The sequence below is a fragment of the Pseudomonas sp. N40(2020) genome (genome assembly GCF_014472415.1).
GTDB lineage: Bacteria > Pseudomonadota > Gammaproteobacteria > Pseudomonadales > Pseudomonadaceae > Aquipseudomonas.
On the sequence record NZ_JACSZV010000049.1, the window covers coordinates 1 to 44128 of the forward strand.

23 protein-coding genes and 1 rRNA gene are annotated in these 44128 nt (G+C 61.0%); 12 read left to right on the forward strand and 12 right to left on the reverse strand.

From position 1 onward, the window contains the following. Positions 1-81 precede the first annotated feature (81 nt). Positions 82-363, reverse strand: coding sequence for a DUF2798 domain-containing protein (locus IAI51_RS24410; RefSeq protein WP_187680801.1), 282 nt, complete (start codon positions 361-363; stop codon positions 82-84). 127 nt (positions 364-490) lie between these two features. On the opposite strand from IAI51_RS24410, the gene IAI51_RS24415 reads away from it, so the two are divergent. From IAI51_RS24415 to IAI51_RS24435, 5 genes are all read left to right on the forward strand, one after another. Then, entirely contained in the window at positions 491-1447 is a 957-nt protein-coding gene (locus IAI51_RS24415; RefSeq protein ID WP_187680802.1) for a LysR family transcriptional regulator, read from the forward strand. A gap of 61 nt (positions 1448-1508) precedes the next feature. Further along, on the forward strand, positions 1509-2558 hold the full coding sequence (locus IAI51_RS24420; protein ID WP_187680803.1) for an alpha/beta hydrolase family protein: 1050 nt from the start codon (positions 1509-1511) through the stop codon (positions 2556-2558). A gap of 85 nt (positions 2559-2643) precedes the next feature. Then, the gene (gene yghU, locus IAI51_RS24425; RefSeq protein ID WP_187680804.1) at positions 2644-3483 is read left to right on the forward strand and encodes a glutathione-dependent disulfide-bond oxidoreductase; all 840 of its coding nucleotides are present in this window, start codon (positions 2644-2646) and stop codon (positions 3481-3483) included. A 273-nt stretch (positions 3484-3756) separates the two neighbouring features. Then, the gene (locus IAI51_RS24430; RefSeq protein ID WP_187680805.1) at positions 3757-5934 is read left to right on the forward strand and encodes a TonB-dependent siderophore receptor; all 2178 of its coding nucleotides are present in this window, start codon (positions 3757-3759) and stop codon (positions 5932-5934) included. A 132-nt stretch (positions 5935-6066) separates the two neighbouring features. Beyond that, positions 6067-7260, forward strand: a complete 1194-nt coding sequence (locus tag IAI51_RS24435) for a GAF domain-containing sensor histidine kinase (protein ID WP_187680806.1) — start codon at positions 6067-6069, stop codon at positions 7258-7260. A gap of 132 nt (positions 7261-7392) precedes the next feature. On the opposite strand, the gene IAI51_RS24440 is transcribed toward IAI51_RS24435, so the two are convergent. Continuing rightward, on the reverse strand, positions 7393-7734 hold the full coding sequence (locus IAI51_RS24440) for a hypothetical protein (RefSeq protein ID WP_187680807.1): 342 nt from the start codon (positions 7732-7734) through the stop codon (positions 7393-7395). An 86-nt stretch (positions 7735-7820) separates the two neighbouring features. Further along, the gene (locus IAI51_RS24445) at positions 7821-8459 is read right to left on the reverse strand and encodes an ATPase (RefSeq protein ID WP_187680808.1); all 639 of its coding nucleotides are present in this window, start codon (positions 8457-8459) and stop codon (positions 7821-7823) included. A 169-nt stretch (positions 8460-8628) separates the two neighbouring features. On the opposite strand from IAI51_RS24445, the gene IAI51_RS24450 reads away from it, so the two are divergent. Together IAI51_RS24450 and IAI51_RS24455 are read left to right on the forward strand one after the other, a co-directional pair. After that, positions 8629-8877 (forward strand): hypothetical protein, encoded by a 249-nt coding sequence (locus IAI51_RS24450; RefSeq protein ID WP_187680809.1) that lies wholly within the window; start codon positions 8629-8631, stop codon positions 8875-8877. A gap of 67 nt (positions 8878-8944) precedes the next feature. Beyond that, a complete protein-coding gene (locus IAI51_RS24455) occupies positions 8945-9439 on the forward strand; it encodes a PaaI family thioesterase (protein WP_187680810.1) in 495 nt (164 codons plus the stop codon). Between the two features lie 116 nt (positions 9440-9555). On the opposite strand, the gene IAI51_RS24460 is transcribed toward IAI51_RS24455, so the two are convergent. Next, the gene (locus tag IAI51_RS24460) at positions 9556-11751 is read right to left on the reverse strand and encodes an OsmC domain/YcaO domain-containing protein (protein ID WP_187680811.1); all 2196 of its coding nucleotides are present in this window, start codon (positions 11749-11751) and stop codon (positions 9556-9558) included. A 276-nt stretch (positions 11752-12027) separates the two neighbouring features. Between IAI51_RS24460 and IAI51_RS24465 the strand changes: the two genes are divergently transcribed. Further along, entirely contained in the window at positions 12028-14664 is a 2637-nt protein-coding gene (locus IAI51_RS24465) for an EAL domain-containing protein (RefSeq protein WP_187680812.1), read from the forward strand. A 31-nt stretch (positions 14665-14695) separates the two neighbouring features. Here the strand turns inward: IAI51_RS24465 and IAI51_RS24470 are convergent, their stop codons facing one another. Continuing rightward, the gene (locus IAI51_RS24470; protein ID WP_187680813.1) at positions 14696-14911 is read right to left on the reverse strand and encodes a hypothetical protein; all 216 of its coding nucleotides are present in this window, start codon (positions 14909-14911) and stop codon (positions 14696-14698) included. A 162-nt stretch (positions 14912-15073) separates the two neighbouring features. On the opposite strand from IAI51_RS24470, the gene IAI51_RS24475 reads away from it, so the two are divergent. After that, positions 15074-17203, forward strand: coding sequence for a TonB-dependent receptor family protein (locus IAI51_RS24475; protein WP_187680814.1), 2130 nt, complete (start codon positions 15074-15076; stop codon positions 17201-17203). A gap of 90 nt (positions 17204-17293) precedes the next feature. On the opposite strand, the gene IAI51_RS24480 is transcribed toward IAI51_RS24475, so the two are convergent. Further along, positions 17294-17521, reverse strand: coding sequence for a hypothetical protein (locus IAI51_RS24480; RefSeq protein ID WP_187680815.1), 228 nt, complete (start codon positions 17519-17521; stop codon positions 17294-17296). A gap of 182 nt (positions 17522-17703) precedes the next feature. Here IAI51_RS24480 and tspO point away from each other — a divergent pair, with 182 nt between their 5' ends. The 3 genes from tspO (at position 17704) to IAI51_RS24495 (ending at position 19698) form a co-directional block, all read left to right on the forward strand. Further along, positions 17704-18144 (forward strand): tryptophan-rich sensory protein TspO, encoded by a 441-nt coding sequence (tspO, locus tag IAI51_RS24485; protein WP_187680816.1) that lies wholly within the window; start codon positions 17704-17706, stop codon positions 18142-18144. After that, a complete protein-coding gene (locus IAI51_RS24490) occupies positions 18144-19121 on the forward strand; it encodes an alpha/beta hydrolase (RefSeq protein WP_187680817.1) in 978 nt (325 codons plus the stop codon). The genes tspO and IAI51_RS24490 overlap by 1 nt, the downstream gene beginning before the upstream one ends. Before the next feature lie 61 nt (positions 19122-19182). After that, a complete protein-coding gene (locus tag IAI51_RS24495; RefSeq protein ID WP_187680818.1) occupies positions 19183-19698 on the forward strand; it encodes a GNAT family N-acetyltransferase in 516 nt (171 codons plus the stop codon). A 77-nt stretch (positions 19699-19775) separates the two neighbouring features. Here IAI51_RS24495 and IAI51_RS24500 read toward each other — a convergent pair whose 3' ends face one another. From IAI51_RS24500 to rrf, 6 genes are all read right to left on the reverse strand, one after another. Beyond that, the gene (locus IAI51_RS24500) at positions 19776-20645 is read right to left on the reverse strand and encodes a TauD/TfdA dioxygenase family protein (protein WP_187680819.1); all 870 of its coding nucleotides are present in this window, start codon (positions 20643-20645) and stop codon (positions 19776-19778) included. A gap of 64 nt (positions 20646-20709) precedes the next feature. Further along, positions 20710-20907, reverse strand: a complete 198-nt coding sequence (locus IAI51_RS24505) for an MbtH family protein (RefSeq protein WP_187680820.1) — start codon at positions 20905-20907, stop codon at positions 20710-20712. Then, complete coding sequence (locus IAI51_RS24510) at positions 20900-30043, reverse strand: non-ribosomal peptide synthetase (RefSeq protein ID WP_187680821.1); 9144 nt, start codon at positions 30041-30043, stop codon at positions 20900-20902. The genes IAI51_RS24505 and IAI51_RS24510 overlap by 8 nt, the downstream gene beginning before the upstream one ends. Then, the gene (locus IAI51_RS24515) at positions 30040-34152 is read right to left on the reverse strand and encodes a non-ribosomal peptide synthetase (protein ID WP_187680822.1); all 4113 of its coding nucleotides are present in this window, start codon (positions 34150-34152) and stop codon (positions 30040-30042) included. The genes IAI51_RS24510 and IAI51_RS24515 overlap by 4 nt, the downstream gene beginning before the upstream one ends. Then, positions 34149-43241, reverse strand: a complete 9093-nt coding sequence (locus tag IAI51_RS24520) for a non-ribosomal peptide synthetase (RefSeq protein ID WP_187680823.1) — start codon at positions 43239-43241, stop codon at positions 34149-34151. The genes IAI51_RS24515 and IAI51_RS24520 overlap by 4 nt, the downstream gene beginning before the upstream one ends. Positions 43242-43848: 607 nt before the next feature. Next, positions 43849-43964: ribosomal RNA gene (gene rrf, locus IAI51_RS24525) — 5S ribosomal RNA — on the reverse strand. Between the last annotated feature and the right edge of the window lie 164 nt (positions 43965-44128).

Genomic DNA, 44128 nt, shown 5'->3' on the forward strand with positions numbered 1-44128 from the left:
CGGCAGCTCCTACAGAGGTCGTGTTAAGGATCTGGACAGTCGGGCTGACGGCGAAGTTTCGATTGATTGTCCGGGAACAGGTCAGCGCGGGAGGTGCGGATGCACAGTCAACGCCACCAGTTTGATCACGATGGGCCGTACGACGAGGATGCACAGGAATGCCACCGGCATCGCCAACTTATAGGCGTGCAACGTATTACTCAGGTAGTCGTTATCAATGCCGGAGTTGGAGGCCGTGATTACCAACGACATGAGGAACGCCATGATCGTCGCCATGTACAGCGCGAACACATAGGGTGTCGCACGCGCTGACAGCTTGCGCCGGCTGACGTACAAGGCATCGGAGCTGGTTCTTTGATTCATATGGCTTTTCCATCCATTGACAGGGAGCGGGCACCTTAGCAAAGCCGATTGTCCTCAACTAGACGTCTACCCGTAGGTACTTTATAAAGCAGAACTTACGAATCAACCCCTATTGCGCAGGCCATGGATGAATCTGTTAGCGGCAATTGCCAGTTTTATCAAAGTGGTGGAATCGGGCTCCATCGTCGGTGCCGCCAAGATCCTGGGCGTCAGTGCGGCGGCGGTAAGTCAGACCCTCAATCGTCTGGAGGCGCACCTCGGCGTGCGTCTTCTGCAACGCACAACGCGAAGCATGGCGCTGACGGAGAACGGCGCGGTGTACTACGACAAGGTCAAGCGCATCGCGGCGGATCTGGAATCGGCGCAAAGCTCAATCTGCACTGAGGAAACCGAACTACAAGGCCGAATGAGCATTGCCTCGACCTCTGCCTTCGGACGCCATGTGCTGGCACCTCTGATCGCCGGCTTCGCCGCACAACACCCGCGTCTGCTCATTGAGTTGTCGACCACCGACGGCAAGATCAACCACATCCAGGACGGCATCGATCTGAGCCTGCGGATCAAGCCACAACTGGAAGATGGCATCGTCGCGCGCAAGATCGTCTCCTTGCCCTTCATCTTCTGCGCAGCCCCTGCTTATCTGGAGCGCGCCGGCGTGCCGCAATCGCCGGACGATCTGCAAAACCACGCGTGCCTGGCATTTCGTTACCCGCTGGACGGGCGCTTTTTGCGCTGGAGTTTTCTGCGTGACGGCCAGCGTTACGACGCGAGCATCAATGCCACCGCCATCAGTGACGACATCGACGCGCTGGCGCAGATGGCAATCAGCGGCGCGGGGATTACTCGGCTGGCAGAATTCGTCGCTGCACCTTATCTGGCAAGCGGCCAACTGCTGCCGCTGTTCGAACAGCGCGATAACGCAACACACGCGGTGGTCGAGCCGATGGAGATTTACGCCTGTGTGCAGGAGCGTGCGGCGATGACCGGCAAGGCCAAGGCCTTCATGGATTATTTGACGGAGCATTTGAACGTACGCTGGCCGATAGAGGAAATTGTCGCCGGGGCGCTCGAAGACACTCGCTGAAACGCTCGGGTTGAGGCAAAGTCCACCTCGCCAATCGGCCCCATCACGGAAGATAAAAACAATGAAAAAAGCCCTCGGTTCTCTGCTGCTCATTTGCCTGAGCACCAGCGCATTCGCTGACGAAAACCCGATCGGTTTCCAGAGCCTCAAGTTGCCGGACGCGAACAATGAACGCCCGCTAGAAATGGTCGTCTGGTACCCCGCCGGTGCAAGCACTGCCACACCAAAACTGATCGCCGACAATCCGGCGTTTGTCGGTGTCCTGGCTGTCGACAATGCGCCACCCGTCAGCGGCGAGCATCCATTGCTGGTGCTCTCCCACGGTTACCGCGGCAATTGGGGCAATCAGGCGTGGCTGGCCAGTGCACTGGCGCATCAGGGTTACATCGTCGCGGCGGTCAATCATCCCGGCAGTACCACCCATGACCGCAGCCCTGAAGCGGCTGCGCAGTTATGGCAGCGACCCGTGGACATCAGCCGCGCCATCGATGCGGTGACGGCTCAACCGGAAAAGTTCGGCGCAGTCGCGCAGCGTCGTATTGCCGTCGCGGGCCATTCACTGGGCGGCTGGACCGGCCTGGAAATCGCCAGCGCTCGTTTCGACACAGAGCTTTATGCACGGGAATGCAAAGTCCATTCGCAACTGGCCAGTTGCTCGGTTTACCAACAGATGAATCCCGCCAGCAACCCGGCATCGAAGGCTCGACTGGCCGCCGATTTACGCGATAAACGCGTGACGGCCGTGGTTTCGCTGGATTTGGGCCTGTCACGCGGCTTCACCGATGACAGCCTCGCGGCGCTGCAAGTGCCGGTGTTGGTGATTGCCGCAGGCGTGCCGTCCCAAGACTTACCCGCCGAGTTGGAATCCGCCGACCTGGCCAAGCGTCTGCCGAAAACCTCCAGCCAGTATGTCGAGATCAGCGACGCCAGCCATTTCAGTTTTCTGTCGCTGTGCAAACCCGGCGCGATCGCAATGCTCGAAGAAGACGCCCCCGGTGACGGCATCATCTGCACCGATGGCGACGGCGGACGTCCACGCCCGGTGATCCAGGCGCAGACGATTGCGCTGATTACCGAGTTTTTGGACAGGTCTGCCGGCAACGTGAAATAACCGGACTTCACTGGCACCCGCCAACATTTTTCCATACGGTGTCTATCTCACTTCATCTCAGCCAGCAATCGACGAGGCCAATTTCATGAGTAAAGCGCCCTACGTTCCGCCCAAGGTCTGGAAAAACGAAGCGCCGTCCGGCGGCCAGTTCGCCAGCATCAACCGCCCGATTGCCGGGCCGACGCATGAGAAAACGCTGCCAGTCGGCAAGCACCCGTTGCAGCTCTATTCGCTGGCCACACCCAATGGCGTGAAGGTGACCATCCTGCTTGAGGAGTTGCTGGCGCTGGGGCATACCGCCGCCGAATACGACGCATGGCTGATCCGCATTGGCGAGGGCGATCAGTTCTCCAGCGGTTTTGTCGATATCAATCCGAACTCGAAAATTCCCGCGCTGCTCGACCGCAGCGTCGAGCCACCGGTTCGTGTCTTCGAGTCGGGTTCGATCCTGCTTTATCTCGCGGAGAAGTTCGGCGCCTTCCTGCCCAAGAATCCGGCTGGACGCACCGAAACCCTCAACTGGCTGTTCTGGCAGATGGGTTCGGCGCCTTATCTGGGCGGCGGGTTTGGGCACTTCTATGCCTATGCACCAGAGAAAATGGAGTACCCCATCAATCGCTTCACCATGGAAACCAAGCGGCAACTGGATGTGCTCAATCGGCGCCTCGCCGAAAGCCCTTACCTTGCCGGTGACAGCTACACCATTGCCGACATTGCGGTCTGGTCGTGGTACGGCCAACTGGTGCGCAACAATGTGTATTCGGCGGCGGAGTTCCTTTCGGCGCAGGAGTACACCCATGTACAGCGCTGGGCAGAGGAGATCGCCAATCGGCCTGCGGTCGTTCGCGGGTTGCGCGTCAATCGGACATGGGGCGATGAGGCGACTCAGGTGCCTGAACGTCATCAGGCCGATGACCTGAACTGACCCCTCTCCCACTCGTAACGCCATCTCAATAGCAGCGCCATTTCAGGCGCTGCGTTGATCCTCGATCCAGACCTCCTCAGCCTGCCAACACCCACCGACCGCTCTAGCTCGGTGGACTTCCCGATGTTGCGCACCCGCGCAGATGTGAAAATCTTGTTAACTATCTGAGCCGTACAGCTTTCTTCGAGCGGAACCATCTGACACACTAATGCGAATAATTCCTACAAGCACTTGCACTGGATTCGTTTTCGTATCATTTGGGGAAGCAGATTGATGTCGTTTCACACCATTCACCGCCGCTCGAATCTTTCACCTAACCTGTTGGCACTGGCTATCTGCGCGGCCAGCATCGCGCCTGCCATGGCTGACGAGGCTGCGACATCCACGCCTGAAAACGCCGTTGCACCGACGACGCTGGAACTCGGCGCGACCGAAATCGGCGCCACGCAGATGAGCAGCACCACTGAAGGTTCGCAGTCCTACACCACCGGCCCGATGCAGACCGCGACCAAGCTGTCGCTGACCCTGCGCGAAACGCCTCAGGCAGTGACCGTCATCACCCGCCAGCGCATGGACGATCAGGCGATGACCAGCATCAACGATGTGGTGCGGGCAACGCCGGGGTTATTCCTCAGTCAGGCCGGCGGTCCGGGCCGACAGACCTACAAGTCTCGCGGTTTCGACATCGATAACATCATGTACGACGGCCTGCCGAGTTCTTATTCGCCGTACACGATGGCGGTGCAACCGAACCTGGCAATGTTCGACCGGGTTGAAATCGTGCGCGGTGCGACCGGTCTCGTCACCGGTGCCGGCAACCCGTCTGCCGCGATCAACATGGTGCGCAAACGCCCGACATTCACGCCGCAAGTGACGCTGACCGGCGCAGCGGGCAGTTGGGATGATTACCGCGGCGAGATCGACGCCTCCGGCCCACTGAACGAAAGCGGCACGTTGCGTGGCCGTGTTGTGGGTTCCTATCAGGGCGCCGACAGCTTCCGCGACAAAGAAGAAAACGATCACGGTTTGTTCTATGCCATCGGTGAAGCCGACCTGAGCGACAGCACCACCGCGACCCTGGGTTTCTCCCGTCAAAACGAACAGACCAACTATTTCTGGGGCGGCTTGCCGATCGGCACCAACGGCCACCACCTCGATCTGCCCCGCTCCACCTACGGTGGCTCCGATTGGGAGAACAAGAAGCTGCAGATCGACACGGTCTTCGGTGAAGTCGAACACCGCTTCGACAACGACTGGAAACTCCACGTAGCCGGTTCGTCCTCGACACTGAACGGTGAATTCTCAGGCACTTACCTGTCGCGTTACGCCGGTCCTCTGGAAACCACGGCGTACCAATCGCACAACACCGACAAGCAGACCGCTTTCGATGCGTTCGCCAGCGGCCCGTTCGAAGCCTTCGGCCGCACCCACGAACTGGTCGTGGGTGCCAGCAACCGTGTCTACGATGCGACCTCCAAGGAATACGATCCCTACACCACCGCGTGGCCAATCGGGGCGCCGAAACCCGATTTTGTGCGTGACGGCAAAACCCGCAACGTCACCACACAAGATGCCGTTTACCTGACCACCCGCCTGAGTCTGGCCGATCCGCTGACGCTGATCCTCGGCAGCCGCCTGGACTGGTATGACAACGATGACCGCACTGGCGATGGCGACTACAAAGTCACCCGCAACCTGACGCGATATGCCGGCCTGATCTACAAACTCGACGACCACTACTCCGTTTACGCCAGCTACACCGACATCTTCACGCCACAAACCCAGAAAGATCTCTCCGGCAAGCTGCTGGAGCCGATCGTGGGTGAAAACTACGAGGTCGGCATCAAGGGCGAATATTTCAACGGTGCACTTAACGCCAGTCTGGCCGTGTTCCAGATGGATCAGACCAACCGCTCAACCCTGTCGGCAAATCAGTTGGGTTGCCCGGTCATGACCTGCTACAACGCATCTGGCAAAGTCCGCAGCCAAGGCATTGATCTTGAACTGCAAGGCGCACTCACGGAAAACTGGCAGGTCGGCGCCGGCTACACCTACACCCGCGCCCACTACATCAAGGACGCAGACCCAGCTAACAATAATCAGCGTTTCGAAACCGACACGCCTGAGCACTTGTTCAAAGTCTCCACCCTGTACCGCCTCCAGGGGCCACTGGAAAAATTGCGCGTCGGTGGCAACGTCTACTGGCAAAGCCGCATGTACAACGACATCGCGCTGACCAATGGCAGCTATCGCCTTGAACAGGGCAGTTACGCGATTACCGACTTGATGGCTGGCTACGAAGTCAATAAACACCTGGATCTGCAGGTCAACGCGAACAACATCTTCGATCGTGTCTACTACTCCGCCATCGGCACCGACGTCACGTGGGGCTCTACCGAAAACTACGGCAATCCGCGCAGTTACATGCTGACCGCCAAATACAAGTTCTGAGTGGTTTAACACCCTCGGCACAGCCGCAAAGGGCGCCCGGGAAATCCGCTGCACCCTTTTTTGCCTCACCAATTAGTCATGTTCGGCAATTAGAGATAGTCTCTGAGCGAGATCATTTCGAAGTGCCGCCCCATGCCCCCTCCAGAATTTGCCGCAGACATCGACGCCATCCGCAGCATTGACGCGGTGCCCGTGATCCTGAGCATGGTCAAACACCTCACTGGCATGCGCTTCGCTGCGGTTGCTCGCGTCACCGATAAGAACTGGGTGGCGTGCGCAGTCGACGACTCGATCGATTTCGGACTCAAGCCTGGCGGCGAGCTGGTCCTCGAATCGACCATCTGTCACGAGATCCGGAAACACCAACAGCCGGTGATTTTTGGCCATGCCAGTGCCCACCCGGTGTTTTCACAGCATCACACGCCAAAAACCTATGGACTGGAGAGCTATATTTCCATTCCGATAGTGAAAGCCAACGGTGATTTTTTCGGCACGCTTTGCGCCATCGACTCGGTCCCGGCGAATCTTGAAGAACCCGCCATCGCCAAGACGCTCACGCTCTTTGCCCAACTGATTGCCATGAGTCTCGACACTCAAAGCCATCTTCAAGCCACCAAAACCGCTCTGGACACGGCCAATGAGCTTGGCAGGCTGCGCGAGCAATTCATCGCGGTACTGGGGCATGACCTGCGCACGCCACTGAGCGCCATTCGCATGAGCGCCGACCTGCTCGAAAGCAAAACCGAAGACAAGCGTTCGCTCAATTTGCTTGCGGCGATCCGCCACAGCTCTGTGCGCATGGGCGTGCTGATCGAGAACATCCTCGACTTTGCCCGGGGACGGCTGGGCGGCGGGATTCCGGTGCAACGAAAGTTAGTGGACGACTTGCAGAAGACGTTGCTGCTGACACTCGAAGAAGTCCAGGCTTCCCATCCGCAGGCAACGTTCGTGCATGCGCTGGACATACCGGCAGGCATCTATTGCGATGCTTTGCGCATCAGCCAATTGCTCTCCAATTTACTGGGGAACGCGGTCACTCATGGGTCAACCGGCACACCGATCATCCTCAACGCCTGTTCCGAGAACAACGAGATTGTCATCTCGCTGACCAACCAGGGCACGCCGATTCCAGCGCAGTTGATGCCACTGTTGTTCGAGCCTTTTTCCCGATCCGAAGCCGGGCAGCGCGATGAGGGGCTGGGATTGGGGCTCTATATCGCGTCGCAGATCGCGACGGCGCACAACGGCAGCCTGAGCGTCACATCAGACATCCAATCGGGAACCCGCTTCATAGCGCGATTCCCGGCTCAGTTCAAATGGGTTTGAGCTGACGCCCGCCGCTTAGGTCACCAAACGACGGACAAAAAAAGCCCCGCGACCGAATGAAGGCGCGGGGCAAAGAATTGGTTGGTTGCGGCCAACCAAAGGAGCTCTGTCAGATACGTTTACCGAGCGAAATCAGATGCAGTCCTGAGCTGCCCGTTCAAAACTCGATGGCATGAAGTTCGAGGCCAGCAGGTGACGCTCGTAGAGAAACACCTTGCCGCCATTGCCGGCCTTGTAGGCTTCCAGCACGTTGTCCGCCGCCACCTTGCTCGGCACCACGATCCGGTAGCTGCGCTGGGTTTGCGAGACGGTCGGGTTCATCGCACTGCCCTGCAGTTTCGGCACAACACAATCGGCGTATTGCGCCGGCGTCTTGCTGGTCTGCAAGGTCAGCGTCGGGTCGTTCGGTGCGGAGGCGCAACCGGCGAGCAACAAGGAAGCAAAAGCCATGGCAGGCACGAATAAAGGACGCATCGGTGTAATCCTGAAAATAAAGGTTCGGTTCAACCGGCAACGGTCCAGCTTCACGGCGCCGCCGTTGCCATTTATGTTTTAAGTGTTCAGCTTGCCGACACCAGCGCTTTCAGCGAGCTGTCGAATTGCTTCAGTGCGTTGAGTTGCAAGTCGCGTTGCTTCTCGATCTGTGCGGCGATGTGCGGCGCTGCCTGGTTCTGCACCCAGGCAGAAGGCAGCTGCTTTTCCACGGCACCTTCGGCCTTGCCGATGTATTGCAGATCGGCGTCGTAGAAACGAGCGGTGAAACGCGCTTCGACCAGGCTGTTGCGTTGGGTCATCAGGCGGTTGAAGGTGTCGAGCTTGACCACCACATCCGGATGAGCCTGGACCAAGGCATCAAGGCTGTCGTAAACGGTCACGGACAAGAACTGCTGTTGCAACGAACTCATCAACCAGTCAATCGCCAGTTCCGGATCGGAACTATTGACGAAGGCTTCACGAATCCGCGAGTCCAGCGCATCTTTCGCGCCGTTGACCGCCATGTCATGGTAGCGCTCGAGGTATTGCAGGTTGTCCAAGGTGTTTTCGCTGTACAGCACACCGACGGTTTGCGAATGCTGCAACGTCGCGCTGCTTCCGGTGATGGTTTGAAAGTGACACGACCGGGCGTCATCTGCGTAGGTCGGTGCAGCGGCAGCACCCATCAGCAGGGCGACGAGGGCCAGTCGAGTCAGAGTTTTCATCGCGCAAATTCCTTGGCTGCGTGTTCGATGGAGGCGATTTTCCGCCGATTGCCGACAAAGCAGAACTTGCGTTTCTTGATGGTCACTATTACTTCTAGCAATAGTTGCCCGACGTGCAGACTGATACACACTCAATCACAACTAGAAAAAGATGAATGAGGAAGCCTCCTTGAGAACGTTTGACTTGATCCGCGACGCCGTTCTGCCCGATTTCCGCGAGCGAGTGGCTGAATACCTGGTCCAGTACGAAAGCGTGTTGCTGAACAAAGACGGCGCCGATCCACAGCTGATTCGCGACACGGCCCATCAGTTGCGCGGTTATCTACGCGGGCTGAACACCACGCGGGTATTGGGCATGGCGTATTGGGAAGAGCTGGATCGACGGGTTGTCGATACATGGCTTGCGCCCGAGCAATAACGGATCGGCGCGGCGCCGAATGCCGCATGCGCCTGACCGGCCTCACCACACCAGGATGACCACACCCATGTCCAGCCTCGACACCTCACTGCAAGACAGCGCCGCGCCGCAAGGCGTTTGTTACGGCTGCGGCGGCAGCAATCCGCACGGCCTGCATATAAAGAGTTATTGGCATGAAGACGGCGTGCACGTTCTCGCGGAGCATGTGCCGGACGCCAAATACTGCGGCTGGCCGGACCTGGTCTACGGCGGGCTGATCGCCATGCTGGTCGACTGCCACTCCAACTGGACGGCAATGGCTTATCACTACCGTGCAGAGAACCGCGAACCCGGCACCCTGCCCCGCATCGACTGCGTTACCGGCAACCTGGGCATCAAGTTCATCAAACCGACGCCAATGGGTGTAACGCTGACTCTGCGGGCGAAAGTCGAAGGGGAAGTCGGGCGCAAGACTCGGGTGATCTGTGAGGTCTTCGCAGGAGAAGTGCTGACGGCGGTGGGTGATTCGGTTTTTGTGCGGGTCGATACCGGGGAACTGGCTAACGCGGCGCACGGGCGCTAAGGCCTGATAGCCAGACCTGGCGCGAGATACGCCGCCACCCATGTTCCTGCGTGACCGCAAGATTACGTTCACTCGAAGTGGCGAGGAAATTTGCCCCTCGCCACAGCTGATGGCGATCAAGCCGTGGCTTTAGCCCGCGCCGAATGCAACTTCTTGTAGCTCTCGATCAGGCGCAAATGCCGATCCAGGCCTTCCAGCTTCATGCTCGTCGGCGTCAAGCCGTAGAAGCGCACGCTACCGTTCACCGAGCCAATCGCCGCGTCCATCCGCTCGTTACCAAACATGCGGCGGAAGTTGGCTTCGTAGTCGGCCAGTTCCAGGTCTTCGTCCAGTTCCATCTCCAGCACCACGTTCACGGCCTGATAGAACAAGCCGCGCTCGACGGTGTTGTCGTTGTATTGCAGGAACGCTTCAACCAGGTCTTTGGCCTGATCGTACTTTTGCAGGGCGAGGTAGATCAGCAGGCGCAGTTCGAGGATGGTCAACTTGCCCCACGGCGTGTTGTCGTCGAACTCGATGCCGATCAGCGTGGTGATGTCGGTGTAGTCGTCCAGCTCGCTGTTTTCCAGGCCTTGGGCCAGGTTACGCAAGCCGACTTTGCTCAAGCTGTGCAGGTTGAGGATGTCGGCACGAAATTGCAGGGCTTTGTTGGTGTTGTCCCAGATCAGGTCATCGACCGGATAGATCTCCGAGTAGTCCGGCACCAGAATGCGGCAAGCCTTGGCGCCGATGTGCTCGTAAACCGCCATGTAGACTTCTTTGCCCATGTCCTCAAGGATGCCGAACAGTGTCGCGGCTTCGTCGGCGTTGGAGTCTTCGCCTTCGCCTGAGAAGTCCCACTCGACGAATTCGAAGTCGGCCTTGGCACTGAAGAAGCGCCACGACACCACACCGCTGGAGTCGATGAAGTGCTCGACGAAGTTGTTCGGCTCGGTTACGGCCTGCCCCGAGAAGGTCGGCTGCGGCAAGTCGTTCAGGCCTTCAAAACTACGGCCCTGCAACAACTCGGTCAGGCTGCGCTCCAGCGCGACTTCAAGGCTTGGGTGCGCGCCGAACGAGGCGAATACACCGCCGGTACGCGGATTCATCAGGGTCACGCACATCACCGGGAATTCACCGCCCAGAGACGCATCCTTGACCAGTACCGGGAAGCCCTGCTCTTCCAGGCCCTTGATGCCGGCCAGAATGCTTGGGTATTTCTCCAGCACTTCCTGCGGCACGTCCGGCAGCGCCATTTCCCCTTCGAGGATTTCGCGTTTGACCGCCCGCTCGAAGATTTCCGACAGGCACTGCACCTGTGCTTCAGCCAATGTATTACCGGCGCTCATGCCGTTGCTGAGGAACAGGTTTTCGATCAGGTTGGACGGAAAGTACACCACTTCCTGGTCGGACTGGCGCACAAACGGCAGCGAGCAGATGCCGCGCTGGGTGTTGCCGGAGTTGGTGTCGTACAGGTGCGATCCGAGGAGATCGCCTTCGCGGTTATAAATCTTGAGGCAGTATTCGTCGAGGATCTCGGTCGGCAGCGCATCTTTCGGGCCGGGCTTGAACCAGCGCTCGTCCGGGTAATGCACGAAGTTTGCGTTGGCGATGTCTTCGCCCCAGAACTGATCGTTGTAGAAGAAGTTGCAGTTCAGACGCTCGATGAACTCGCCCAGCGCCGAGGCCAGTGCGCCTTCTTTGGTCGCGCCCTTGCCATTGGTGAAGCACATCGGCGAATGCGCATCGCGGATGTGCAGCGACCACACGTTGGGCACGATGTTGCGCCACGAAGCGATTTCAATCTTCATGCCCAGGTCGGCGAGAATGCCCGACATGTTGGCGATGGTCTGCTCCAGCGGCAGATCCTTGCCGGCAATGTAGGTGCCTGCTTCCGAACCCGAATGCGGCATCAACAAGGCTTGCGCATCGGCGTCGAGGTTTTCCACCTCTTCGATGATGAACTCAGGGCCGGTCTGCACGACCTTCTTTACAGTGCAGCGGTCGATGGAGCGCAGGATGCCCTGGCGATCCTTGTCGGAGATGTCCGCCGGCAGTTCGACCTGAATCTTGAAAATCTGGTTGTAGCGGTTTTCCGGGTCGACGATGTTGTTTTGCGACAGGCGAATATTGTCTGTGGGGATGTTGCGGGTGTCGCAGTACAACTTCACGAAGTAAGCCGCGCACAACGCCGACGATGCCAGGAAGTAGTCGAACGGCCCCGGTGCCGAGCCATCGCCTTTATAGCGGATAGGCTGATCGGCGATCACCGTGAAGTCGTCGAACTTGGCTTCAAGTCGAAGGTTGTCGAGAAAATTGACCTTGATTTCCATGCGGGATTACCAGAATACGGCTAAACGAATGGCGGCCATTATCCGGTTTTTGAGCGGGAAGTCTTGTGCTTTCGGGAATGGCCGCTGACCGGCGCCATGCCATCTGCACGGGCCTCGCACTGTGCGCCCGTGCCCATTTCTGCACATAAATTCGAGCAAAAACTCAACACGTTCACTACGCTTTTACAGATTCGGACCACTGCACCACGAAGAATCTGAACGTCGCGCCCACGCCATTGTTCTAGATTCAGAAGACTGCGGATCAAGGACGAGCGAATGGATATTTCCAGTTATGCGACGCCTGCTCCACCCCGGCAAAGTGTGGTCACCCGACGCCTTGCCATTGCCGTCGGCGCATTGTTCGTCACCGGGGTGATGGCCGCGACTGTCGCCCTGCTCGGAATTGCCGATAAGCTGGACAGCGAAGAAATCAACAAAATCAAGTTCTATTCAGCCCGCGCCCTGGAAAACCGTATCACCGCGTCGAAGAACTACATCACCAGTTATGCCTACTGGACAACGGCCTATGAACGCCTGAGCAACCAAGTCGACACAAACTGGGCATACACCGAGCAGAATCTGGGTAAAACCCTGTTTACCAGTGACGGTTATGACGGCGTATTCGTACTCAATCGCGAGCGCACCAAATACACAGTGGTTCGAGGGCAAATGCTTGAGGCCGATCTCTCGGCCTTCCTCGAAGTCAGCGCCACATCGCTGCTCGATAACGTACAAACCCAGGCCGACCTGACCCAACCCTTCACTACTTATTCTCTGTTTGAAGGCTGGCCAGCGCTGGTGTCAGCGGCGGCAATCATTCCCAACGATCAAAGGCCGGTAGATGCTGCGCAGCAAACCTCTGTGCTGGTATTCGTCGACAAGCTCACTCCCACCAAACTGCGCAAGATCGGCAGTGAGTATGGCCTGAGCAACCTGACGCTGGCGCTGGATGAAACGATTGATCCGGCCCGCCCCCGGGTGCCGCTGGACAGCACCGGTTACAGCTTGATTGCCGATATGGAGCGGCCGGGACAACAGTTGTTGGGGTCATTGCTGCCTACCCTCGGCGCGACGATGGTGGTGTTAATGCTGCTGACCGCCTATTTCTTTCGGCATGCCTTGCGCTCATCGCAATACGTCGACCAAAGCTTCGCCGTCATGCAGACCTCGAACGAGGCATTGGAAGCCGCCAACCGCGGGCTGGAAGCCAGTGAAGAACGCTTTCGCGCGGTGGCGGAAGCCGCTTCGGACTGGATCTGGGAGGTCGATCGGGATCTGTCGCTGACCTACTTGTCCGCGCGGTTCAGCGAAGTGACCGGTTATCAGCAAACCTTCTGGCTGGGGCAAGATATTGGTGAATTGCTGTTTTGCGACACCACGCCACTGCAATTGTGGCTAAGGAAACTGCCCGAGGAAGGCAACACCAGCGACCTGCGTTGCACCTACCGCGACCACTCCGGCCAGCAGCGTCACTGTCGGCTGTCCGCCCGCTCGATCTTCGACAAGCATGTCGTCATTGGCTATCGGGGTACCGCCAGCGACATCACCGATGAAGTCGCTGCCCATGCGCAGATCCAGCACCTGTCGATGCACGACGCCCTGACCGGACTGCCCAATCGCAACAAGCTGGCGCGGTATCTGGATGACGCACTGTTGCTCAAAGAGCACTCGCCAGCGTTATCGCTGTTGATGATCGATCTGGACAACTTCAAACCGATCAACGACTCCCTCGGCCATCCCGCCGGTGATGCGGTGCTGCAAGAAGTCGCCGTGCGCCTGCGTGAATGCACCCGTGACAACGACATCGTCGCGAGGCTGGGTGGTGACGAGTTTGTGGTGGTGCTCAACGGCATGGACAGCCATCACGAAATCGACAAGTTCTGCACCCGCCTGATCGGCAGCCTGCACCAGCCGGTAATGTTCGAAGACTATCCGCTGCACGTTGGCGCCAGCATCGGCATTGCCTTGAGCCGCCGCCACGGCTTCGCGCCGAGCGAGCTGATTCGCTACGCCGACATCGCGCTCTATCAGGCCAAATCCGACGGCAAGAACACTTGGTGCTATTTCGAAGCGCACATGAGCGACCAGATCCAGACGCGCCGGCAAATGGAAGATGATTTGCGTCATGCACTCAAGCACAACGAATTCGTCCTGCACTATCAGCCACGCTACAAGATTGACGGCAAGCAGATCGTCTCGGTCGAGGCGCTGGTGCGCTGGCAGCATCCGAGCAAAGGCCTGCTAGGACCGGACCTGTTTATTCCGCTGGCCGAGCAGACTGACCTGATCGTCCCTCTTGGGCGCTGGGTGTTGCGTGAAGCCTGCGAAACGGCGCTGACCTGGCCGGAAGACATTTTGCTGTCGGTGAATCTTTCCCCGGCGCAATTTGCCGTGAGCGATGTGGTTCAGGATGTCCGCGAAGTGCTGGTCGATACGCGTTTCCCGGCCAGTCGCCTGGAACTGGAGATCACCGAGAACGTCATGCTCAACGACACCGACGGCGCGCTGACCACCATGAACGCGCTGAAAGAACTGGGCGTGCGCCTGAACATGGACGACTTCGGCACCGGCTATTCGTCCCTCGGCTACCTGCGCGCCTACCCGTTCGACGGGATCAAGATCGACAAGCGCTTCATCGCCTCGATCAGCAGCGGCGCCAATGATCGGGCGGTGGTGCAAGCCATCATCGGCCTGGGCAAAGCCATGGGTCTGAACGTTACCGCAGAAGGGGTCGAAACCGAGGAGCAACTGGATATCCTCGGCAAGGATCAATGCAACGAAGTACAGGGTTATTTCATGAGTCGCCCGATCGACAAGGTGGCCTTCGCGCGTCTGTTGCAAACATCAAGAAGCGCACAGCCGAAGCAAAAGAAAGGCCGCGTCACGAGCGGCCTGAATCTTGAGGGTTTATAAGGTGAATCAACGCTGAGCAATAGCGCTGATATCAACCGTGGCTTCGACCTTCGTCGCGGGTGAACACACTGCTCGCATCCCTCACCAACTGACGCCATTCGGCGCTGGTGATCAGTCCCTGCTCCTCCATCTCATCAGCTGCCTTGAGCAACTCGTCGTACTGTTCTTCCGGGTCCATCCGCGGTTGCGACTGCGTCGCCAGTTTGCGCCATGCCGCCAGTAATTCTTTCTTGCGCTGATCGAACATAGGGGTATCTCGTGATGGACTCACTCGGTAGAAAGACACGGCGTCACGGTGGTTCAGTGAAGTCGACGGATGGAAACCCGAGAAAAGCAAATTCCCATGTGTTTCCTTCGTTCTTTATTACGTCGCACTGTTCATTGCCCGTCCCTGTCTGGAGTTTTCTCGATGCCCGCGTCCAAATCCCTGCCCACCGCATTGTTGGGGCTGGCCCTTGCCTGTCCGGCCATGGCCGAGACTCAAGGTCTGGAATTGGGGCAGGTGCTGATTTCGGCGCAAGACCGCAGCGGCACGGACGCGGCTGTTGATGACGCCAAGGCCCGCCTGGATCAGGTGCCCGGGGGCACGAGCGTGGTCGACATGCGCCAACCGTTGCAGGGTCGCGTGGCCAGTAATCAGGATGTGCTGGCCTATCAGCCGGGGGTCTATGCGCAGTCGGCCGGTAACGAAGGCGTGAAGATTTCGATCCGTGGTTCGGGCATCAACCGGGCGCCCGGCGCGCACGCCTCGGGGCTGTACACCATGCTCGACGGCCTGCCGCTGACCGGTCCCGGCGGCACGCCTTATGAATTGCTCGAACCCCTGTGGGTCGACCACGTTGAAGTGCTGCGCGGCGCCAATGGCTTTGATCGCGGTGCGCTGGCACTGGGCGGCGCCGTCGATTACGTCAGCCACACCGGCTACGACGCGCCGAAACTGCAAGTGCGCTACGCCACCGGCAGCCATGGTTATCAGCAGCGCCAGGTCAGTTCGGGACAAGTGCTGGGCGACTTCGATTATTACGTGTCGCTGACCGATTCGAACGCTGACGGCTATCAGGATCACACCGCCAGCGAGAGCAAAGGCCTGATCGCCAACTTCGGCTATCGCTTCAACCCGAATCTGGAAACGCGCTTCTATATCCGCTACCGCGAGACCGACAACGACCTCGCCGGCCGCGTGACCAAGCACACCATCGAGCACGACCCACGAGCGGCCAACCCGGCTTACGTCTCGCGCGATGACAGCCGCAAGCAACCGGGCAGCACCTTCATCGGCAACAAAACCACGTTCTACATTGATGACGATTCAAGCATCCAGACCGGCCTCGTCTACCACGACTATCCGATGGACCTGCGCGAAGGCCCGAATCGTCTGAAGGTCGCCTACACCGACGTCAGCGGGACCTTCGATTACAAGCGTCGTGACACTTTGTTCGGCATGGAAAGTCGCAGCACCGTTGGCCTGCGCGTGACCAAACACCTGCCCAACGACGGCGCCAGTGAATTTGTGCGCATCCCCACCGCGCCAAACACCGCCGCCTATGCACCGGGCACGCGCATGCGCAACTTCACTTATCAGGGTTCGGACACCGTTCTGCATTTTGGCAACGACCTCGAAATCGCCGACGACCTGTGGCTGACCACCGGCCTCGCCGCCATCTATACCCGCCGCGAAAGTGCAGTCACCTACCCCGAAGGCGGCGGTAAAACCAGCATGAACGACTGGGACTACGCGCCCCGCCTCGGCCTGCGCTACCAGATCACGCCTGACGTGCAAGTGTTCGGCAACCTCAGCCGCTCGGTCGAAGCACCGCACCCGTGGTCGCTGATTTACAGCTCCAACGTGCGCTTCCCGGCTGGCAACGGCGCCGCGACCGGCACTCAGAAGGACCCGATCAAACTGCAAAACCAGACCGCCACCACCCTCGAACTCGGTGGACGCGGCGACAGCGCACTCGGCGAGTGGAGCCTGGCGTGGTACTACGCGCAGGTGCGTCACGAATTGCTCTCGGTACTGCCGGACGCCAACGCGGTAACGCCCTACGAGCTAAACGCCAGCCCGACCGTGCACCAAGGCATCGAAGCCAGTTTGACCAGCAAACTCTGGTCAGCCGCCGACGGCCGCCAGTTGAGCCTGCGTCAGGCGTACACCTTCAGCGACTTCCACTATCGCGATGATGATCGCTTCGGTGACAACCGCTTGCCGGGCTTGCCGATGCATTACTACCAAGGTGAGCTGCGTTATGACTGGCCGCAGGGGTTCTTTGCGGCGATGAACACGCAATTGGTATCCAAAGTTGCCGTGGACTACGCCAATAGCTACTACGCCGATCCTTACGCACTGTTCGGCGCAACGCTGGGCTACAACGCACCCAAAGGTGACTGGCAGACCTGGGTGGATATGCGCAACCTGACCAACAAACACTATGCGGCGACGGTCACGCCTGGGTATGACGACAAGGGACTGGATGCGGCGCGGTCTACGCCGGGTGAAGGGATGGGAGTTTATGTCGGGGTTTCGTGGAGTTTGCTGTGAGGCTACGAGGAATTCCCAACGCAGGTGTGAGCCTGCTCGCGATGGCGGCAGAACCTGCACAATTGCCGGCTTTCACGACAGATCGTCGATTTACGCGATCACCTCAATCCGTGTAATCCCTACCTGCTCCGCCTGCTTGAGGATCTCCTGGGGCGTCGAATCGGCCGTGGGCATGATCAGGCTGTTTTCCGCATCGCCAAGATGCAGCTCCAGAAGATGCATCGCGGCCTCGTGATCGGCCAGTTGTGGTTGCTTGAGTTCGAACACGTGGGAGCGAGGCTCGCCGTTGAAAAGGTATTCCAGGCGATAGGTGTGCATGGTGTCATCCGTATGAGAAAAGAGGGGCACTGAATATCCTGACGTCTCAGTCAGGCTTTTAGTTCAACGGCATGAAGCGCAGGACGCGAGCAGAGAAATCTCATGCTCAATCCAAACTTTTCGCGCCACGGGGCGTCCTCTGCTTACACTCTCAAACAGCTGACCCAAACTAAGGACTGCCGATGACTTTTTTTATTTTCCTTCTGGCCTGCGCGGCTGCCGCGACCACAGGCGTCATGTTCAAACCCGGCGAATGGTACGAATCACTCAGCAAACCCTCGTTCACGCCACCCAACTGGGCGTTCCCGGTGGCCTGGACGCTAATCTATCTGTTACTGGCCTGGGCCGGATACCGACTGAGCCTGATCCCGGGAAGTCAGACGGTGCTGGCGCTATGGGCGGCGCAGATTGCGCTGAATACCTTGTGGACTCCGGTGTTCTTCGGGGCGCATCAGGTTTTTGCCGCGATGGTGATCCTGACGTTGCTCTGGTTGGTGGTCGCGGCGATGGTGGTGATGGCCTTGCAACTTGATCTGGTCACCGGCCTGATCCTGTTTCCTTATCTGGCGTGGCTGTGTGTGGCCGCGGCGTTGAATTTTTCCATCTTGATCAAGAACCGCTGATGACCGATTGCAGCAGCAAAGTGCCGTGGCCACAGGGCGAGCGCGAGTTGGCGCAAGTGCGTGACTTCAACCGGAAGCTCGCCTGGTTGCCGCGCTTTAAAATCCGCAATCGCGTCTTGCCACGGATGATTCAGGCGCTGCTGCGCGTCAGTCAGATCGGCGGCGCGAGCAAGTTGCGCAAGCACGGCCTCAAGGCAGAGCGAAAGTCGATTGCCGGGGGCAGCGTGCGGATCATTCGTCCCAAAGGGTGCGCGAAAGGCGTTGTGCTGGATTTCCATGGCGGCGGCTGGGTGATCGGCAACGCGCAGATGAATGACAATTTCAACATTGCCATCGTCAACGCCTGCGACGTGACAGTTGTCTCGGTGGATTACCGGCTTGCGGTATCGACGCCCATTGAAGGGGTGATGGAAGATTGCATTGCTGCTGCTCGCTGGTTGCTCAATGAGCACGAGTTTGCCGATCTGCCGGTAATTGTCGTTGGCGAATCGGCCGGAGCGCATCTGGCGGCGACATCGTTGTTGGCGCTGAAACAATCGCCCGACTTACTCAGTCGGGTAAGCGGCGCGTTGCTGTATTACGGCGTCTACGACTTGACCGGAACGCCGAGCGTGCGCGCGGCGCCGCCGGAAACGCTGGTGCTGGACGGCCCCGGTATGGTCGAGGCGCTGCGCATGCTCACGCCAGACTTGAATGACCAACAACGCCGGCAACCACCGTTGTCACCGCTGTACGGTGACTTCAGCGGATTCCCGCCGGCACTGATGTTTGCCGGCGAACTCGATCCGCTGCGCGATGACACCCTCGACATCGCCGAACGCTGGTCGCAATCGGCGCCTGTCGAGGTGTACCTGCTCCCCTCTTCGCCCCATGGTTTTATCCATTTTCCGACAGCCATTGCTGACAGCGTGCTGGCTTACAGTCGGGAATGGATTTCGGCTCGCATCGGGGGGCAAGCGGCGATATCGGATCATTGATCTTTCCCCCCACAACAAGTAAAAAACCCCTTCCCCTTTCCACCCATGCAAGGAGCAGCGGATGCTCGAACTCACCACCGAACGCCTGGACCTGCGCACCCTGGTCGAATCTGACTGGCCGTTGTTCCTCAGGCTGCATTCCGAGCCGCAGACCATGCAGTATGTGTTCGGTGAAATTGCCGAGGAGCAAATTCGCAAGGGCTTCGAGCATCGGTTGCCGGCGTGGGGGCCGCAGTCGGATCACTGGTTGTGCCTGGTGGTGATTGACAAGGCCAGTCGGCAGGAACTGGGTGTGACCGGGTTCTGTATTCTCTCGCCGGGACATGCCGAAGTGGGTTGCCTGCTGTTGCCGGAGCATCAGGGCAAAGGCTTTGGCACCGAGTCGCGCCGGGCGATCATCGACTATGCCGCCGCCATCGGCCTGGACTCGCTGGAGTCGACCGTGACCGACGGTAATGTCGCATCCTGCAAGGTGCTGGAGAAATGCGGTTTTGTCTTCGAACGCCGTGTGCCGCTGGCCTATCAGATCGGTGACCGGTGGTTTGATGACCTGATCTACCGCTATCAAATCAGCTGACCCTTTTATCTGCGAACTGCCAGGAGGCTGGCACATCTGTGGGAGCGGGCTCGCTCCTACTGATGTGCCTCGGGGGATCAAGCCTTGGGCTGCGTACCCAGAATCGTCACCCGTTCGCCGTAGCGCGAATGCGGGAAGTAATCCCAGACCGCATGGTGCTGGGTGCAGCGGTTGTCCCAGAACACCAGGGTGTTCGGCGCCCAGCGTACGCGGCAACTGAGGACTGGCTCTCGAGCCACCAAATCAAACAGCATGTTCAGCAGCGCCTGACTTTCGCCACCGGACAACTGCACGATGTGCGAAGTGAACCCGGAATTGACGAATAAAGACTTGCGCCCGGTTTCAGGGTGACGAACCACCACCGGGTGCTCAGTCCTCGGCAGGTTGGCCGGCGCCTGATAGCCCTTCCACGGAATCGCCCCGTCATGGATGGCGGTCAATTCACCGAGAAACTGCTGCATTGCCGGCGACAGCATTTCGATCGCCAGGTGCATGTTGGCAAACAACGTATCGCCACCGGTGCCGATGGCCGGGGTTTCCTTGATGTACAGCATCGAGCCCAGGGACGGCGCGACATCGGCCGTGCCGTCGGTGTGCCAGGTTTCACCGGCGACGTAGCGTGATTGGGCATTGGCGCGGATCTCCACCAGTTCCGGGTCATCGCCGTCAATGTCCTCCACCGGCAAGGCACGCAGTTCGCCGAACAGACGGCCGAACGCCTTGTGTTCTTGCACCGTCAAATGCTGATCGCGAAACACCAGCACGTGGTTTTCCAGAAAAGCCCGGCGGATTTCTGAGAGCTGATCGTCATTCAGCGGTTGCGAAAGATCGACGCCGGCGACCTCTGCGCCAATGACCGGCGTGATCCGGTCGACGGTGATGTGCTGATACGGCGCGCGCTGTTGTGCGGCGATGCGCTCGATTGCCTTGAGTGCCAATTGATCCATGTTCCCTCACCTTTTTATTGAAGCGCCCTATACCCACTTCCCCAGCGGACGAGTGCGATAACGATTATTGCGACACGCTCTCTCGCAGCGAGCGCGGGCGCATATCGATCCAGTGTTCATTGATGTATTCCAGGCAGATCTGGCGTTCACCGCGCATCCCCGCCTCGCTCCAGCCGTTGGCCATCGGCTTGCCCACGGGCCACAGGGAATACTGACCTTGGCCATTGATCACCACATCGAATTGCAGCTGTGCGTCACTCATGTCGTTCTCCTGTTGAATGGGATTGCAGCGTTGCCAGACCAATCACCTCGGCCAGCAACCGCGCCCAGCGGCCGGCCACGATGCCGTAGTGATCGGTGTCGAGTAATTGCCAACTGAGCAACTGCGGCAGCAATGCCTGCCAACGGCGGTGCAGGTCATCCATGCTCCAGGCCTTGCCCAAGCCATAAGGGTTAGGTTGCCCGGCGATGAACATCCGCACCGCCGTCGCAGCCAACATTGGCGGCTGGAAGTCAGCCATGCTGTTCATGTTGTTGCGGCAGCAGACTGTCAGCCGTTGCAGATAGGCCTGTCGTTCTTCGGACATTGCCTGCCCTTCGACATTCGGCCAGCGCTGGGCAAACTCGCGCTCGAACACTTGCTCGATTACCTGCTCGTCAATGCCGGCCAGTTCCGCCCCGGCATCCGGTGCGGGTGGGTCGATCAGGTACAGCAGCGGTTGGCGGAACCCGGCAACCTGCGCCTGATGACACAGCGACTGCGCCACCCACGCGCCGAACGACCACCCGGCCAGCCGCCAGGCGCAGCCTTCAGGGATGTGAGCCTTGATCGCCTGCAAATACAACTGCGCACGCTCGGCAACGCTGATGTTTGGCAACCCCGGCACACGCAACGCCGGGTCGGCGATCACGCACACTCCCAGGTCCGCAGGCAGTGCCGAAACCAGTTCCCGGTAGGCCTGAACATCGCCACCCACCGGGTGAATCAGGTACAGCCACTCGCGACCGGCTCCGGCATGCCACTGATCAATCCGCACCGCGTCGCTCCAGCTTGGCTGCGTGACGCAAGGCACCTCCACCGCGCTCGCCTCCACCAGGCCGAGCACCTCGTTGAGGCTGACCTTGTGACTGAACTGCGACAGTTGGAACACCTCACCGGTGGCCGCTTGCAGTTCGTCGATCAGGTCCAGCAACGTCAGCGAATCCGCCCCCAGGTCGTACAGCGAATGGTCGTCATCCAGATCGGCAATGCCGAGCCATTTGCACAGGCACTCACCCAGACGCGCCCGCAGATCCACGCCTTGCGGCGCCTCGGACGGAGCGCCCGCGACGCCATGACGAACCGGATAAAACCGCCGCGAGATGTCGATGCCCGTCGTTGAAACGAGCAACTGCGGCAACTGCGTGGCCATCGCCAGATCAAACACCCGGCAACCTTCCTCGGCCGACAGGCCGACCGTCAGATGCTCCTGATGCGCAACGTCTGCGCTATTGCTCGTCGTGGCCATGCCGATGTCACGCCAGATGTCCCAGTTGATCCCCAGGCGCAGGCAAGCGCTCGCAGAATCCGGACGATAGTGGACGAAGCCGTCGAGCACCGCGCTGGCCGCCGCGTAGTCCAGATGCCCGGCACCGCCGAACAGCGCTGACATCGACGAGCAGTACAAGACAAAACCCGGGGTCAGACGCTCGATCAAGGCTTCGACCGCGAGCATGCCGCATGTCTTGGCCGCCATGGCCTGGGCCATTTGCCCGGCATCGCGGTGGCGAATCAGGCTGCCGGCACCGACGCCCGCCGCATGAATTACCCCACTGATTCGCCCGTAACGCTTGGCCAGTTGATCGAGTATCTGTGGCCACCGAGCAAGGTCAGCGATGTCCGCCTGAATGCAGTCGATCCGCGACGCATAAGCCGCCAGAGACGCCGGCAATTCGCCTTGACGCGAGAGCAGCACCACCCGCCGACCCGGTGCCTGCAACAAGTGTTCGGACAAGGTACGACCGATCCCGCCCGAGCCGCCCAACACCAGGAACGTGCCCTCCTCCGGCAAAAGGTTGGAAGACGTTGCCGAGGTCGGCAATGGCTGGGGTAGCAATCGTGGCTGCCACAGATAACCGTTGCGAATCGCCATGCGCCGGGGCAACGACGCCGGGTCGCTGAGCAACGCTGCCAGCTCACCGGCCTGCGCATCGAGGTGCGGCGACGGCCAATCCAGCCAGTGACAACGCACCGGATACTCCTGAGGCACCACTTCGGTAATCCCCGCCAATGCGGCCAGTTCGGGGCGGCGTATCTCATCGTTCACCGGGCACGCCTGCCACGACATCAACCACAGCCGAAGACTCGGCGTGCGCGCGGTTTGTCCCCAGGCCTGCATCAGGGCGCTGACCGTGTCCAGACAGGCCCACTGCGATCGGTCGAGACTTTGCTCATCGACCGCGCCCGCCACCGACAGCGGCAAGGCGTGCAACCAGTCAAGTTCGACGAACGACGCTTCGGCCACCTCACCGAGCAATCGACTCAAGGCCTCGGCGTCGAGCGGGTCAAGTTCGAAACGATCCGTGCCGAGTCGCTTGAAGCCATTGCCGGCGCGCACCTGAACCACGCGTCGATAGACCGCACTCAGGCTCTCCAACAATGCAGCGCCGGGTGCGTCATGGCTACAAAGAATCGCGACTTCACGGGTGGCACCCGCTGCCATCGCGCCCAAGCGCCGGGTACGAACCCATTGCCGTTGGTGGAACCAATCCGCCAACGGTTGGCGCTCAAGGGTTGGCAACGGCGGCGCAACGGTTTCAGCCACGACCGAGGGCTGGAAGCGATAGGTCTGAAGATCGAACGATGACGGCGGCAAATCCCAGGGTGGCGGTGCCGAGCGCCGCGACCACTGAATGCTCGCCCCTTCGTACCAGGCGGCCAACAGCTCAGGCACCGCATGATCCGCGGCATTCAGCTGTACGCCCGAAGCACTGACTTCCTTGATCGAGGCACACTGCAACGGGATGTCGTCACCGGGCTGGCAAAGCATCGCAAAGCGCCAACGCAGTTGCTTGCGACCGCTTTGCAGATACCGCAGCAGCGCGGCGTGCCGGTCGGGATACGCCAGCAGATAGTCTTTGATCGTGGCGATATCGCGCAGCAATTCGCCTCGGCTGTGAGCCGAGATCAGCAGCAGTGGCAGGGTTTCTTCGCTCACGTCCGGCGCCAAAGGTGCGGCACCGACAATCACATGGGCGTTGGTCCCGCCAATTCCGAAGCTGCTGACACCGGCCAGACACCGCCGCCCCTGCGGCCACGGCCGGGACGAAGTGGGTATATAGAACGGCGAATGCTCAAGATCGATCTGCGGGTTGATCCGGCCAAAGCCAAGGTTCGGCGGCACCACGCCATGGAACACCGCAAGACTGGCGCGAATCAGCCCGACCACGCCGGCCGCCGCGCCCAGGTGACCGATCTGGCTTTTCACCGAAGCCAGCGCGCAACTCTCGGCAGGCGCCTCGCCGAAAGCCTGGGTCAATGCCGCGACCTCGATCGGATCACCCAGCAACGTGCCGGTGCCGTGGGCTTCGATGTAGCCGATGTCCGCCCCGGTCAGTCCGGCGCGACTCAGCGCCTCGCGAATGACCGCACTCTGCCCGGCCACCGACGGTGCGGTGTAACTCATCTTGGCCCGACCATCGTTGTTCAACGCGCTGCCCTCGACCAGCGCATAAATCCGGTCGCCATCTGCCCGGGCCCTGGCCAGTGGCTTGAGTACCACAACGCCATAACCACTGGCGCCAATGGTTCCGCTGGCATCGTCGCTGAAAGGACGGCACAGACCATCGGCGGAAAAGATGTGCTGTGAGCGATGACGATAGCCATCGGTCAGCGTCGGATCGATCAGCACGCCGGCCGCCAGCATCACGTCGCTGTCACCCTGTTGCAGCATCGAACTGGCCAGGTGCACAGCGATCAACGAACTGCCGCACGCCGCCTGCACGCTCAGGGCCGGGCCATTGAGATCAAGGTGATAAGCGGCTTTGGTCGCGAGAAAATCCTTATCGTGATGCAACGCCATCTGGAAACCGTCAGGCAGATCGCCGTCAGCGGTTTCACGGAGCATCTGCTGGAAGTATGTGGTTTCGCCGCAACTGGCGATCAGGCCGATACGCGGCCCCTGCGCCGACGGCACGATGGCCGCGTGTTGCAGGGCTTGCACACACGCCATCAGCAGATGCCGCTGTTGCGGGTCCATCAGGCGTGCTTCCTGGCGGCTGATGCCGAAATACTCGGGGTCGAAGTCGAGCATGCCGGCCAGTTGACTGCGGGCACCCACCAAACCTTCGCTCGCACTGAAGCGCTCGATGCCCAATGCGTTGCCCTGCACCATCGTCCAGAACTCGGACAGGTTCTGCGCGCCGGCCACATTGACCGACATGCCGATAATTGCCATCGGTTGATGACCCGCATCGACCTGGCGCACGCGCTCCACGACAGCCATCGGTGCCTTCGACAGATGTGCTGCCAAGCGCCGTACGGTGACGTGTTCAAACAGATCGGCCATCGCCACCTGATGCGACAACGCCTGGTTATACCGAACGTGCAAACGCATCAGACCGAGGCTGGTGGCGCCGGCCTCGAAAAAGGTCTGCTCCGGCTCGATGTCACGCCCGATCACTTCCTGGAACAGCTCGCTCAGTTGCCGCTCCAGCGCACTCAACGGCACGCCCGGCGGTGGCGCATTGCGCCGTTCCAGCGCTTCGCCCATCTCCGGCAACGCCTTGCGGTCAATCTTGCCGCTGGGGGTGCGTGGCCAGACGTCAATCCGCCGGTACTCATCAATGCGCACATGGGCCGGCAGTTGCCGCGCCACCTGACGATCCAGTTGTGCGCAGGTTGCTGGCTCGCCGTCGAGTTGCAGCCACGCGGTCAGGCGCGGCGGCTCGGCTTGAACCGCCACCACCGCGTTGACCACCTGCGGCACCTGCATCAGCGCCGCCTCGATCTGCCCAAGCTCCAGACGATGACCACTGAGTTTGACCTGCTGATCATCGCGTCCCAGATAATGCAAACAACCCAGAGCGTCCGCCCGCGCCAGATCGCCGGTTCGATAAAACAGGCGACTGCCACCCTCGCCGTCTGCCAATTCGACAAACCGCGCGGCATTCAACGCCGGGTCGGCCAGATAACACCGGGCAACCATCGGCCCCGCGACCAGCAGGTAGCCACTGCAGCCGTTCGGCACCGGGCGATCGTGTTCATCGACCAACAGCAATCGGGCATTACCGACCGCTTGGCCGATCGGAGCGCGCAGCGGCCAGTCGCGGGCCACGGCCGGCAAACGCAAGGCGCTGACCACATGGGTTTCGGTCGGCCCATAGTGATTGAACAGCAAGGCTTGCGGCATGCCACTGAACCAATTGCGCAATGCGTCGGTACAGAGCAGTTGCTCCCCGGCAGTCACCACTTCGCGCAACGCCCCCGGATAAATGCCACCGGCCACGGCGGTTTGCGCCAGATGCTGCAACGCCACATACGGCAGGAACAGCCGCTCGATCCGCGCCTCGACCAGATATCCCAGCAGCGCCTCGGCATCCTGACGCCAGCCCGGCGTGATCAGGTGATAACAACCGCCACCGCACAGGGTGCTGAAGATCTCCTGAAACGACACGTCGAACGACAGCATGGAGAACTGCAACGTCACTGCTTTGGCCGGCAACTGCCCCTCGTTGCGTTGCCATTGCAGCAAGTTGCATAGAGTACGCTCCGACACCTGCACACCTTTCGGCGTACCGGTGGAGCCGGAGGTGAACAGCGTGTACAGCGGGCGTTCACCGCCGTGGCGTGGGCGTTCGAATGGCCGAACATCGGCATGCAGGTCAACCCGATGCAAGGCAAACCGCCCCGCATTCAGATCATCCAGCCTCGCCTCGGTCGCCGCGCTGAACAGCAGACAATGCGGTTGTGCCTGCGCCAACACTTGGCGCTGAATCGCCACCGGGTACGCAGGATCCAGCGGCACGGCGGTCAGGTTGAGCTTGGCCAGCGCCAGCAATGCGACGATGTGCTCCACCGAAGCCTCGAGGAACAGCACGACCTGCAATGGTGTATTCCCGAGCGGTAACGGATGGCGTTCGATCAAGCTTGCCGCCAGGGCATCGGCCAGCGCATTCAACTCGCCATAAGCGAGGCGCTGCTGCCCCTGCACCAGCGCAATGGCGTCGGGTGTGCTGTGCGCCTGATGTTCAAACCAGTCCGCGAGCGTGTTGAACGCCTGTTCGCTGATCGGGCCTTCGCTGGCCGCTGGCAAACCGGATCGATAAGGGTCGAGCAGATCGTCGAGGGTGGCTGCCGGGGATTCCAGCAGTAGATCCAGGCCACGGCGGAACAGCGCGTTTACCGCGATTATTTGCTCGGCATCGAAGTAGCTGCACTGATATTCCCACCAGCACTCCAGTTGCGAGCCGGCGCCCACCATCAGCAATGTCAGCGGGCATTTAGCGTGCAACTCCTCGCTGAATTCCAGCTTGGCACGCAGGCCTGAATCGGCCAGCGCGGCGTAATCGGTGTTTTCCAGCACAAACATGAAATCGAACAGCGCGGTGCTCGACGACAGCCGCAGGTCTTCCACCAGATCAGCCAGTGCGACGTCCTGCAATGCCAACACCTCGCGCACGGTGGCGGCCTGCTTGCGCAACTGTTCGCCCAGCGGCGAAGACTGATCCACGGCGGTGGGAATCAGCACCGTGTTGGCAAACATGCCGACGGTATCCTCGAATTCCGCCAGTGGCCGGTTGGCGACCGGGCTGGCAATACGCGGCCGCGCAACCCCGGTCAGGGCGTAGAGGCTCCAGGCGAAGACACTGAACAGCACTTCGAAACGGGTCAGCCGCTGTTGCGTGCAGAACCGTTCGAGGGCGGCACTGCGCACGTCGCCCAGCGGTTCCCGGTAAAGCCTGGCGTGTGGGCTGACGGCGCGCATCGGCAAAAGCGCTGGCGAGGGTTCTTCCTGACGTCGGTGCAATTCGGCCAGGGCGCGGCGCTGATCGCGATAATACGGATCGACACTCAACTGCCGCTGCCACTGGCCAAATTCCAGCGCGGTCAGGCGTGCTGGCGGTTCCGGGCTCTCGCGGCCTTGCACGCTATCGGCATAGAACTGAATCAGATCGTCGAACAACAGGTTCACCGACCAACCGTCGACGATGATGTGATGCAGATTCAGCAACAGCCGACAGCTGCCATCGGCAAACGGCAACAGCCACGCCTGAAACAGGTTCGGTGTGCTCAGGTCGAACGGCGTGCCGAACACCAGCTCCGCGAACGCCCGCCAGTTGTGTTCGCTGAAATGCCCCACCGCAAAGGTGCGGCAGACCGGGCCCTGCTCGGCAATCAACTGGTCAAGACCTTCAGCACCGGACACAAACGCCGTGCGCAATCCCGGATGGCGAATCACCAGACGCTCCACGGCCTCGGCCAGTGCCGCGACCTCCACGCCCGGCGCCAGATGCAGAATCAGCGGCACGCTGTACGCCGTCGAGGTGGGCGAACGTTGTTGCAGCAACCACAAGCGACGTTGTTCCGCGGTGGCGGGCAAGCGTCGGGCAGTGCTGATGGACGGCGCGGGTGGATAGATCGAGTCGCGGGTCAGCTCAGCGGTCAGCTGTTCGGCCAGCACCGCGAAGGATTCGTTGAGCAACGTGCCGACAGCGATCTCGCGCTGCCAACGACTGCGAATTGCCGAACGCAGACGCATGGCCTTCAGCGAATCGCCGCCACTGCTCAGCCAGTCATCCTGCGCACTCAGCGTCGGTTGCCCGAGCAGTGAGCGGGCCTGCGATAACAGCCATTCCAGCGCCGGCGAAACGCTGCCGTCTTGCGTGGTGGCCGCTGGATGCCATGGGCTCAGTGCCTGCGCGAGCAAGTTATCGCGATCTATCTTGCCGTTGGCAGTCAACGGCAGACGCTCCAACAGGAACAACTGATGCGGGCGCATGTACGGCGCCAGTTGTGCCCGCAGATGGCTTTCGAAGGCGTGATAGTCCAATTCACCGCGCGGCACGATGAACGCCAACAACTGATGATCTTCCGCCGCATTGCGCCGGGTGCAGACGTACACCTGCGCCACGCCCGGATGCTCAAGAATCCGTTGCTCCACCTCCGCCGGCTCGATTCGAAAACCGCGAATCTTCACTTGGCGATCGACCCGCCCCAAGTACTCCAGCAAGCCTTTGGCGTTGCGCCGCACCCGATCGCCAGTGCGGTAATGCACCTGGGCACCGCCATCGATTTCGGGTAACCGCACAAACTGGCGTGCAGTTTCTTCGGGCCGGTTGCGATAACCCCGGGCGACACCGCTGCCACTCAAATACAGTTCGCCCACCTCACCTGCGGCCACCGGCCGTTGCCGGTCATCCAGCACCTGCAGACCGGTGTCCGGCAACGCACGTCCGATGGGCACCAGGTCGCCGACAAAGTCGCGCGGAATCGGCCAGCACACGGCGAACGTGGTGCATTCGGTGGGACCATAGACGTTGAAAATCCGGCAAGCGCTTTCAGGGTTGGCCCGGTACCAGGCACGCACGGCGACGGCGCTGATTTGTTCTCCACCGATCAGCACCTGACGCAGGCTGGAAAAGCACGCGGGCCACTCGGCGATCAAGCTGTTGAACAGCGAAACCGTCATGAACAGGTTGTCGACCCGGGTTTGCTCCAGAACTTCGGCCAGACGTCGTGCATCCAGCGCGTCTTCATCGGCGATCATCACGCAGCAGCCGCCGTTGAGCAGCGGTGCCCACAGCTCGAAACTGCACGCATCGAAAGCCGGGTTGGACAGGCAGGCAAAACGATCCGCCGGACGAATCTCGATGTAGCCTTCGCTGTGCGCCAGACGCAGCAGACCGCGCTCGCCAACCTCCACCGCTTTCGGAGTGCCGGTGGTGCCCGAGGTGTAAAACAGGAACATCACCTCGGCGAACTCTTCAGTCAGTACTTGCGGCGGATGATCCGGCTGGTCGAGCAATGCCTCGGCACTGGTTTGCCATAGCGGCGATGACAATGCCCACAGTTGCTCCTCGCCCAAGGTGATCAAGCCGACACAGGCCGCGTCGGCGCACATCACGTCGCGCCGCTTGAGCGGGCTGGCCCGATCCAACGGAACCACCACGGCGCCGAGTTTCAAAGCGCCGAGGATGGTCGCCAGCCATTGCCAGGAGCGCGGCATGCACAGCGCCAGCGACTCGCCGGGTTGCACGCCCCGCGCGTGCAATCCTTTGGCGATGCGCTCGCTGGCACTGGCCAGTTGCGCGTAAGTCAGCTGCACCGATTGATCGATGACCGCCAACGCCTGTGGATCTCGCTGCACCTGCGCGGTAAAGCGTGCGAGCAACGTCATCTGATGGGTAGCGCTCATCATTTCGCCTCCTGCGAATCGCAACGTTGCAGTTCCTGCCTGATGATCTGCGACACCCGATAGATTTCTGCACTTTCGAGCATGTCCCAGTGGCCGCCGCTGACCAGTTTCGCCAGATAGCCGCTACCAGCGCGGCGGCGCCAAAATCCGCGCAGCTCATGCAATTGAGGGCGGCTGAAATCTTCCCGCGCCTGAATCAGCACGACACGCCCGGCGCTTGGCGCGCACTCATAGGCGGCCATGGCCAAGCGGTTATGGTTGTAAAGATGGAAATAGCGTTCGACTTGCGCGTCTTCGATGCCGGGATACATGCCGTTGAAGCGCACCAGTTTGTCGCGGAACTCGGCCATGTCCACCGTACCGATCTGCTCGCGAAAACCCGGATCGTCGCTGCCCTGAGTATCGAGCAACACCACGCTCACCTGACGATGCCCGGCAGCCGTCAACAGCCGCGCCATTTCGTAGGCCACCAGGCCACCGAACGAGAGCCCGGTGAGCACCAGCGGCTGATTGACCAGCGGTTCGATCAGGCGCAGATACGCCTCGGCCATCGCTTCGACCGTCGGCTCGGTGCTCTCTCCCGGATTCAGCCCCGGCGATTGCACACCGTAGACGCCGGCGTCATCCGGCAGCACTTTGGCCAGGGACAGGTAACAGAACGCCGTACCGCCCGCCGGGTGAATGCACACCACATTGCTCCGGCCGGCGCCCCGGCGAAATTCGATCAGATTGCTTTGCGCGGCGGCCGGGTTGGCCCCGATCCGCAGCCAGCCGCCCAACGCTTCGATGGTCGGGTAGCTGAGCACCACGCGCACCGGTACTTCCACCGCAAACATCTGGCTGATTTCATGGGCCATCTTGATCGCGGCGATGGACGTGCCGCCGACGTTGAAAAAGTTGTCGCGAATGCCGATCTGCGGCGCCAGCAACAGGCTTTTCCAGATCTGGTACAACGCCAGTTCGATGTGATCGCGCGGGCTGCTCAGGTTGACCTGTCGATCGGCCAGGTCCTGATCCGCCAGTGCCGTCAACGCTGCGCGATCCACCTTGCCATTGGCGGTCAGCGGCAAGCTGTCGAGCCACAGATAGCTGCCGGGGACAACCGCTCTGGGCAGCGTCGCCGCCAGATGCGCATGCACCGCCGTCTCGTCCGGTTGCGCGGCGACCACGCAGCAAGCCACCAGCCGCTGATCCTGCGCCGTCTCGCCGACCATCAGCACCACAGCGCTGCGGATACCTGCAAACGCTTCGAGCCGAGCCTCGATCTCGCCAAGTTCCAGGCGAACGCCGCGCAACTTGACTTGAAAGTCGTTGCGGCCAAGGAATTCGAGTTGTCCGTCCGCGCGATAACGCGCCAGATCACCACTGCGGTAGAGCCGATCACCCGCCACGAACGGACTGTCGATAAAGCGCTCGGCACTGAGTTGTTCCAGCCCCAAATAACCCCGAGCGACGCCGACACCGCCGATGTGCAAGTGCCCGGTAACGCCCACAGGCACCGGCGCATAGCGTTCATCGAGCACGTAAAAACGGTTGTTGGCGATGGGCCGGCCGATTGGCAGTTTCAGCGCCGGCACGTCGGCGCCGGGCTGCAACGTCCAGATGCTGTTGATCACCGTGGTTTCGGTGGGGCCATAGACGTTGTGCAGGCGCACATGCGGCAGGCGCTCCTGGAAACGCCGGGCCAGGGCTGGCGGCAACTCACCGCCACCGCTGAATACATCGGTGAGCGAAGCACACAGACTGACCTCTTCGACCTCCAGAAACAGCTCAAGCATTGCCGGCACAAACACCAGTGCCGTGACCTGCTGTTCGCGGGTTTCCCGGGCCAGATACGCCGGCTCGTAATGGCCGCCGGGCCGCGCTATCACCAGACGCCCGCCGGTTGCCAGCGGCCAGAATGTCTCCCAGGCCGAGGCGTCGAAACCGAACGGGATCTTGTGCAGCATCGCCCCTGCTTCGCCGCAGACCTGCAAACACCACAGCAGCAGATTGCTCAGGCCACGGTGGGCAACCATCGCGCCTTTGGGCAAACCGGTGGTGCCCGAGGTGTAGATCACGTAGGCCAGATGATCAGGCGTGACGCCGACACTGTGCGGATCGAGATTGTCCGCCGACAACTGCGCCCAACTCGCGGCGTCGTCCTTGAGGTCCAGCACCGGCGCTTCCCAGGTTGAACCTTGCAGGGCTTGACGCAAAATTCCGTGCGCCGAACCGAGGGTCAGCAGCACCGCCGGCGTACTGTCACCGAGCATATGACTCAGGCGCCCCAGCGGATAATCCGGGTCCAGCGGCACATAAGCGCCACCGGCCTTGAGCACCGCCAGCAATGCCACGGGCAACGCCAGCGAGCGCTCGATGCACACCGCCACGCGCACATCCGGGCCGACACCCAGGCTGAGCAAATGCCGCGCCAGGCGGTTGGCCTGGGCATTCAGTTCGGCGTAACTCAGCGACTCGCCTTCGAACACCACCGCGCAAGCCTGCGGGTTGCGCGCGACTTGTGTTTCGACCAGACGATGAACGCAGTCGACCGCTTGCGTCAGCGGAGCCGCGTGATTGAAGTCGAGCAGAATCTGCTGACGCTCGGCTTCGGCCAATAACGGCAGCGCACCGATCGGTTGCTTGGCGTCCGTTGCGATCTGTTCGAGCAGATGCCGGTAATGTCCGCTCAGGCGTTCGATGGTCGCGACGTCGTACAGGTCGGTGTTGTATTCCACCAACAAGTCCAGACGCCCTTCGCGCTCGCCCCATTCAAACGCCAGATCGAACTTGGCCGTGGCACTGCTGGTGCTGTACGGCGCCAGTGCCAGCCCGGGCATTTGCACGGCGCTGCCGGGGGTGTTCTGCAGCACCAGCATCACCTGAAACAGTGGCGAATGACCGGTATCACGCTGTGGGTTGACCGCCTCAACCACGCGGTCGAACGGCACGTCCTGATGGGCGTGGACGTCGAGCATCTGGCCGCGCACCTCGCGCAGCAGTTCGGCGAAGGTCTGCTGCGGGTTAAGGCGTTGACGCAGCACCAGCGTATTGACGAAGTGACCGATCAGCGGCTCGATTTCCGCACGGTTGCGGTTGGCGAATGGCGTGCCGATGCACAAATCCTGCTGGCCGCTGTGGCGCCACAGCAACACGGCCAACGCACCCAGCAGCACGTTGAACAGCGTGCCCTGCGTCTGCCGGGCCAGCGCCGTGAGTTCGCGCAGCGTGCCGCCATCGACGGACGAGCTGAAAGTCGCCCCGACATAACGCTGCACCAACGGTCGCGGCCGGTCGGCGGGCAAGGTCGACAGCGCCGGCGCATCGGCCAGGGCGCGGCGCCAGTAGTCGAGTTGATCGTCCAGCATCGCTCCGCCCACGCGCTGTTGCTGCCAGCAGGCGTAGTCGGCGTATTGCACCGGCAGCGGCGCCAGACTCGACGCCTCGCCACGCTGATAATCGCCATACAACACGGCGACCTCATGCAGGATCACGCCCATCGACCAACCGTCCGCGATGATGTGATGCACGCTGTAAAGCCACAGGTATTCGTCGTCGGCCAGGCGCAGCAACGACGCGCGCAGCAACGGCCCGCGGGCCAGATCGAACGGCGCACGGGCCTCCTGCTCGACGGCGCGGCTGACCTGCTGCTCACGCTCGCTGGCAGGCACCTGGCGCAGATCTTTCACCAGCAACGACTGCGCCAGTGGCGGATGCACCACTTGGCGCGGCTCGCCTTCCACGCGGCAGAAAGTGGTGCGCAGGATTTCGTGGCGACTGACCAGTTCATTCAGCGCGCGCTCCAGCAGCGCAACGTCCAGATGCCCCTTGAGCGTCACTGCGCTCGGCACGTTGTAGAACGGATTACCGGGTTCCAGTTGATCGAGAAACCACAGTTGCCGCTGTGAAAACGACAACGGCCAGGCTGTTTGCTCGCCGCCACGACGGGGAATCGCCGCGCTGTCCTGGCCACCGAGCAAGGCAATCAGTTCCTGCTTGTGTTGCTTGAGCGCCTGGGTCAGCTCTTCGGTGAGAAAACCCCGGGGCGCCTTGCAGCGCAGTTTGTCGCCATCCACATCGAGCACCACGCCATGACGAGCGAACAGCGCCAGCAATTGATCGGCATTCATACTTCGAATTCCTCCATGTCATCGTCGTCAAGGCATTCAGTCACCGGTACCGGGGCATACGCCTCGACCGACGCGCGGTGTTGCTCATCGGCCGTGCGCAAACCACCGATCATCGAGTAGATCAGCTCATGGCTCGGCCCGAGGTCGAACAGCGCCGCCAGCGACTGCTCCTCGACCGAACCGATCCCGCACAGGCCCAGGCCTTGCTCGACGGCGGTCATGCTCAGCAACTGCGCCATGGCGCCACTTTCGATGTGGCAGAAGTCACGGCTGCGCTCGCCATACAACGGACGAATCGCCGCCATGTCGGCGATGAAAAACAGCGAGAATGCAGCGTTCTCGTACACCGGACGATTGACGAAATAGTCATAGGTGTCCGGGTCGAGCACACCGCTCTGCAGCGCGAGCAAGCGATGCTGGCGGGGATCGTAGTAATACGCGCCACCGGGCACGCCCAGCACGCGATCCGGCTTGACGTACAGGTATGTCTGCATCGGATACAGCCCGCCCGCCGACGGGAACTGGTATTTCGCCTCCCCGTCCAATTGCCCTTGCGCCAACGCCGCCAACCATTGCACGAAAACCTCGCCGGCAATCGGCTGCGGGCTGTACTGACGCACCGAGCGATACTCGCTGAAGCGCCGGGCGAACGTCGGGTCTTGTGGCAAGGCCAGTTCCAGCGTCGGCAAGGCTTGAGCGAACTCACGCCGCCCGCGCTGCTCAGCCTTGAACTGCGCCCGCAACTGCGGATCTTCGATGACTTGCGCAGGGGTGTCCGCTGGTTGCTGAACGCTGCCGATGACCTCTTGGCGAACCCGGCTCTGGCGGTACATGCCGAGCAGATGCTGAAGTGTCGGCTGGGCCAGTAGTTGCGCCACGTGCGGGCGGAACTGCAAGGCGCTGGACAACGCATTGCTGATCCTGACGATATCGATGGAGGTCGCGCCAAGGTTCAGCAGGTTGGCGTTGGCGGCAATCGCAGCGCGCTTGAGCACGCCCTGCACGATCTCCACCAGGCGCTGCTCCTGCGGGCCATCGACTTGCAGTGCCGGCCCTTGTTCCTCGATTTGAGCCGGCTCCGGCAGACGGCTCTTGTCGACCTTGCCATTGGACGACAACGGCCAGGCCTCCACGAAAGTGAACGACGACGGAATCATGTAGGCCGGCAGCTTATCCGCCAGGTATTCGCTGAAGTCCCGAGCTTGCAGCTCCGGATCAGCCTTTAGCACGTAACCGGCGAGGCGCTTCTCTCCCAACGTGCTGCCCAGGATGCGCACCACGGCGCTCTGCACGCCCGGATGGCGGTTGAGAGCAGCTTCGATCTCGCCCAGTTCGATGCGATAACCCTGAACTTTGACCTGATTGTCTTCGCGGCCGAGAAACTCGATGTTGCCGTCCGGCAACAAACGCCCCAGATCCCCGGTGCGATACAGGCGTTCGCCGGTCAGTGGATGGGCGAAGAAGCTGCCGGCACTGAGCTTTTCATCGCGCCAGTATCCCTTGGCCAGACCGATTCCGCCGATGTACAACTGCCCCGCGACCCAGGTCGGACGCACTTGCAGCGCTTCGTCCAGCACGTAAAAACGCTGGTGATCGAGGGCCTTGCCATAAGGGATGCTGCGCCACGACGGATCAACGTTTTGCACGGCGTAACCGATCGACCAGATCGACGCTTCCGTCGCGCCGCCCAGACTCATCAACTGCAAGTCCGGCTGCAAGGCCCAGGCCCGTTCGGGCAAGGTCAACGGGATCCAGTCGCCGGACAACATCGCCAGGCGCAGGTGGGCGGGCAATGCACCACCCTCGCCCTCCACATACTCAAGCAGCATGCCGAGCAGCGCCGGCACCGAGTTCCACAAACTGACCCGGTGACGCTCGATCAACGTCAACCAGTGCGCCGGGTCGAGCGCCAGCTGCGGTTCGAGCACAACCACCGCCGCGCCCACCGCCAGGGTGCCGAAGAAGTCATAGACCGAGAGATCGAAACTCAGCGACGAGATGGCCAACACCCGATCCGTCGGGCTGACGGCAAAGCGCCGGTTGATGTCGAGCAACGTGTTGACCGCACCGCGATGATCAATCACCACGCCTTTTGGCTGGCCGGTGGAACCGGAGGTGTAGATCACGTAGGCCAGATCGCTGCTGGCCAGCTCTACCGGTCGCAAAGCAACGACTTCAGCAGTGACAGCGTCGGTCACGGCAATCGCCGTCACTTGCGCCGGCCATTCGATCTTGTCGATCAGTGCCGTTTGGGTCAGTGCCAGACTCGCCTCGGCCCGCTGCAGAATATGCCGCAGGCGCTCCGCCGGCTGAGTGGGTTCAATGGGCAGGTAAGCGCCACCGGCATAGAGAATCGCCAGGGTCGCCACCACTTGCTCCCAGCCCCGTTCCATCACCACCGCGACCAACTGATTCGGCACCACGCCCTGCGCTTGCAGCGCGGCGCCGAGTTGCCGAGCCTCTGCACGCAGTTGGCGGTAAGTCAGCTGCCGCGAGCCGATCACCGCCAGCGCATCGGGCGTGGCGAGCGCCTGACGTTCGAACAGTTCGTGCATCAGGGGCAGCGTGTCGTGGCTGTCGACAGGCGCCGGCAGCCGCGCTTGCGGCAGCAGCTGCGGTGTGTCCGCGTCCCATGCTTGGGGTTCGCACAGACGATCGAGCAGCGCGTTGTAGGCGACGAACATCTGCTCGATCAGGCCTTCGGGAAACAGTTCGTCGATGCTGTCCCAGTTGAACAACAGGCGTCCTTCCAGTTCCAGCAACGTATGGTCGAGCCACACTTGCGGGGTCTGGGTGATGCTGTGCATGTGCCGGGCGTTCAACGCGTCCGCCAGATTGAACTCGGCCAGTTCCGGCGCTGCTTCCGACAATGTGCTGTTGAACACAATCGGCATCGCCGTCTGCTGCACGCCCCGGGCCTGCGACAACTCACGCAGCACCCGTACACCGCTGACCGCCGAATGATCGATGTCTTGCCACAACCGCGCCTGCACGGCACGGGCCTTTTCGGTAAAACTCAGCGCCCCGTCGATCGCCACTTCCAGCAACACCAGCGAGGTGAAGTCACCAATGATTTCGTCGACGTCCGGGTGCAACGGCATGCGATTGAACAGCGGCAGGCTCAAGGTGAAGCGTGGCGTACGACTCCACAATGCGAGCACTTCGCTGAACGCTGTCAGGAGCATCACCGAAGGCGTCACCGCAAACTGTTTGGCCACCTCTTTGAGCCGGCTCCACTGCGCCGCTGACATGTCGCGGTCGCGCCGCGTGAAGTGTGGATTGGCAATGCTCTCGGGCTGACGCACCAGCGGCAGATCCGGTGCCGGTGCCAGGGTGGTCACCCGTTCACGCCAGTAACTCAGCGCTTGCTCGTAACGGCTGGCGCTGCGCAGTTGTTGCTCGGCCAGCACATAGTCGCGGAACGTCAGGCCCGGTTCCGCCAGATCAAGGGTCGGATCGACGTAGAACGCCATCAATTCGCGCGCAAGAATCTGCGTGCTCGCAGCATCGACGATCAGCGCGTCCAGGCTGATGTGCAAATGGGTAATGCCGTCATCGAGCAGCGACACACTGAACTCGAACAGCGGCCAGCGACTGGCATCCAGCACCTGATGGGACTGGCGTTCACGAGTCGCTTCCAGCGTGCGCTGTGCCACCTCGGCCGGCAGACCGCGCAGGTCGCTGCGCGGCATGCAATACGTCGGCACCTGCGCCAACACCTGCTGCGTGCCGTCACTGAGGAACACCACGCGCAGCATGTCGTGACGCTGGATCATGCGATTCAACGCCTGCTCGAAACGTTCAGCATCGAAGTCGGGAATGCGCAATTCTTCATAGCCGTGGGCACTGACCCCACCAAGGCTGACCGTGGCCTCACGACCGAACCAGTAGGCTTGCTGGATATCGGTCAGAGGGAATGGCTCATGTCGGGCGCCGCGATCCGGTTCGATCTGGCTGAAGGCAGGCTCGATATAAGTGTCGGCATCACGTGCGCCGTGTACGTGCGCCGCCAGGTCCATCAGCACCGGCTTCTGGAACAGGCTGCTGAGCGACAACTGCGCGCCCATGCGCTGATTGATCGCGTAGATCATCCGCGTCGCCAGCAACGAATGCCCGCCCAGGTCGAAGAAGTTATCGTGGATACCGACCCGCTCGCACTTGAGCACCTCGGCCCAGATGTCGGCCATTTGCCGTTCGATATCGTTACGCGGCGCCACGTATGCGGCCCCGGTGCTGCGCTCCGGCGCAGGCAACGCTTGCCGGTCGAGCTTGCCGTTGCGGGTCAGCGGCAGTTGCGACAGCCTGACCCACGCGCTCGGGATCATGTGTTCGGGCAAGTGCCGTTGCAGTTCGGCACGCAGCACCTCACTGCTCGCGGAGCCGACCACATAAGCCACCAGACGCTTGTCGCCGGCCACGTCTTCACGCAACAGCACGGCGGCTTCCTGCACGCCGGGTTGCTGCTGCAACAGGCTGTCGATCTCGCCGAGTTCGATGCGGAACCCGCGCAGCTTGACCTGTTGGTCGATGCGTCCCAGGTATTGCACGTTGCCATCGGGCTGGAACTTGGCTTGGTCGCCGCTGCGATACATCCGCGCGCCGGGCTCGTCACTGAACGGATCAGGCAGGAAGCGTTCGGCGGTGAGATCCGCGCGGTTCAGATAACCTCGGGCCAGGCATGCACCGGCGATGTACAACTCGCCTGCCACGCCGACCGGCACTGGATTCAGATGCTCATCCAGCACGTACAGCCGCGCATTGGCGATGGGGCGACCGATAGGCGGCGCATCCGGCCAGGCCTCGACCTCGCTGCACGAAAGGCTGAATTGACTGACCACATGGGTTTCGGTCGGCCCGTATTGGTTGTGCAATTGCGCGCCACCGAGACCTCGGACAAAACCGCGCAACTCATCATTGATTTGCAGGGCTTCACCGGCCGTGATGATCTCGCAGCCGCCGGCCGGCATCGGTGCATCGGCCTCGGTCAGGCCGGCGAGTTGCTGCAACACGGCGAACGGCAGAAACGCCCGCTGCACACCTTCAGCCACCAGCGTCGGACGCAACGCGGCAAGGTCCTTGCGGCTGTCTTCGGTCATCAGCAACAGGCTGCCACCCTGGCAGAGCGTGCTGCAGATTTCCTGGAACGACACATCGAAGTTCAGCGAGGCGAATTGCAGCACACGCTGCGGCGTGGTGGCCTGGTCGAGTTGCCAGGCGATCAGGTTATCCAGCGCGCGACGGCTGTGCGCCACGCCTTTGGGGCGTCCGGTTGAGCCGGAGGTGTAAAGCACATAGCCGAGGTTTTCCGGGTTCACCGCTACCTGTGGCTCGTGGCTCGGATGCTGCGCCCATTGCTGCGCATCAGTGTCCAAGCAGCAGATTTCCATCTCATCGCTGACGGACAATCCGGCAAGCAGGCTGGCCTGCGTCAGCAACAGGGTCGGCGCGGCATCGCTGAACATGAACGCCAGCCGTTCACTCGGATAGGCCGGATCGAACGGCACGTACGCCGCGCCCGCCTTGAGGATCGCCAACAGGCCGATAACCATCTGCGGCGAGCGTTCCAGGCACAGGCCGACTCGATGCTCGGGGCCAATGTTTTTCTCGATCAGGTAATGGGCGAGCTGGTTGGCGGCGCGGTTCAATTCGCCGTAGCTCAGTTGCTCGCTCTCGCAGCGCAACGCCACAGCGTCGGGCATCTGCCGGGCCAAGGTTTCGAAGCGTGCCACGCAACCGGGTATCGACGAGGTATCGCGGTTGGTGCGGTTCCAGTCGTGAACGATTTTGCGCTGCTGTTCGGCGCTCAACAGGTTGATCATCGCCAGCGGCTGATGGCTGTCCTCGACCATCTGCTCCAGCACCCGGCGCAGGTAATCGCCAAACTGCTCGACGGTGTCTCGATTGAACAAGCCCGAGGCATATTCCAGGCCACCGACAATCTGGCCGTCGCGCTCACTGAGTGCCAGTTGCAGATCGAACTTGGCCACGTGATGACCACTCTCGACCGGAGTGACCTCCAACCCGCTCAACAGCAGGTCCGAATCCTGATCCTGCTCCCAGGCAAACAGCACCTGAAACACCGGACTGTGCGCCAGGCTGCGCGGCGGGTTGAGCAATTCCACCACTTGCTCGAACGGCAGATCCTGATGTTCCTGGGCCTCCAGCGCCACCCGCCGCGCCTGTTGCAGCCATTGCGCCACTGACGGTGTGCCTGAGCGAGTCATGCGTAGCGCCAGGGTGTTGACGAAGAAGCCGATCAGCCCGTGCAACTCCTGCTGAGGCCGGTTGGCCGATGGCACGCCGATCACCACATCGCTCTGCCCCGCCAGGCGCGACAACAGCAACGAAAAACCGGCCAGTAAAGTCATGAACAATGTGGTGCCTTGCTGCATGCCCAAGGTCTTCAAGCGAACGGTCAAGGCCTCATCGAATACCAGCGGCACATAACCGCCGAGGTAGTCCTGCACGGGCGGACGCTTGTGATCGGCTGGCAACTCCAGCAGCACTGGTGCACCCGCTAGCGTTTCGCGCCAATAGCGGTTTTGGCGAGCCAGTTCGTCACCGCACAGCCACTGCTTTTGCCACACGGCATAATCCACGTACTGCACGGGCAATGCCGGCAGCGGATCCTCGCGATCCTGCAACGCCGCTTCGTACAACTCGCCCAGTTCGCGGGTAAGCACGCCCATCGACCAGCCATCCGAAATGATGTGGTGCTGGGTCAGCAACAGCACGTGATCGTCTGCCGCCATCCGCACCACGCTGACCCGCATCAACGGGCCACGGCTCAGGTCGAACGGCTTGGCGCCCTCTTCATCGATCAATCGGTTGAGACGCTCTTGCGCGTCAGGCCCCTGAAGGTCAATCACCGTCAGCCGGATGCTGTGTGCTGGTGGCGAAACCCGTTGCCGCCCTTCGCCTTCAACGGAGAGGAAAGTGGTACGCAGCGCCTCATGGCGCGCCACCAGTTGATTGAAACTGCGTTCAAGTGCCGCCACGTCCAGTGAGCCACGCAAGCGCAGGTTCAACGGCATGTGATAAGCCGCGTTACCGCCCTCCATTTGTGCCAGAAACCACAAGCGCTGCTGAGCAGACGACAACGTTTGCGCGTCCGACCGTGCAACAGCCGTAATGGCTGGACGAGCCGCAGCCTGACTGGCTTGCAGCCGTTTGGCGAACTCTGCGAGCACGGGTGCAGCGAACAGCGCTGAAGCTGTCACTTCCAGCCCAAGATCGTGGCGAACTCGGGCCAGCACCCGCATCACCAACAACGAGTGGCCACCCAACGCGAAGAACTGATCCTGACGACCGACCCGCTCGACGCCGAGCACTTTGGCCCAGATCGCAGCGAGCGCAATTTCCAGCGAACCTTGCGGCGCCTGGTAATCCTGTTGATCAAATGCTTCCACGTTCGGGGCCGGTAAATTGGGGCGATCCACCTTGCCGTTGGCAGTCAAAGGCAACGCATCGAGACGCACGAACGCTGTCGGCACCATGAAATCCGGCAGGCTCAATTGCAGTTGCTCACGCAGTGAGCGGGAGGTCAGCGCGGTGGCTGCGTCGGCGCAGAAATAAGCGACCAGTCGCGGCTCATGCGCGCCGTCCTGACGCAGCAGCACCACGCTTTCACGCACGCCCGGTATTTCCGCCAGGCGAGTTTCGATTTCCCCCAGTTCCAGGCGCAGGCCGCGCAATTTGGCCTGGGAGTCGTTGCGCCCAAGGAACTCCAGTTGCCCATCGGCCCGATATCGCGCCAGATCACCCGTGCGGTACAGACGCTCGCCCGTCACGAACGGGCTATCGACGAAACGCTCGGCGGTGAGTGTCGGCAGGTTCAGATAGCCTCGCGCCACACCGATGCCACCTATGTGCAACTCACCCGCGACACCCACGGCGACAGGCGCACCTTGAGTGTCGAGCAGGTAAATCCGGGTGTTGGGCAGCGCCCGACCGATGGGCAGCACGCCATCAACCTGGCTTGCGTCGCTGAGTTCAAAACAGGTGCTATCGATGCTCGCTTCGGTGACACCGTAGGCCTGGACGATTTGCACACGGTCACCACAAAGCCTGCGCAATTGCAGTGCGCTGTGGGCGGTCCAGATGTCCGAGCCGCAGACCACGGTGCGCAGGAACGACAGGTCGTGACCATTTTCTTCGACCCAGGCCAGCAAAGGGTTGAGCAGCGCTGGCACGAAGTCGGCAAAACCGATATGCGCTTCGTTCATCAGGCGATACAGCGCCGGCGGGTCAATCAGGGTTTCCCGAGGGCACAACACCAGCGTGCCGCCAAAACCCAGCGCCCGAATCAGATCGGCACTGAACACGTCGAATGAAAAACCCGCCATTTGCAGGTGATTGATTGGCTCTTCCAAGGCATAGAGTTGCGCCCATGCAGCACTCACTGCCATGAGCCCTCGGTGCTCGACCATCACGCCTTTCGGGGTGCCGGTCGAACCAGAGGTGTAGATCACGTAGGCCAGATGCCGTGGTGTCAGGCCGACAGCGTGCGGATCGGGATTGTCTGGCGAGAGCGAAGCCCAATGGCTGGAATCGGCCAGATCAAGGATGGTCGGCGCAGTGACCGAATGCTCGAGCGCCGCCGACAATGCAAGCTTCGCCGCGCCGTGGGTGAGCACCACCGGCGGTGCGCTGTCAGCCAGCATGTGTGCCAGCCGCGCCTGCGGATACGCCGGATCCAACGGCACATAAGCGCCGCCGGCCTTGAGCACCGCAAGCACGCCAATCAGGGTGTCGAGCGAACGCTCAAGGCACAACCCGACGCGCACGTCCGGCCCGACCCCGAAACTGCGCAGGTGATGGGCCAGGCGATTGGCGCGGGTATTGAGATCACGGTAACTGATCGCCTCTGTCTGCCAACGTGCCGCAATAGCATCGGGATGGCGCAGCACCTGCGCTTCAAACAGGCCGTGCACGCACATGTTTTCATCGAACGACTGCGTCGCGCTGTTCCAGTCGTGGATCAGTCGCTGGCAGTCGGAATCGGTCAATGCCGAAGCGGCTGGCGATTTTCTGGATGAAAGGTCGGGCTGCGCAGGCGTCGTCCCGCGCAAGGAAGTGTTGTCGAGCATCGGAGGCTACCGTCCATGACTACTTTATTTTTGTGATCAGACGGCGACAGTACGTCCCCGTCAGTCAGGCCCCGGCCTCAAGTGCCGGTTCGGTGATTCGAATTCAGGGAGATGGCGCGGCGCGTGCGTGCAGAGCTAAGTCCGACGCGGGCACACACATGAAATCCGGGGGAGATGAGCAGGCGAAAAAAACCGCAACGCGGTCAGCACAAACAGCTGGAGAATTGACTGGCGCACTGGCGAGATCGTTCGCCTTGGCCATAACATCGTCGATTGCAAACCGCGTGACCAATTGAAACCTCGCCTTCCATTTGAGGGTCAACGACGAGGAACAACCTGTGCGGGGATAACAGCGCCAGGGTGGTCCCGATCGGCTGCGATTACCGGGTCTGTGGACACGCGGCAATCTTCTGGCGCCGGGCTTATGACCCGAAACGCCGTCGGATAATAACCCTGTTTTTTACTGGCGAGGCAAACAAAATGTAGGAAATTTGCGAAATAAGTATCGGACGCTTCCTGCGCCATCGCGCTTTTGAATGCTCTCCGAACTTTCCTGCGGGCAAAACAAAACCCCAACTGCTTTCGCAATTGGGGTTTCGGAATTTAATCTTGACGATGACCTACTCTCACATGGGGAAACCCCACACTACCATCGGCGATGCATCGTTTCACTGCTGAGTTCGGGATGGGATCAGGTGGTTCCAATGCTCTATGGTCGTCAAGAAATTCGGGTACTGAGTCGCGGCCGGCTGGCCTCGCCTCAGCAAATTGGGTATGTGACAGCTGTCGGTGTTTTGTGAACATCGAACTTTCGGTTCGTTTCGTCTTCACACACCGCAACTTGGCCTTTCGACGCAAATTGCTTGGGTGTTATATGGTCAAGCCTC

Excerpts from the sequence above, each read along its gene's own strand:
- IAI51_RS24415 (WP_187680802.1), top strand. The coding sequence starts at position 491 with ATGAATCTGTTAGCGGCAATTGCCAGTTTTATCAAAGTGGTGGAATCG.
- IAI51_RS24500 (WP_187680819.1), bottom strand. The coding sequence starts at position 20,645 with ATGGATCAATTGGCACTCAAGGCAATCGAGCGCATCGCCGCACAACAG.
- yghU (WP_187680804.1), top strand. The coding sequence starts at position 2,644 with ATGAGTAAAGCGCCCTACGTTCCGCCCAAGGTCTGGAAAAACGAAGCG.
- IAI51_RS24410 (WP_187680801.1), bottom strand. The coding sequence starts at position 363 with ATGAATCAAAGAACCAGCTCCGATGCCTTGTACGTCAGCCGGCGCAAG.
- IAI51_RS24510 (WP_187680821.1), bottom strand. The coding sequence starts at position 30,043 with ATGATGAGCGCTACCCATCAGATGACGTTGCTCGCACGCTTTACCGCG.
- tspO (WP_187680816.1), top strand. The coding sequence starts at position 17,704 with ATGACTTTTTTTATTTTCCTTCTGGCCTGCGCGGCTGCCGCGACCACA.
- IAI51_RS24515 (WP_187680822.1), bottom strand. The coding sequence starts at position 34,152 with ATGAATGCCGATCAATTGCTGGCGCTGTTCGCTCGTCATGGCGTGGTG.
- IAI51_RS24475 (WP_187680814.1), top strand. The coding sequence starts at position 15,074 with ATGCCCGCGTCCAAATCCCTGCCCACCGCATTGTTGGGGCTGGCCCTT.
- IAI51_RS24445 (WP_187680808.1), bottom strand. The coding sequence starts at position 8,459 with ATGAAAACTCTGACTCGACTGGCCCTCGTCGCCCTGCTGATGGGTGCT.
- IAI51_RS24465 (WP_187680812.1), top strand. The coding sequence starts at position 12,028 with ATGGATATTTCCAGTTATGCGACGCCTGCTCCACCCCGGCAAAGTGTG.
- IAI51_RS24435 (WP_187680806.1), top strand. The coding sequence starts at position 6,067 with ATGCCCCCTCCAGAATTTGCCGCAGACATCGACGCCATCCGCAGCATT.
- IAI51_RS24505 (WP_187680820.1), bottom strand. The coding sequence starts at position 20,907 with ATGAGTGACGCACAGCTGCAATTCGATGTGGTGATCAATGGCCAAGGT.
- IAI51_RS24470 (WP_187680813.1), bottom strand. The coding sequence starts at position 14,911 with ATGTTCGATCAGCGCAAGAAAGAATTACTGGCGGCATGGCGCAAACTG.
- IAI51_RS24420 (WP_187680803.1), top strand. The coding sequence starts at position 1,509 with ATGAAAAAAGCCCTCGGTTCTCTGCTGCTCATTTGCCTGAGCACCAGC.
- IAI51_RS24440 (WP_187680807.1), bottom strand. The coding sequence starts at position 7,734 with ATGCGTCCTTTATTCGTGCCTGCCATGGCTTTTGCTTCCTTGTTGCTC.
- IAI51_RS24460 (WP_187680811.1), bottom strand. The coding sequence starts at position 11,751 with ATGGAAATCAAGGTCAATTTTCTCGACAACCTTCGACTTGAAGCCAAG.
- IAI51_RS24430 (WP_187680805.1), top strand. The coding sequence starts at position 3,757 with ATGTCGTTTCACACCATTCACCGCCGCTCGAATCTTTCACCTAACCTG.
- IAI51_RS24480 (WP_187680815.1), bottom strand. The coding sequence starts at position 17,521 with ATGCACACCTATCGCCTGGAATACCTTTTCAACGGCGAGCCTCGCTCC.
- IAI51_RS24490 (WP_187680817.1), top strand. The coding sequence starts at position 18,144 with ATGACCGATTGCAGCAGCAAAGTGCCGTGGCCACAGGGCGAGCGCGAG.
- IAI51_RS24495 (WP_187680818.1), top strand. The coding sequence starts at position 19,183 with ATGCTCGAACTCACCACCGAACGCCTGGACCTGCGCACCCTGGTCGAA.
- IAI51_RS24520 (WP_187680823.1), bottom strand. The coding sequence starts at position 43,241 with ATGCTCGACAACACTTCCTTGCGCGGGACGACGCCTGCGCAGCCCGAC.
- IAI51_RS24455 (WP_187680810.1), top strand. The coding sequence starts at position 8,945 with ATGTCCAGCCTCGACACCTCACTGCAAGACAGCGCCGCGCCGCAAGGC.